67 protein-coding genes and 1 tRNA gene (1 of these 68 cut by a window edge) are annotated in these 52,681 nt (G+C 61.7%); 49 read left to right on the forward strand and 19 right to left on the reverse strand.

Annotated elements, in window-relative coordinates; all coding sequences use genetic code 11:
• Nucleotides 1-1,142 (reverse strand): tetratricopeptide repeat protein (locus tag AIOL_RS25400; RefSeq protein WP_235438868.1); only part of this gene is annotated, 1,142 nt, incomplete at its 3' end.
• A gap of 362 nt (nt 1,143-1,504) precedes the next feature.
• Here AIOL_RS25400 and AIOL_RS04490 point away from each other — a divergent pair.
• The 4 genes from AIOL_RS04490 to AIOL_RS04505 all read left to right on the forward strand — a co-directional run bounded on the left by AIOL_RS04490 (nt 1,505) and on the right by AIOL_RS04505 (nt 6,883).
• Nucleotides 1,505-4,954, forward strand: coding sequence for a class I SAM-dependent DNA methyltransferase (locus AIOL_RS04490; protein WP_049641768.1), 3,450 nt, complete (start codon nt 1,505-1,507; stop codon nt 4,952-4,954).
• 189 nt (nt 4,955-5,143) lie between these two features.
• Nucleotides 5,144-5,347 carry a helix-turn-helix domain-containing protein gene (locus tag AIOL_RS04495; protein ID WP_049641979.1) on the forward strand — a complete coding sequence of 68 codons (204 nt, stop codon included), beginning with the start codon at nt 5,144-5,146 and terminating at the stop codon, nt 5,345-5,347.
• A complete protein-coding gene (locus AIOL_RS04500) occupies nt 5,347-5,847 on the forward strand; it encodes a helix-turn-helix domain-containing protein (RefSeq protein ID WP_049641769.1) in 501 nt (166 codons plus the stop codon). The genes AIOL_RS04495 and AIOL_RS04500 overlap by 1 nt, the downstream gene beginning before the upstream one ends.
• Nucleotides 5,831-6,883 (forward strand): tyrosine-type recombinase/integrase, encoded by a 1,053-nt coding sequence (locus AIOL_RS04505; protein WP_049641770.1) that lies wholly within the window; start codon nt 5,831-5,833, stop codon nt 6,881-6,883. The genes AIOL_RS04500 and AIOL_RS04505 overlap by 17 nt, the downstream gene beginning before the upstream one ends.
• Here the strand turns inward: AIOL_RS04505 and AIOL_RS04510 are convergent.
• The 3 genes from AIOL_RS04510 to AIOL_RS04520 all read right to left on the reverse strand — a co-directional run bounded on the left by AIOL_RS04510 (nt 6,880) and on the right by AIOL_RS04520 (nt 9,665).
• On the reverse strand, nt 6,880-8,682 hold the full coding sequence (locus AIOL_RS04510) for a 7-cyano-7-deazaguanine synthase (protein WP_049641771.1): 1,803 nt from the start codon (nt 8,680-8,682) through the stop codon (nt 6,880-6,882). The genes AIOL_RS04505 and AIOL_RS04510 overlap by 4 nt on opposite strands.
• A complete protein-coding gene (locus AIOL_RS04515; protein ID WP_235438871.1) occupies nt 8,675-9,388 on the reverse strand; it encodes a hypothetical protein in 714 nt (237 codons plus the stop codon). The genes AIOL_RS04510 and AIOL_RS04515 overlap by 8 nt, the downstream gene beginning before the upstream one ends.
• A gap of 201 nt (nt 9,389-9,589) precedes the next feature.
• Nucleotides 9,590-9,665: transfer RNA gene (locus tag AIOL_RS04520), tRNA-Lys, on the reverse strand.
• Between the two features lie 108 nt (nt 9,666-9,773).
• Here AIOL_RS04520 and dapF point away from each other — a divergent pair.
• From dapF to AIOL_RS04540, 4 genes are all read left to right on the forward strand, one after another.
• A complete protein-coding gene (gene dapF, locus AIOL_RS04525) occupies nt 9,774-10,616 on the forward strand; it encodes a diaminopimelate epimerase (protein WP_049641773.1) in 843 nt (280 codons plus the stop codon).
• Nucleotides 10,613-11,854 (forward strand): tRNA (N(6)-L-threonylcarbamoyladenosine(37)-C(2))-methylthiotransferase MtaB, encoded by a 1,242-nt coding sequence (gene mtaB / locus AIOL_RS04530; protein ID WP_049641774.1) that lies wholly within the window; start codon nt 10,613-10,615, stop codon nt 11,852-11,854. Before dapF ends, mtaB begins: the two co-directional genes overlap by 4 nt.
• A gap of 521 nt (nt 11,855-12,375) precedes the next feature.
• Nucleotides 12,376-13,338 carry a DMT family transporter gene (locus AIOL_RS04535; protein WP_049641775.1) on the forward strand — a complete coding sequence of 321 codons (963 nt, stop codon included), beginning with the start codon at nt 12,376-12,378 and terminating at the stop codon, nt 13,336-13,338.
• A 39-nt stretch (nt 13,339-13,377) separates the two neighbouring features.
• Nucleotides 13,378-14,310: a DMT family transporter gene (locus AIOL_RS04540; protein WP_049641776.1), complete on the forward strand. Its 933-nt coding sequence runs from the start codon at nt 13,378-13,380 to the stop codon at nt 14,308-14,310.
• On the opposite strand, the gene AIOL_RS04545 is transcribed toward AIOL_RS04540, so the two are convergent.
• Nucleotides 14,255-14,884 (reverse strand): thiamine diphosphokinase, encoded by a 630-nt coding sequence (locus AIOL_RS04545; protein WP_326973077.1) that lies wholly within the window; start codon nt 14,882-14,884, stop codon nt 14,255-14,257. The genes AIOL_RS04540 and AIOL_RS04545 overlap by 56 nt on opposite strands.
• A gap of 177 nt (nt 14,885-15,061) precedes the next feature.
• Here AIOL_RS04545 and AIOL_RS04550 point away from each other — a divergent pair, with 177 nt between their 5' ends.
• The gene (locus AIOL_RS04550; protein ID WP_049641778.1) at nt 15,062-17,473 is read left to right on the forward strand and encodes a hypothetical protein; all 2,412 of its coding nucleotides are present in this window, start codon (nt 15,062-15,064) and stop codon (nt 17,471-17,473) included.
• An 88-nt stretch (nt 17,474-17,561) separates the two neighbouring features.
• Here the strand turns inward: AIOL_RS04550 and AIOL_RS04555 are convergent, their stop codons facing one another.
• Both AIOL_RS04555 and AIOL_RS04560 read right to left on the reverse strand, forming a co-directional pair.
• A complete protein-coding gene (locus AIOL_RS04555) occupies nt 17,562-17,792 on the reverse strand; it encodes a DUF2842 domain-containing protein (RefSeq protein ID WP_049641779.1) in 231 nt (76 codons plus the stop codon).
• A gap of 97 nt (nt 17,793-17,889) precedes the next feature.
• A complete protein-coding gene (locus AIOL_RS04560; protein ID WP_049641780.1) occupies nt 17,890-19,182 on the reverse strand; it encodes an adenylosuccinate synthase in 1,293 nt (430 codons plus the stop codon).
• A gap of 161 nt (nt 19,183-19,343) precedes the next feature.
• On the opposite strand from AIOL_RS04560, the gene secG reads away from it, so the two are divergent.
• On the forward strand, nt 19,344-19,709 hold the full coding sequence (gene secG, locus AIOL_RS04565) for a preprotein translocase subunit SecG (RefSeq protein WP_049641781.1): 366 nt from the start codon (nt 19,344-19,346) through the stop codon (nt 19,707-19,709).
• A 165-nt stretch (nt 19,710-19,874) separates the two neighbouring features.
• Nucleotides 19,875-21,518, forward strand: a complete 1,644-nt coding sequence (locus AIOL_RS04570) for a CTP synthase (protein WP_049641782.1) — start codon at nt 19,875-19,877, stop codon at nt 21,516-21,518.
• A 37-nt stretch (nt 21,519-21,555) separates the two neighbouring features.
• Here the strand turns inward: AIOL_RS04570 and AIOL_RS04575 are convergent, their stop codons facing one another.
• Nucleotides 21,556-22,164, reverse strand: coding sequence for an acyl-homoserine-lactone synthase (locus AIOL_RS04575; protein WP_053101184.1), 609 nt, complete (start codon nt 22,162-22,164; stop codon nt 21,556-21,558).
• Nucleotides 22,165-22,274: 110 nt separating this feature from the next.
• Nucleotides 22,275-22,814 (reverse strand): helix-turn-helix transcriptional regulator, encoded by a 540-nt coding sequence (locus AIOL_RS04580; RefSeq protein WP_326973079.1) that lies wholly within the window; start codon nt 22,812-22,814, stop codon nt 22,275-22,277.
• Nucleotides 22,815-23,001: 187 nt separating this feature from the next.
• Between AIOL_RS04580 and AIOL_RS23910 the strand changes: the two genes are divergently transcribed.
• The 10 genes from AIOL_RS23910 to AIOL_RS04625 all read left to right on the forward strand — a co-directional run bounded on the left by AIOL_RS23910 (nt 23,002) and on the right by AIOL_RS04625 (nt 29,440).
• Nucleotides 23,002-23,478: an autoinducer binding domain-containing protein gene (locus AIOL_RS23910; protein ID WP_053101186.1), complete on the forward strand. Its 477-nt coding sequence runs from the start codon at nt 23,002-23,004 to the stop codon at nt 23,476-23,478.
• Nucleotides 23,479-23,542: 64 nt separating this feature from the next.
• Nucleotides 23,543-23,986 carry a tellurite resistance TerB family protein gene (locus tag AIOL_RS04590; protein WP_049641784.1) on the forward strand — a complete coding sequence of 148 codons (444 nt, stop codon included), beginning with the start codon at nt 23,543-23,545 and terminating at the stop codon, nt 23,984-23,986.
• Nucleotides 23,983-24,723, forward strand: a complete 741-nt coding sequence (locus AIOL_RS04595; protein WP_049641785.1) for a phosphate/phosphite/phosphonate ABC transporter substrate-binding protein — start codon at nt 23,983-23,985, stop codon at nt 24,721-24,723. Before AIOL_RS04590 ends, AIOL_RS04595 begins: the two co-directional genes overlap by 4 nt.
• A 64-nt stretch (nt 24,724-24,787) precedes the next feature.
• The gene (locus AIOL_RS04600) at nt 24,788-25,567 is read left to right on the forward strand and encodes an ABC transporter ATP-binding protein (protein ID WP_049641786.1); all 780 of its coding nucleotides are present in this window, start codon (nt 24,788-24,790) and stop codon (nt 25,565-25,567) included.
• A 33-nt stretch (nt 25,568-25,600) separates the two neighbouring features.
• The gene (locus AIOL_RS04605; RefSeq protein ID WP_049641787.1) at nt 25,601-26,323 is read left to right on the forward strand and encodes a transporter substrate-binding domain-containing protein; all 723 of its coding nucleotides are present in this window, start codon (nt 25,601-25,603) and stop codon (nt 26,321-26,323) included.
• A gap of 71 nt (nt 26,324-26,394) precedes the next feature.
• Nucleotides 26,395-26,547, forward strand: coding sequence for a hypothetical protein (locus AIOL_RS25405; protein WP_160314406.1), 153 nt, complete (start codon nt 26,395-26,397; stop codon nt 26,545-26,547).
• A 144-nt stretch (nt 26,548-26,691) separates the two neighbouring features.
• Entirely contained in the window at nt 26,692-26,916 is a 225-nt protein-coding gene (locus tag AIOL_RS04610) for a M81 family metallopeptidase (protein WP_049641788.1), read from the forward strand.
• A 56-nt stretch (nt 26,917-26,972) separates the two neighbouring features.
• Nucleotides 26,973-27,575, forward strand: a complete 603-nt coding sequence (locus tag AIOL_RS23915; RefSeq protein ID WP_053101188.1) for an NAD(P)H-dependent oxidoreductase — start codon at nt 26,973-26,975, stop codon at nt 27,573-27,575.
• Nucleotides 27,576-27,681: 106 nt separating this feature from the next.
• On the forward strand, nt 27,682-28,545 hold the full coding sequence (locus AIOL_RS04620; protein WP_049641789.1) for an ABC transporter permease: 864 nt from the start codon (nt 27,682-27,684) through the stop codon (nt 28,543-28,545).
• Between the two features lie 91 nt (nt 28,546-28,636).
• Nucleotides 28,637-29,440, forward strand: coding sequence for an ABC transporter permease (locus tag AIOL_RS04625; RefSeq protein ID WP_049641790.1), 804 nt, complete (start codon nt 28,637-28,639; stop codon nt 29,438-29,440).
• A 242-nt stretch (nt 29,441-29,682) separates the two neighbouring features.
• Here AIOL_RS04625 and AIOL_RS04630 read toward each other — a convergent pair whose 3' ends face one another.
• A complete protein-coding gene (locus AIOL_RS04630) occupies nt 29,683-30,411 on the reverse strand; it encodes an XRE family transcriptional regulator (protein WP_049641791.1) in 729 nt (242 codons plus the stop codon).
• A 105-nt stretch (nt 30,412-30,516) separates the two neighbouring features.
• Between AIOL_RS04630 and AIOL_RS04635 the strand changes: the two genes are divergently transcribed.
• From AIOL_RS04635 to AIOL_RS04725, 19 genes are all read left to right on the forward strand, one after another.
• Entirely contained in the window at nt 30,517-30,786 is a 270-nt protein-coding gene (locus AIOL_RS04635) for a hypothetical protein (RefSeq protein WP_049641792.1), read from the forward strand.
• Entirely contained in the window at nt 30,783-31,073 is a 291-nt protein-coding gene (locus tag AIOL_RS04640) for a hypothetical protein (protein WP_049641793.1), read from the forward strand. Before AIOL_RS04635 ends, AIOL_RS04640 begins: the two co-directional genes overlap by 4 nt.
• Nucleotides 31,070-31,294 carry a hypothetical protein gene (locus AIOL_RS04645; protein ID WP_049641794.1) on the forward strand — a complete coding sequence of 75 codons (225 nt, stop codon included), beginning with the start codon at nt 31,070-31,072 and terminating at the stop codon, nt 31,292-31,294. The genes AIOL_RS04640 and AIOL_RS04645 overlap by 4 nt, the downstream gene beginning before the upstream one ends.
• The gene (locus AIOL_RS04650; RefSeq protein ID WP_049641795.1) at nt 31,291-31,554 is read left to right on the forward strand and encodes a hypothetical protein; all 264 of its coding nucleotides are present in this window, start codon (nt 31,291-31,293) and stop codon (nt 31,552-31,554) included. The genes AIOL_RS04645 and AIOL_RS04650 overlap by 4 nt, the downstream gene beginning before the upstream one ends.
• Nucleotides 31,551-31,802 carry a hypothetical protein gene (locus AIOL_RS04655; RefSeq protein WP_049641796.1) on the forward strand — a complete coding sequence of 84 codons (252 nt, stop codon included), beginning with the start codon at nt 31,551-31,553 and terminating at the stop codon, nt 31,800-31,802. The genes AIOL_RS04650 and AIOL_RS04655 overlap by 4 nt, the downstream gene beginning before the upstream one ends.
• A gap of 47 nt (nt 31,803-31,849) precedes the next feature.
• Nucleotides 31,850-34,087, forward strand: a complete 2,238-nt coding sequence (locus AIOL_RS04665) for a helix-turn-helix domain-containing protein (protein ID WP_152912352.1) — start codon at nt 31,850-31,852, stop codon at nt 34,085-34,087.
• A gap of 80 nt (nt 34,088-34,167) precedes the next feature.
• Nucleotides 34,168-34,896: an ATP-binding protein gene (locus AIOL_RS04670; RefSeq protein ID WP_049641799.1), complete on the forward strand. Its 729-nt coding sequence runs from the start codon at nt 34,168-34,170 to the stop codon at nt 34,894-34,896.
• Entirely contained in the window at nt 34,896-35,252 is a 357-nt protein-coding gene (locus AIOL_RS04675; RefSeq protein WP_152912353.1) for a hypothetical protein, read from the forward strand. Before AIOL_RS04670 ends, AIOL_RS04675 begins: the two co-directional genes overlap by 1 nt.
• Entirely contained in the window at nt 35,249-35,497 is a 249-nt protein-coding gene (locus AIOL_RS04680) for a hypothetical protein (protein ID WP_049641801.1), read from the forward strand. The genes AIOL_RS04675 and AIOL_RS04680 overlap by 4 nt, the downstream gene beginning before the upstream one ends.
• A 14-nt stretch (nt 35,498-35,511) precedes the next feature.
• Nucleotides 35,512-36,126: a DUF3164 family protein gene (locus tag AIOL_RS04685; RefSeq protein WP_040172100.1), complete on the forward strand. Its 615-nt coding sequence runs from the start codon at nt 35,512-35,514 to the stop codon at nt 36,124-36,126.
• 50 nt (nt 36,127-36,176) lie between these two features.
• Nucleotides 36,177-36,449, forward strand: a complete 273-nt coding sequence (locus AIOL_RS04690; protein WP_049641802.1) for an HU family DNA-binding protein — start codon at nt 36,177-36,179, stop codon at nt 36,447-36,449.
• Between the two features lie 58 nt (nt 36,450-36,507).
• Nucleotides 36,508-36,834: a hypothetical protein gene (locus AIOL_RS04695; RefSeq protein ID WP_049641803.1), complete on the forward strand. Its 327-nt coding sequence runs from the start codon at nt 36,508-36,510 to the stop codon at nt 36,832-36,834.
• The gene (locus AIOL_RS04700) at nt 36,831-37,115 is read left to right on the forward strand and encodes a hypothetical protein (RefSeq protein WP_049641804.1); all 285 of its coding nucleotides are present in this window, start codon (nt 36,831-36,833) and stop codon (nt 37,113-37,115) included. Before AIOL_RS04695 ends, AIOL_RS04700 begins: the two co-directional genes overlap by 4 nt.
• A gap of 9 nt (nt 37,116-37,124) precedes the next feature.
• Nucleotides 37,125-37,619, forward strand: coding sequence for a regulatory protein GemA (locus tag AIOL_RS04705; protein ID WP_049641805.1), 495 nt, complete (start codon nt 37,125-37,127; stop codon nt 37,617-37,619).
• Nucleotides 37,606-37,818, forward strand: a complete 213-nt coding sequence (locus tag AIOL_RS26305) for an ogr/Delta-like zinc finger family protein (RefSeq protein WP_158525036.1) — start codon at nt 37,606-37,608, stop codon at nt 37,816-37,818. The genes AIOL_RS04705 and AIOL_RS26305 overlap by 14 nt, the downstream gene beginning before the upstream one ends.
• Nucleotides 37,787-38,158, forward strand: a complete 372-nt coding sequence (locus AIOL_RS04710) for a hypothetical protein (protein WP_152912354.1) — start codon at nt 37,787-37,789, stop codon at nt 38,156-38,158. Before AIOL_RS26305 ends, AIOL_RS04710 begins: the two co-directional genes overlap by 32 nt.
• An 8-nt stretch (nt 38,159-38,166) precedes the next feature.
• The gene (locus tag AIOL_RS04715; RefSeq protein WP_049641807.1) at nt 38,167-38,361 is read left to right on the forward strand and encodes a hypothetical protein; all 195 of its coding nucleotides are present in this window, start codon (nt 38,167-38,169) and stop codon (nt 38,359-38,361) included.
• Between the two features lie 88 nt (nt 38,362-38,449).
• Nucleotides 38,450-38,818, forward strand: a complete 369-nt coding sequence (locus AIOL_RS04720) for a dATP/dGTP pyrophosphohydrolase domain-containing protein (RefSeq protein WP_049641808.1) — start codon at nt 38,450-38,452, stop codon at nt 38,816-38,818.
• Nucleotides 38,815-39,732, forward strand: a complete 918-nt coding sequence (locus AIOL_RS04725) for a hypothetical protein (protein ID WP_049641809.1) — start codon at nt 38,815-38,817, stop codon at nt 39,730-39,732. The genes AIOL_RS04720 and AIOL_RS04725 overlap by 4 nt, the downstream gene beginning before the upstream one ends.
• 281 nt (nt 39,733-40,013) lie before the next feature.
• Here the strand turns inward: AIOL_RS04725 and AIOL_RS04730 are convergent, their stop codons facing one another.
• From AIOL_RS04730 to AIOL_RS04770, 9 genes are read right to left on the reverse strand one after another with little or no spacing between them, the layout of a single operon-like run.
• A complete protein-coding gene (locus AIOL_RS04730) occupies nt 40,014-40,217 on the reverse strand; it encodes a hypothetical protein (protein ID WP_049641810.1) in 204 nt (67 codons plus the stop codon).
• On the reverse strand, nt 40,217-40,651 hold the full coding sequence (locus AIOL_RS04735; protein WP_049641811.1) for a DUF1353 domain-containing protein: 435 nt from the start codon (nt 40,649-40,651) through the stop codon (nt 40,217-40,219). Before AIOL_RS04735 ends, AIOL_RS04730 begins: the two co-directional genes overlap by 1 nt.
• On the reverse strand, nt 40,651-40,866 hold the full coding sequence (locus tag AIOL_RS04740) for a hypothetical protein (protein WP_200898725.1): 216 nt from the start codon (nt 40,864-40,866) through the stop codon (nt 40,651-40,653). The genes AIOL_RS04735 and AIOL_RS04740 overlap by 1 nt, the downstream gene beginning before the upstream one ends.
• Nucleotides 40,838-41,041 carry a hypothetical protein gene (locus AIOL_RS25680; protein ID WP_235438875.1) on the reverse strand — a complete coding sequence of 68 codons (204 nt, stop codon included), beginning with the start codon at nt 41,039-41,041 and terminating at the stop codon, nt 40,838-40,840. Before AIOL_RS25680 ends, AIOL_RS04740 begins: the two co-directional genes overlap by 29 nt.
• 14 nt (nt 41,042-41,055) lie before the next feature.
• Nucleotides 41,056-41,886: a lysozyme gene (locus tag AIOL_RS24230; protein WP_082152410.1), complete on the reverse strand. Its 831-nt coding sequence runs from the start codon at nt 41,884-41,886 to the stop codon at nt 41,056-41,058.
• A gap of 26 nt (nt 41,887-41,912) precedes the next feature.
• Complete coding sequence (locus AIOL_RS04755; RefSeq protein WP_049641814.1) at nt 41,913-42,530, reverse strand: hypothetical protein; 618 nt, start codon at nt 42,528-42,530, stop codon at nt 41,913-41,915.
• Between the two features lie 42 nt (nt 42,531-42,572).
• The gene (locus AIOL_RS04760) at nt 42,573-42,989 is read right to left on the reverse strand and encodes a hypothetical protein (protein ID WP_049641815.1); all 417 of its coding nucleotides are present in this window, start codon (nt 42,987-42,989) and stop codon (nt 42,573-42,575) included.
• Nucleotides 42,986-44,722, reverse strand: coding sequence for a terminase large subunit domain-containing protein (locus AIOL_RS04765; protein WP_082152411.1), 1,737 nt, complete (start codon nt 44,720-44,722; stop codon nt 42,986-42,988). The genes AIOL_RS04760 and AIOL_RS04765 overlap by 4 nt, the downstream gene beginning before the upstream one ends.
• 15 nt (nt 44,723-44,737) lie before the next feature.
• Complete coding sequence (locus tag AIOL_RS04770) at nt 44,738-46,018, reverse strand: phage portal protein (RefSeq protein WP_049641817.1); 1,281 nt, start codon at nt 46,016-46,018, stop codon at nt 44,738-44,740.
• Between the two features lie 168 nt (nt 46,019-46,186).
• Between AIOL_RS04770 and AIOL_RS04775 the strand changes: the two genes are divergently transcribed.
• The 9 genes in view from AIOL_RS04775 to AIOL_RS04815 are tightly spaced (at most 9 nt apart) and all read left to right on the forward strand, a layout consistent with a single transcriptional unit that may run on beyond the window.
• Nucleotides 46,187-47,131, forward strand: a complete 945-nt coding sequence (locus tag AIOL_RS04775; protein WP_152912355.1) for an XkdF-like putative serine protease domain-containing protein — start codon at nt 46,187-46,189, stop codon at nt 47,129-47,131.
• Nucleotides 47,128-48,063, forward strand: a complete 936-nt coding sequence (locus AIOL_RS04780) for a P2 family phage major capsid protein (RefSeq protein WP_049641819.1) — start codon at nt 47,128-47,130, stop codon at nt 48,061-48,063. The genes AIOL_RS04775 and AIOL_RS04780 overlap by 4 nt, the downstream gene beginning before the upstream one ends.
• A gap of 3 nt (nt 48,064-48,066) precedes the next feature.
• Nucleotides 48,067-48,489 carry a hypothetical protein gene (locus tag AIOL_RS04785; RefSeq protein ID WP_049641820.1) on the forward strand — a complete coding sequence of 141 codons (423 nt, stop codon included), beginning with the start codon at nt 48,067-48,069 and terminating at the stop codon, nt 48,487-48,489.
• A 9-nt stretch (nt 48,490-48,498) separates the two neighbouring features.
• Entirely contained in the window at nt 48,499-49,002 is a 504-nt protein-coding gene (locus AIOL_RS04790) for a hypothetical protein (protein WP_049641821.1), read from the forward strand.
• Entirely contained in the window at nt 48,999-49,469 is a 471-nt protein-coding gene (locus AIOL_RS04795; protein ID WP_049641822.1) for a phage baseplate assembly protein V, read from the forward strand. Before AIOL_RS04790 ends, AIOL_RS04795 begins: the two co-directional genes overlap by 4 nt.
• Complete coding sequence (locus AIOL_RS04800; RefSeq protein ID WP_235438876.1) at nt 49,466-49,819, forward strand: GPW/gp25 family protein; 354 nt, start codon at nt 49,466-49,468, stop codon at nt 49,817-49,819. The genes AIOL_RS04795 and AIOL_RS04800 overlap by 4 nt, the downstream gene beginning before the upstream one ends.
• A complete protein-coding gene (locus tag AIOL_RS04805; RefSeq protein WP_049641824.1) occupies nt 49,816-50,712 on the forward strand; it encodes a baseplate assembly protein in 897 nt (298 codons plus the stop codon). Before AIOL_RS04800 ends, AIOL_RS04805 begins: the two co-directional genes overlap by 4 nt.
• Nucleotides 50,705-51,436: a phage tail protein I gene (locus AIOL_RS04810; RefSeq protein ID WP_049641825.1), complete on the forward strand. Its 732-nt coding sequence runs from the start codon at nt 50,705-50,707 to the stop codon at nt 51,434-51,436. Before AIOL_RS04805 ends, AIOL_RS04810 begins: the two co-directional genes overlap by 8 nt.
• Nucleotides 51,433-52,681: the 5' portion of a phage tail-collar fiber domain-containing protein gene (locus tag AIOL_RS04815; protein ID WP_082152412.1), read on the forward strand. 806 nt of this gene lie beyond the right edge of the window; only the first 1,249 of its 2,055 coding nucleotides appear in the window; its start codon is at nt 51,433-51,435; the stop codon falls past the right edge of the window. Before AIOL_RS04810 ends, AIOL_RS04815 begins: the two co-directional genes overlap by 4 nt.

Here is a 52,681-nt window from a genome sequence, read left to right on the forward strand (position 1 = left end):
AGGTCGCCTTGGTCGCGGCGCACATCGCCGATCCTGTTGAGCGAGACCGAGACATCGCGCTGCCATCCGGCATTTTCCGGGTCCTGGTCGGCCAGCGCCTCTGCGATCTCCAGGCTGCGTGTATAGGCCTCCAGCGCGCCGGGGAGGTCGCCTTGGTCGCGGCGCACATCGCCGACCTTGTTGAGCGAGACCGAGACATCGCGCTGCCATCCGGCATTTTCCGGGTCCTGGTCGGCCAGCGCCTCTCTGATCTCCAGGCCGCGTGTGTAGGCCTCCAGCGCGCCAGGAAGGTCGCCTTGGTCGCGGCGCACATCGCCGATCTTGTTGAGCGAGACCGAGACATCGCGCTGCCATCCGGCATTGCCCTTGTCCTGGTCGGCCAGCGCCTCTGCGATCTCCAGGCCGCGTGTATAGGCCTCCAGCGCGCCGGGAAGGTCGCCCTGGTCGCGGCGCACATCGCCGATTTCATTTAAGGAGACAGAGCGATCCCGATCCGTCACGGCGGCGGCCCCTGAGGCTTCAGCCGCGGCCAGGCCGCCGTTCAAATCCCCAGCGATCACATAAAGGCGGCTCAACTCCACCCAGTCCCAATGTCGGCTTGGGTCGAGCTTCGTGATCTCTTCGAACCGCAACATCACGCTGGCCGTGCTCACCTTGGCGCGGCCCCAAGCGTCCAGCGCAAGCCGCGCGATTTGCCGGGCATCTGCCAAGGTTCTGGCTGCGGCGGCCTGATCCCGTGCCGCCCGCAAGGCGTCCAGGATTTCCAGCGCTTGCGCTTCCTCGCCCGCGTTGAACCGTTCCAATGCGGCCAACCCCTCTGGCGTCTTAGCAATGTCCTCGACTGCCGCGCGATAGACGGCGATCTCTGCGGCATAAACGCGATCACGCTCAGCGAGTTCGGTGACCAGCCGGTCCTGCGCCTCTGCCAACGCGTCGCGCAGGGTCTCGACACGCGCCGAGACCGCCGCGCCCTCGGTCCGCAGATCCGCGACTTCGAATTGCAGGTCCTCGATCTCGCGCAGCTTTTGCCGCAGCGTCCGGTCACCCTGGCGTTTGACGGCTTGCAGCGTCGCGTTGGATTGCGCCAGGGCCGCCCGCACCTGCCGCTCGGCCTCCGAGATGGTGATCACGGCCTCGGTCACCGTCTGGGCTGGTGCGTTCAGAGCTGGCCACGCGATAATGAAAGCGAGCGCGGCTATCGTGAATGCGAAATTGAACTTCAAATGCATACTTCCCCCAATGATCAAAGGTAAGCAAAACGAAATTTTCCGCCCCAGTAGGTCTACCAATTAAGGTGGCGTATGACGTTTGATTTCTCAACCCGATGTTTTGTGGCATACGTAGTTATTATGCATTGGTTGGAGACATCGGTTCAAAAATCATAGAACTTTGCGCGCGCGTTTGTTCAGTTTTCTAAGCCGGAAACGGACCACTTGCGCACCTGACTCGAGGCGTTAATCTGATCCAACCCGAGCCAAACGCCCAAAAAGTATAGGTCGCGAATTTGCCGTCTATCGATCCTCAAGTTTTCATCGACCGCTGGCAGTCCTCCGGCGGCAACGAGATGGCGAATTTCCAAAGCTTCGCGGCAGAGCTTGTGCAGCTTTTGGATGTGGAGCCGGTAAAGGTGGCCGATGCCGATGGGCAGAACAACGACTACCGTTTTGAGCGCCCCGTTTCCCTCTCCCACACCGGGCGCGCGCGCCGTGGCCGGATCGACCTCTATCGGCGCGGCTGTTTTGTGCTTGAGGCAAAGCAGGGCAGCAACCGCCAACCAGACATCGCCGCCGAACAACTCGCGCTTCTGACCGAAAGCGACGCCCCCCGGCAAAAGGGCCACGGCAAGCGAGGCACTTCCAGCTTTGACGACACGATGCTCAGGGCGCGCAACCAGGCTGACAACTACGCGCGCGCGGTCTCCAAAGAGGACGGCTGGCCCCCATTCTTGATGGTCGTGGACGTGGGCCACGTGATCGAGCTCTACGCCGACTTCTCCAAGCAGGGCCAGGGCTACAACCAATTTCCAGACGGGAACCGCTATCGCATCGCGCTCGATGAACTCCTCGACGAAGACATCCGCGATCTGCTGCGCACGATCTGGACCGATCCCTATAGCCTCGACCCGTCCCTAAAAGCCGCCGAAGTCACACGCGACATTGCCGCTCACCTCGCCGAACTGGGCAAGAGCTTCGAGGGTCAGGGCCATGACAGCCAGACGGTGGCCAGCTTCCTGATGCGCTGCCTCTTTTCGATGTTCGCCGAAGATGTGGACCTGATCCCGCGCGGCAGCTTCACGGAACTCTTGCGCAAGCTTCGCGGACACCCGGAACACGCCCAACCAGCACTCCGGGGCCTATGGGAGACAATGAACACCGGCGGCTTCTCCCAGGTCCTGATGCTGGACCTCAAACGCTTTAATGGTGGGCTGTTCATAGAGGCCGACGCGCTGCCGTTGAACAATCTGCAACTCGGCCTGCTGATCGAAGCCGCTGAAGCCGACTGGAAACAGGTCGAACCCGCGATCTTCGGCACGCTGCTCGAACGCGCGCTGGACAAGCGCCAGCGCCACAAGCTCGGCGCGCATTACACGCCGCGCGCCTATGTGCAGCGGCTCGTCACGCCCACCATCATCGAGCCCCTGCGCGAGGACTGGCGCGATGTGCAGACCGCCGTCCAGCGCCTGACCGAGGACGGCAAAACCGACGACGCTCTCAAGCTCGTCCGCGACTTCCACGCCAAGCTTTGTGAGACCACCGTGCTCGACCCCGCCTGCGGCTCGGGCAACTTCCTCTATGTTGCGCTGGAGATGATGAAGCGGTTGGAAGGCCAGGTCACATCGCTGATGAACGATCTGGGCGACACAGCACCTCTGATCACCGTGGACCCGCACCAGTTTCTGGGGATCGAGCTGAACCCATGGGCCGCTAATGTGGCCGAGCTGGTGCTGTGGATCGGATACCTGCAATGGCACTTCCGCACCTATGGCACCGCCGCCCCGTCCGAGCCAGTGCTGCGCGACTTCAAGAACATTACCCAAGGCGATGCCGTGCTGGAATGGGAGGACCAGACGGAGCGCATGGACGCGGACGGCACGCCCGTCACCCGCTGGGACGGCGTGACCACTATGCGCCACCCCGTGACGGGGGAGGAGGTGCCGAACCCCGACGCGCGGGTGCAGGTCTATGACTATGGCAAGCCCAAGGCGACGGCGTGGCCGCAAGCTGATTTCATCGTGGGCAACCCGCCATTCATCGGGGCATCGCGCCTGCGCGACAATCTGGGCGACGGCTATGTCGAGGCGCTGTGGAAAGCTTACCCCAAGATGCCGCAAAGCGCCGATCTGGTCATGTTCTGGTGGGAAAAGGCGGCGCTGGCCGCGCGGGCCTATAGCGCCAAGACGGGCAAGGGCACCCGCCGCTTTGGCCTGATCACCACGAACTCCCTGCGCCAGACCTTCAACCGCCGCGTGCTGGAGCCGCATTTGAACGATCCGAAGAAGCCGCTCTCGCTGCTCTTTGCGATACCGGATCACCCCTGGGTCGATACGCTCTACGGGGCTGCCGTGCGGATCGCCATGACCGTGGGCGCAGCGGGCAACAGGGCCGGACGGCTGCTGACCGTGGCGACGGAGAGCAAGGAAAAGAGCGAGGCCGGTGGGCGTCTGGTGACGTTTGATCACCAGATAGGGAAGGTCTTTGCGAACTTGCAGATTGGGGCGGATGTTGCGGGGGCGAAGCCTTTGCTGGCCAATGAAAGGCTTGCTTATCGTGGCGTTCAAATCATCGGCTCTGGCTTTATAGTGTCGCGTGAAAAAGCCAACGAACTCGGCCTCGGCGTCATCGACGGCGCAGATCGACATATCCGAGAATATCGCAACGGGCGCGACCTGACGACCAGCCCGCGCGGTGTCATGGTGATCGACCTTTTCGGACTTTCCGAAGCCCAAGCGAAACAGCGTTTCCCGGCGATTTACCAACACGTCTTGGACAACGTGAAGCCGGAGCGCGATCAAAACAATCGCGACGGCTATCGCAAGAGATGGTGGATACACGGGGAACCAAGACGAGACATGCGTCCGGTTTTAGAAGGCCTGCCGCGCTACATCGCGACCGTGGAAACTATGAAGCACCGAGTGTTTCAATTCCTCGATGAAACAGTCCTACCTGACAACATGTTGGTTGCAATCGGATTGGAAGATGCTGCTTGGTTGGCAGTCTTGAGTTCGAGAGGCAGTGTACTGTGGTCTTTGGCTGCTGGCGGACGTTTGGGTGTTGGTAACGACCCTCGTTACAACAAATCACGGTGTTGCGACCCCTTCCCCTTCCCAGACCTCACCGACGATCAGCGCACCCGCCTCCGCACCTTGGGCGAAGAGCTCGACGCGCATCGCAAGCGCCAGCAGGCCGCGCATCCCAAGCTGACCCTGACGCAGATGTACAACGTGTTGGAAAAGCTCCACGGCGGGGAAACCATCGAGGGCAAGGACCGCGAGATTTACGACCAGGGCTTGATCGGCATCCTCAAGGACCTGCACGACCAGATCGACGCCGCCGTGGCCGAGGCCTATGGCTGGCCGGTGGACCTCGGCGACGAAGACATCCTCTTCCGCCTCGTCGCGCTGAACAAGGAACGCGCCGAGGAAGAGGCGCGCGGCCATATCCGCTGGCTCCGTCCCGACTACCAGAACCCCGAAGGCCGCGTGGCCGCGAAGGGCAAAACCAAGGACATGGACCTCGGTGTCACGGCCAAGGTCGAGAAAGCCCCCTGGCCCAAAACCCTCCCCGACCAGATCGCCGCCGTCCGCGAAGCCCTCACCGAGATGGGCGAGGCCTCGCCAGAGCAGATCGCCCGCCGCTTTGTCCGAGCCAGGACAAACAGCGTGCAGCCATTGCTCGACAGCCTGACTGCATTGGGCCAGGCAGAGAAGATGGATACAGATCGATACGCGGCCTAACGGGTGTCCTGCTTTTCCAAGACGCGTCCAGGGTTTTCGGTGCATAGCGCGTAAAACCAATGCCTTAACGTTGTTCGATGTCCATGACTCTTGGCGGTGTGTCCACAGATTTTCTGTGCGTTGAGCGTCATCTTTCTGTGCAGAAGCGGGTCGAGATCCATCGGGTCGCAGGAAGCTCAGGAGAAAGACATGGGCAAGTTGACCCAAGAGCAGTTGGCCGCGCGGTGGCATATCTCGCCCCGTACGCTGGAACAGTGGCGGTGGCTCGGCAAAGGACCGCGGTTCCTCAAAATCGGGGCGCGGGTGCTTTATGACGAGGCTGCCGTGGCAGCGTATGAGGCGGGGCAGGTCTGCCAAAATACCTCCGGCCCAATTGAGCGGGAGGCGGGCTAATGCCAAAGCGCTTCCCCGCCCATGGCGTCAAGACCCATCGGATCTACACCGTTTGGGAGATTGCGGAGTGTCTCAGATGTCACCGACACACGGTCACGCGTTGGATCAAAGCACGCGACTTGGATGCGGACAGAACTTGCAAACCCTGGCTCATCCGCGGCGCTGATCTCAAGGCCTTTCTCGGCCACAGACAGGCCAAGCCCACACGGCGTATGGCCCCGCATCACTGCTTTTGTCTTGGCTGCAAGAGCGCTCAGATCCCCGATGGCAATTTTGCCGAATACACCCATCAAACCCCGACCACGGGGCGGCTCACGGCGCTTTGCCCGGCCTGTGGTGTCGTCATGAGCAAGGTCATAAGGCGCACAGATCTGGAAGCGATTCAGGCCAAAATCGAGGTCGCGTTTCAACAGGCCGCCCCAAGATTAGTGTCCCTTTCGGAGCCTAGTTCAGAAGTTGCCTTGGGACAGGAGGACCAGACCCATGCCAAAGCAAGCTAGCAAAAACATCAGGATCAAGCGCAAATACCTGCTGTGGCGGCGAGATGCGAAAGGCCATTCAGAAGCAAGCGTCGATAAGGCTGCGGCGTCGATCTCGACCTATGAGCGCTTCCTTGCAGGCAAAGATTTTCGCGCCTTTCATGCTGAGCGGGCGCGCGCGTTCAAGCGCTTTCTGTCTCAGCAAAAACACGAACGGAGCGGCAAGGCGCTGTCCTCTGGGACGGTGAACGGCATCCTGCGGGATGTGCAGGCCTTCTTTCAGTGGCTCGCCGATCAGCCGGGCTATAAGAGCCGGATCGACCGTTCCGACATTGCCTATCTGACGCCGGACCGGAAGTCAGAGGCACAGCGGCGCGGCAACCTTTGGAAGCCGCACCCGTCGCCTGAACAAGCCCGGCACGTGCTCAACAAGATGCCGAATGACACCGTAATTCAACGGCGGGATCGCGCCTTGGTGGCGTTTCTTTTCCTCACTGGAGCGCGGGAAGGCTCAGCGATCTCAGTGCAACTGCGGCATATGGATCTGGCCAATGCCTGTGTTCATTTTGACGGGCGCGGGGTGTACACCAAATTCGGCAAGCGCTTTTCTACCGCCTTTTTTCCCATCGGCGGGGGTGCGGAGCGCATCCTGAGCGATTGGATCGCAGAACTGCGCAAGACCCATCTCTTCGGTGACAGCGACCCGGTGTTCCCCAAAACGAAAGTGGGGATTGGGTCAGACCGCCGGTTCTCGGTACAAGGGATCGACCGAGCACCCTGGGCCAGTGCCTCGGCCCTCGCGAAGATCTTCAAAGCGACCTTTGAGGCGGCAGGGCTGCCGCCCTATTCCCCGCATCGGGTGCGGGACATGATCGCCGAATTGGCGCGAGACCACTGCCGAACACCCGAGGACTACAAAGCCTGGTCACAAAACATGGGCCACGAGGACGTCCTGACGACGTTTCGGTCCTATGGAGCGGTCGCGCCCGGGCGTCAGGTCGAACTTATGAGCAGGTTTCGGGACGCAGCAGACGATTGCATGTTGATAGAAGACTAGGTCTTGCGACGAACGTCAACCCGATCCGGCGCAAGGCGATACCCGCTCCAGGGAACGTTTTCGATGATCTCAAACTCGTCGCTCAAGGTCGGATCAGCAGACGCAAACCTCTTACGGAGATCCCCGCGCATCCGACTGATCTGGCGCCGCAAGCTCTCATCGGTAACGTCCAAAAGCCCCGCCAATTTACCAGCCTCGGTACAAGGATAGTCAAAAGGGTCTAGACCGGCGCCTGCGGCCTCAAGGTGTTGCTCGGCCAAAATGGTCAAAAGCCGCACCGTGGCGGGACCCACCAATTCGATCTTGTCATTGATTGTGATTTTCGACGTGCTCTGCAGGGTCAAGATCAAGCGGGCTTGCAGAACCGGGCTTGGAGCAACGGGAACTTTCGGGCCAGCTCTCAGGCGCGGTTCTCTTTGGGTGTCCCCAAATAGGGCGGGTAGGCTCTGTGGCGCAGGATCTTTCGGAGCCTTTGTTCGCATAACGCCAGCAACGGCCTTGCCATGCCGCTGTAAAAGTGCGTTGACCTGTTCCAACCCCACCTGCGGCGGCACACCGAGGGAGCCAATCGAATCCGTCACCTCGGGAAAACAAGACTGCAGGTCGGGCGGCGCCATCACCTCATAGTCGAGCGCGTTGCGCACATATGACAGTGCAATCTCTCGGTCGCGAACCTCACGACGCGCACCTTGCATTAAGTCGACGGCATATGCCTCCTCTGGGTCCTCATGTTCCAGCCCCGCCGCCAGCACTGCAAACCGCCGGTCAATGCACTGCGAGCACCGCCCGCAATGGGGGTGTTGCTCTGTCCGGTTGCGCGTATCGGCACAGCTATTGGTGACGCGGATTTTCTCGGCCAGCCCCAACCGTGCGATGGTCTCCACCACATCGGTCTTAGTGCGCCAGAAATACGGGTTGTCGATCTTGGCGGTTCGCTCGAAAACGCCCGTGAAAAACCGTGTCATCAGATTCAGTGTTTTTGGATGCGTCGTCCGTGTCGCGCGGGTACTAACCACGTTGGCGACCAGCGGCAGGTTGAGGCTGACCACGCCATTCTCATAGAAACTGACCCGGTCCCGGCCAAATGACTGCGCTACGATCATCCCCAGAACCGCAAAGAGGAAGGACCGTGTCCGATAGGTCGTCTCTTTGTTGCCGCCTTTGCCAAGCTGGATCTTGACTGGGAAATGCTTGCATGACTTTGGCCCACAGCGACCTTCCAGGGCCGCTTTCAACGCTTTCTGGCGTGGCGCGATCTTGGTCGCCGAGAAATGGCTGACCAAGGCCACCTGTTGCTTATGCTCGAACATCTCCTCCAGCGCCCCTGCAAAGGAATCGAGTCCGCCCGAGAACATCATCACCCGATCCGCTTGCCAGCCGTCATCGGGCGAGAATTTGAAGAATTCTTGATGGCCACCCGCGCCAGGATGGGCGGTGAAGGTGAACTTGAACTGGTCCCCCGAGACGAAGTTCAGTACCTCCGATAAGGCGGTCCTGACATCCTTGCGCGTCCAAAGGTTTTGACACCGCACAGGGACTTCGATCTGAAAGTCACGATACCAAGCCCGGCCCAGTCGAGTATCGACAGGCCCACCCCGACTTACTGCCGCATCGCAACCGTAGACCAGTGCCGCGATCTCCAAGAGATCCAGCGAGAGATCCGGCAGGTCCGCCACCAAATTGCGGCTCAGCCCTTCAATTCGGATCGACACCGCTTTCTCGATACCGTCCAGTGTAAAGGGCAGGCCGTAATTTCGGGTGTCTCCACCCGGAGCGGGCCGGGCGCGGATCTCAGGCATTCTCGCGGCGGCCAAGCTCTGACCGCAACTTCTTGAACGCATAAGCTGTAAAGCCGTTGATCGCCTCTTGGTCCAACGCCTTGTTTTTCCAAACGGTCTTGCCGTACCAGCCGCCTGCGAAGGCCTCTACGATCTTGGACGCCTCAAATGTGTGCTGCGCCAAGTCCTGTTGAAACTCTACTCGGCCCGCGTCATCGGCGAACCGCTCGCCCGCCCCGGTATGGTTCGCCAACTCGCGGCTAAGGTAATAGTCCAGGCTGCGATAGGTCAGCCGCGCGAAGAAATCCCGCGCCAGGGCCGCAAAACCGGATCCGCTTGAGAAGTCGGCCAAAGCTTTGCGAACTTCCTGTGCTGTGGGCTCAAAAAGGCTCGGCAGCTTGTCCCGCATCTGCAAGGCCAAGCTTTCGATCAGCGCTGACTTGGCCATACCACCGATGTCAGAGCTTTGCCTCCGGGTTAACGCCTCTTGGTCAATCGCCCGCGAGATCCCTGATAGAAGGCTGGATACTTCCCCGGCCTCATCCTTGGCGATCCCAAGGCTACCGAGATAGGCGTGAAACTCGGGCGAGCGCGCCATGAGCGGCAGTTCGACCAGGATGCCACTTATGAATTGGAAAATGGGGTCCGCTGTGGCCCGCGAGAGATCAAGCTTGGAGGCCTCAGCCGCCACGCGGGCGATCTCGGGCGCGTCTGCACCATCAGCCAATTGAGCTACAACAGCGCGCCACTTTTTCGATGACGATAACGTCCCGAGCCGAATATGGCCCATGCCTCACAATCCTCCCGAGAACCCGAGGCTTGCCCAGCACCAAAAAAATCGCAAGAAAAATCTCAAGCCAATGCTTACCTCACGCTTACCCGACACACAGTGAGTTCTGGCCTGTTCTTGCTAAGTTATTGATTTCAGTGGTGAGCCGTACAGGATTCGAACCTGTGACCCACTGATTAAAAGTCAGTTGCTCTACCAACTGAGCTAACGGCCCACTCGAGCGGCTCTCCTAGGGTATGCCGCATCTTCGGTCAAGGGCAAATGCGGCGAGAATTATCGAAGCTTCTGGATTCACCGGCGGGTCGGTTGTATAGGCGCCAGCATGCGCGATCTGACACCAAATGGCGATCTGCCCTTCATGAAAATGCACGGGCTGGGCAACGACTTTGTCGTGCTGGACGCGCGTGCGCGGGCGATCGAGATCACCCCGGCCCTGGCGCGCGCCATTGGGGACCGCCACCGGGGCATTGGCTTTGACCAGCTCGCCGTGATCCGCCCCAGCGCGGACGCCCTGGCCGAGCTTGTGTTCTACAACCAGGATGGCTCCACCGCCGGGGCCTGCGGCAACGCCACGCGCTGCATCGCGCGGCATCTGATGGAGGAAACCGGCCAGGCTACCTTCCGCCTCAAGACCGAGCGCGGGCTATTGGATTGCGCCGATGCCGGGCAGGGGCTTACATCCGTGAATATGGGGCGGCCGCTGCTGGATTGGCGGGACGTCCCGCTGTCGCGCGATACAGACACGCTGCACCTGCCCATCGAGGGCGATCCCGTCGCCACCGGCATGGGCAACCCGCATTGCTCGTTCTTCGTCGACGACGCCGAGGCGGTAGACCTTGAAACCCGCGGCGCCGAGATCGAGCACCACCCGCTCTACCCCCAGCGCACCAACGTGCAATTCGCCAGCCTGATCGCCCCCAACCACCTGCGCATGCGCGTGTGGGAGCGTGGCGTGGGCGTGACGCTGGCCAGCGGGTCCTCGAGCTGCGCCGTGGCGGTGGCCGCGCATCGCAGAGGCATCGCGGACCGCAAGGTCCGCCTCACCCTTGACGGGGGCGATATCGAGATCGACTGGCGCGACGACGGCGTCTGGATGACCGGCGCAACCATGCATGTGGCGGACGGAACGCTGACCGCCGACTTTTTGGCGCTTGCAAGCGCATGACCGCGCCCGTTTTCTCCAACCATGGCTGCCGCCTGAACGCCTATGAGACCGAGGCCATGAAGGACCTCGCCAATCAGGCGGGGCTTGGCGACGCGGTGATCGTGAACACCTGCGCGGTGACCGCCGAGGCCGTGCGCAAGGCCAAGCAGGACATCCGCAAGCTGCGCCGCGCCAACCCAGATGCGAAGGTGATCGTCACCGGCTGCGCCGCGCAGATCGACCCCGCCAGCTTCGCCCAGATGGACGAGGTCGACCATGTGATCGGCAACGCCGAGAAGATGCAGCCCGCGACCTGGGCCGGGCTGTCGATCCAAGGCACCGAGCCGGTGCAGGTCGACGACATCATGAGCGTGACCGAGACCGCGGGCCATCTGATCGACGGCTTCGGCACCCGCAGCCGCGCCTATGTGCAGGTCCAGAACGGCTGCGACCACCGCTGCACCTTCTGCATTATCCCCTACGGGCGCGGCAACTCGCGCTCGGTCCCCGCGGGCGTGGTGGTCGAGCAGATCAAGCGGCTCGTGGGCAAGGGCTTTAACGAGGTGGTGCTGACGGGCGTGGACCTCACCAGCTGGGGCGGAGACCTGCCCGGCGCGCCGCGGCTCGGCGACCTGGTGATGCGCATCCTGCGGCTGACGGATGTGCCGCGGCTGCGGATCAGCTCGATCGACTCGATTGAGGCGGATGAGAACCTGATGCTGGCCATCGCTACCGAGAGGCGCCTGATGCCGCATCTGCACCTGTCGCTGCAGGCCGGGGACGACATGATCCTCAAGCGCATGAAGCGGCGGCATCTGCGCGACGACGCGATAGCCTTCTGCGAGGAGGCGCGGCGGTTGCGCCCCGAGATGACCTTTGGTGCGGATATCATCGCGGGTTTCCCGACCGAGACCGATGCGATGTTTGAGAATTCCATGAGGCTGGTCGAGGAGTGCGACCTGACCTGGCTGCACGTGTTCCCATACTCGCCGCGGCCCGGGACGCCCGCCGCGCGCATGCCCCAGGTGCACGGCGCGAAGATCAAGGATCGCGCCGCGCAGCTGCGCCGCGCGGGAGAGCAAGCCGTCGCGCGGCACCTCGCCGCCCAGGTCGGCAAGACCCACCGCGTGCTCATAGAGAACCCGGCCATGGGCCGCACCGAGCAGTTCGCAGAGATGGTGTTCGACACGCCGCAGGTGGAAGGCGAGATTGTCGAAACGAGGGTCGCGGGCATCTCTGGGTCGCAACTCACGGCTTAACAGCAATCGGTCACGTCAGGCGGGGTACGGCTGGAAAGTGGCCTGGAGCGGGCGTTGAAGGTAATCCCGCCCTGGACTTGATCCGGGGCCTCTTCCTTGAACCAAGTGCAACCCGGGCAGCGGCCGACCTGGAGGTCGCCGGCGCTACGGCTCTGAGTTGCGAGCGATGTTCGAAAACGCCAGCGTTCCGATGTGTTGCAGCGTCGCAAAAGCGGCCTCCTGGGGGAGGTCGGCCGCTGCCCGAGGCAAGCTCGGGCGGTTGCTCGGCTTGGGGTCCGTTGCGTCTGGTGTCGGCAAGCGATGTCGGGGTCGCGCGGGTTTCCAACGTCCGCCTAAGTTCAAAACCTGACAAACCCTAGCACCACCCAAGTATCCCCCTTAAACCTGCCCCATGAGCCGCGTCATCTTCCGCCGCTGCCCCTTTGCCACGCGGCGGCGCCATTGGCACCACGCGTCGCTCGGCGCCCGATATGTCGCTCTGGGAACAGTCCCGCGCCCGGGCACCTCCTAGCGTGCAACACATGAGTGCCCAGACGAGCCCCCGTGACCGCCCCCTCTTGGGGGTGTTCCTAATGATCGGTTTCTCACTGATCGCCCCGGGCATGGATGCCTTCGCAAAGCTCGCCGGCGCGGCGATCCCGGTGGGCGAGACGCTGGCCTTCCGCTTTGGCATCCAGGCGCTGCTGCTGTTGCCCTTGGCGCTGGCGCTGGGGCTTATAACGCGGCAGAGCCCGAACGCGGTGCTCTGGCACTTCATCCGCGCGGCGCTGATCCTGCTGGCCACCGGTTTTTTCTTCACCGCGCTCAAGGTGATGCCCATCGCCGACGCCATCGCGATCTTCTTTGTCGAGCCGTTTATCCTGACCCTGTTCGGCGCGGTGTTCCTGGGCGAGACGATCGGCTGGCGCCGCGTCCTTGCCTGCGCCATCGGCTTTGCCGGGGCGATGCTGGTGATCCGCCCCAGCTTTGCGGCCTTCGGGCCGGTGGCGCTGTTTCCGCTTGGAACGGCCGTTACCTTTGCGCTTTACATGATTGTGAACCGGCGCACGGCGCGCGATCAGCACCCGGTCGAGATCCAAGCCTGGACGGCCCTGGCGGCCTGCGCGCTGATCCTGCCGCTTCTGATCGCCTTTCAGGGCTCGGGGTTCCAGCCGCTGGACCCGGTGATGCCGGAGGGCCGGTACTGGTTCTACCTGGCGGGGGTGGGCGTGATCGCCAGCATCAGCCATCTTTGCGTCTCGGGGGCGCTGCGCTTCGCGCCCGCCTCGACCGTCGCGCCGTTGCAGTATCTCGAGATCATCGCCGCCACCGGGCTTGGCTACATGATCTTCGCCGACCTGCCCGACACGCAGACATTCGTCGGGATCGCCATCATCATATCGTCCGGGCTGTTCGTGATCTGGCGAGAGAACAAAGCGCCGGATATGGACCCCACCCCGGCAACGCGCGCCGCACCAACCAGCCCGCGCCCCGGCAAGATTTAACGACTCGCGTCGCCGCTGGGCTTCTGCGACAGTCCCCGGATGACAACCGACCGCCCCCTTCTTGGCATCACCCTAATGCTGGGCTTCTGCGCCGTGGCACCGATGGGCGATTCCATCGCCAAATACCTTGGCCCGTATATCCCGTTGGGGCAGATACTGACGGTGCGCTTCGCGGTGCAGGCGCTGGTGCTATTGCCGCTGGTCTTCCTGATCGGACAGACGCTTTGGATGTCGCCGCGGAACCTCTGGCTGACCTTCCTGCGCACGGTGCTGCATATCCTGGGCGTGGGCGCGATGTTTCTGTCGCTGCGCTACCTGCCGCTGGCGGACGCGGTGGCCATCGCCTTTGTGATGCCGTTCATCATGCTGCTTTTGGGCTGGCTGGTGCTGGGCGAGGAGGTCGGCCATCGCCGCCTGATCGCCTGCGCGGTGGGGTTCGCCGGGACGCTGCTTGTGGTGCAGCCCAGCTTTGCCGAGGTCGGCCTGCCCGCGTTGTTGCCGCTATTCGTGGCGCTGATCTTCGCGCTCTTTATGTTGGTGACCCGCCAGCTGGCGAAGGTGACGCACCCGGTCTCGATGCAATGCCTCAGCGGGTTAATGGCCTGCGTCCTGCTGTTGCCGTTCATTGGGCTGTCGCTGCAGACCGGCTGGGCGCCGTTCGCTTTGGTGATGCCAAGCGCGGGGCTGGCCTGGCTGTTGCTGCTGCTGGGCTTGCTGGGGTCCGTCGGGCATATCTTGATGACGCTGGCGCTGCGCTTTGCGCCCACGGCGACGGTCGCCCCGATGCAGTATCTAGAGATCCCCTTCGCCATGCTCTTCGGCTGGCTGATCTTCCGCGATTTTCCCAATGGGCTCGCGGCGCTGGGCATCGCGATCACCATCGGAGCGGGGCTTTACGTGATCTATCGCGAGCGTGTCACGGCCCGGTCAGCGCCACAATCGCCTGCGGCAGCACCGCCCGCGGCAGAATAACCAGCATCCCAGGCCCGCTGGGGCGCAGCGCGACCCGCGGTGCGCTGGCCTGATTCGACGTCCCAACGCGGCCCCAGGGGCTAAAGGTCAGGCCCTCGGTGGGCCAAAGCAGCCCCTCGGCCTCACAGGTCAGCTCGGCCATAGGAAACAGCGACACCCGTGTCCCCACCGGCAATTCCAGCGTTAACGGTGCTGAAAGGAGAAAGCAGATATCCTCTGACCCCATGACGATAGCGGGACGGTCAGGATGGCGAATCAAGGCGTTATAGACAGCCAGCTCGTGGTCGAGCCGCCCCCCGGTGAACCCCACGACAAGGACCAAGGGCGCGCGGATCGTGCGCAGGGCTTTGTCAAAATCGGAGCTGTCCTGCTCGGCGATGTGGATCAGGCGCTCTGGCGGCAGGTCATCGCGCAGCGCGGCGGGCAGGCTGTCGAAATCGCCGATCACGGCGTCGGGCACCCGGCCCTCGGCCAGAATCACGGCAGCCCCCCCATCGGCGGCGACAACGGTGTCGGCCAGGGCAAGCGACTCGGGCAGCAACCCGCTGGGAAGGTCCCCGGCGCCAACCAGCACGACTATTTCTGTTGATTGAACAATCCGGAGGGCCATATGATTATTAATGTCGTATTTGGAAACAAGTCACAATCTGACCAAGAAAAAATACCGCCTAAAACCAACTTCTGTTCCGAATCTGGAACCGAACGATGGTAAACAGGCCCTGCTGGATCGGGGGAGAAAGCGACTGATACAATGGTAAACGCCAGCAAGATCCTGACCGTGTCCTATGGCACGTTCTCTTGTACGCTCGAAGGATTCGACGACCCGTTCTCGACCATGCGCTCCATTGCCGAGTATTTCCGTGATCTCGCCGCCGATGATCGCTATTTTGGCGCCGAGCCACCGGTCCCGGATCCCGAAATGCTGCACAAGATTGCAGAGCGCGACATCCAGCGCCGGGTCGAGGCCCGCGTGGGTGACAACACTGTTGTACTTCGCCAGCTTGAGGGTGAGGGCGCCGCGAGCGCCCCGGATGCGCCTGCTCCTGCGTCCGAGGCACCGGTTGCCGACCCCGAGCCTGCCGTCGCGGCTCCCCCCCCCGCTGCGCAAATCGACACGCCAGAGGTGACGGACGCCCCGGCCGAGCCGGAAAGCGTCGCCGCCAAGCTTGCGCGCATCCGCGCCGCCGTCGCGCACTCGCGCGTCGAGACCGAGCCCTTGATGAACGAGATGTTCGCCGAGGATGAGGGTACGGCAAGTGCGCCCGCCGCCGTCGAGCCGATTGCCGAGGCCGTCGAACCGATTGCCGAGACGGTCCAAGAGACCCCGGTTGCCGAGCCTGAGACCGAGGGCGAAGACGAAGACGCCCTGTCCCAAGCCGAACCGCTGTCCTTCGACGCCGAAACCGCCGCTGAGGCCGAAACGGAGGAGGAGCAAGACGACGCTCCTGCTGTTTCGGATGCTGCGGAAGAGACTGATGAGATCAGCGCGTTTGTTGCGGACGAAGCAGAGGACGCCGCAGACCCAACCATTGAGGAAGAAGCAGAGGCGGAGCTTTCCGAGACTGCCGAAGCCTTGCAGGTGGAAGCCGATGAAGCTGCGGCGGATATCGAAGACGCTCCGATTGAATCCGGTGAGTTTGACTCCGGCGAAATCGCTGCCTTGGTTACAGAAGACGAGCCCCAGGCCGTCGCGGAAGCCGATGAAGACGAAAGCTCCCTGGGCTCGCTTGAGCATCCTGAAGACGATGCGGATGACGAGACCGGCTCTGCTGCCGAAAAGGTTGCAGACGCGATCTCTGCCGCTGCGCTTACGGATGCGCCCGCCATTGATGAGACTGACGAGGCGAATGCCGCAGACGACGATATCGAGATCGGGTCGATCCTTGGCGCCGCAGGCCTGAGCGACAGCGCAGACGACGACGCAGACGAGGCGGACCAGGAAGACAGCGCCGATGACGACCAGGCCATGTCCGCGCCGCGCGTCCGCGTGATGAAGATGTCGCGCGAGGAGTTCGAGCGGAGCTTTGAAGAGGACGTCGACGACGACGAAGCACCACAGGCCGATACGATCCGCGAATCGCTCGGCGAAACGGGGCTGTCCTCAGATGACGAAGACGACCTGATCCGCGAGCTTATGGAAGTCAATCTTGACGGCCAGCCCGCGGAGGCGAGCCCCACCTCTGACGAGACGCAGGACGAGACGCTTCTGACGCTCGGCGACGCCGAGGAGGTCACGCCAGAGCTTGACGACGAACCGGGCGGTGACGGCGAGGTCGACAGCGTTGCACGCGACCTTGCGAACCTGGTTGCCGAAACCGAGCAGATGGACGCACCCGACGCCGCGCCTGCCGCGCAGGTCCCGGCGGAAACCGACGACGCGTCCGTCGACCGCCTGCTGGCGAAGACCGACGACCGCATGGACGACAATGATGGCTCGCAGCGGCGCTCTGCCATCGCGCATCTAAAGGCCGCCGTGGCCGCTGTGCGCGCCGATGGCGACAAAGCGCGCGAAACCGAAGAGGCCGAGAACGCGCGCACCATCGACCAGTTCCGCGATGACTTGGCCCGCGTGGTGCGACCCAGCCGCCCGGAGCGGCAGGTCGAGGACGAAGCCATCGAAGACGCCGAGATGGTCGAGGTCGCAGAGGACAAGCCCTCTCGCGCGGCACGTCCCACGCGCCGGATGCCGCCGCTGATGCTGGTCTCTGAGCAGCGCATCGACAAAGACGATGACGCTGAAAACCCCGCCGCGCCCGTGCGACCCCGCCGGGTCCAGGCCGACGATCTTGAGCAAGAGAACGAGATCTTCGCCAGCGACGGGTCCAAGGACAACGCCAGCGACGCCGGAAACATCTTTAGCAACGCGGATGACTTCAAAACCTACGTTGCCGAGACCGGCGCCGAGGGCACGCAAGAGGTGCTAGAGGCATCGCTGGCCTTCGGGCTCTTTGTCGAGGGCGCACAGTTCAACGCGCGCCCCCAGATCATGCGCCGGATGCTAAGCCTCTACCCCGACGGCTCCGTCACCCGCGAGGACGGGCTGCGCGCCTTCGGTGTGCTGCTGCGCGAGGGTCGGATTCAGCGCCTGCGCCGCCGAGAGTTCGTGCTGCCAGAGACCAGCCGGTTCCATCCCGGTGCGCAGCCAGAGGCGAACTCCGCCTAACCATTCGTGTGCTCGCAGTTTGCGAGACCTTAGCGGGGCAGCCTCGGTTGCCCCGCTTTTTTTTGAGCGGGGCCGGAGGGCGCTTGCCTCAGCGGTCTTCTTCGTCAGCGCCCGGTTCCGCCTGGCCCACGCCCTTGAACACGGACCGAAACGGCAGCGCCCACAGAACGCCAAGTACCAAGTAGATCACCAGTTCCAAGACCACGCTTGGGCGCTCAAAGAGCGAGGTGATGTACCACGCAAGCGCGATGTAGATGGGCAGCCCAACCAGCAACAGCAGCAGGGACAGGCGTCGGCGCGCTTTGTAACTTAGTGCCATGTTTCACCTCCATGGCGCTGTCTCATCGCGCCCTTGCGGGCACTCTTCGACTGGCGCGTCTCGCGAAGACGCCCAATAGGGCGGATGAGCGCCCCACTTAATCCGCAAATGGGTCCGTGACCAGAATCGTATCGTCGCGCTCCGGCGAGGTCGACAGCATCGAGACCGGGCAGCCGATGAGCTCCTCGATCCGGCGCACGTATTTGATCGCCTGACCCGGCAGGTCCGCCCAGCTGCGCGCGCCCTCGGTGGATTCTGACCAGCCCGGCATTTCCTCGTAGACCGGCACGCAGCGCGCCTGCTGATCCGCCGCCGTGGGCAGGTAGTCGAACCGTTGCCCGTCCAGCTCATAGCCCACGCAGATCTTCAGCGTCTCGAACCCGTCCAGCACGTCCAGCTTGGTCAGCGCGATCCCGGTCATGCCGGAGGTAGCGCAGGTCTGCCGCACCAGGCAGGCGTCGAACCAGCCGCAGCGGCGCTTGCGCCCCGTTGTGGTGCCGAATTCGTGCCCCCGCTCGCCCAGGCGCTGCCCGTCGGCGTCGTCCAGTTCCGTCGGGAAGGGCCCCTCGCCCACGCGTGTGGTATAGGCCTTCACGATCCCCAGCACGAAATCCACCGCGCCGGGCCCGAGCCCCACGCCGGTGGTCGCCTGCCCCGCGATCACATTCGAGGAGGTCACGAAGGGATAGGTGCCGAAATCGATATCCAGCAAGGCGCCCTGAGCGCCCTCAAAGAGGATGCGCTTGCCAGAATGCTGCTTGTCGGCCAGCACTTTCCAAACGGGTGCTGCGAATTCCAGAATCTTCGGCGCGACCTCGCGCAGCTTGGCCAGCAGGGCCTCGCGGTCCACCGGACCAAGCCCCAGCCCGCTGCGCAGCGCGTTGTGATGCACCAGCGCGCGGTCCACGCGCAGCTCAAGCGTGGCGTCATCCGCCAGATCCGCCACGCGGATCACCCGGCGCCCCACCTTGTCCTCATAGGCCGGCCCGATACCGCGGCCGGTCGTGCCAATCTTGGCAACCGAGTTCTGCCCCTCGCGCGCGCGGTCCAGCTCGCCATGGAAGGGCAGGATCAGCGGCGTGTTCTCGGCGATCATCAGCGTCTCAGGCGAGATATCCACGCCCTGCGCGCGGATGCCCGCGATCTCTTCGACCAGGTGCCAGGGGTCCAGCACCACGCCGTTGCCGATGACCGAAAGCTTACCGCCGCGCACAACGCCAGAGGGCAAAGCGTGCAGCTTATAGACCTCCTCGCCCACGACCAGCGTGTGACCGGCATTGTGACCGCCCTGGAAGCGACAGATCACGTCCGCCCGCTCGCTCAGCCAGTCAACGATCTTGCCTTTCCCCTCGTCACCCCATTGGGCGCCGACGACGACGACGTTGGCCATGATGTGTCCCTGCTCTTATTTGAAACCCGCCGGGTTATAGCGGGCGCGCCGCGACCGCGAAACCACAAAGTTGCCGCAGGCCCACATCAGCGCGCCAGGGGTTGCCCCAAGCGCCCCAAGCCATTAGATACCGCCCGTTCACAACCGGAATCTGGGCCTCCATGGAAAACGTCATCCTCATCATCCTCCTGATCTTGGCGCTGGCGCTGATCGGCATCGTTCTGTTGCAGCGGTCCGAGGGCGGAGGACTGGGAATGGGTGGCGGCGGTGGCGGCGGCGGCGTGGTCTCGGGCCGCTCGGCGGCGACCGCGCTGGGCCGGATCACCTGGTATCTGGGCGGCGCCTTCATGGCGATGTGCATCGTGATGACGGTTCTGAACGCGCGCAACACCGCGGATAGCTCGGTTGTGGATCGCCTTGGCACGGACGTGCCCGCCGCGGAGGAGACCATCCCAGGCCTGCCCGCAGGCGGCAGCTTGCTGCCCCCGACCGCCGATGATGGCGCCAGCACCCCGCGCGCGGATTAACGAAGCTTACCAAAACTTGCGGCTGGGCCACACCCAGCCACTTCATCTTGCGTCTAACTTGCGCATCCGGCTGATCTGGGATATACGTTGAATCCCGTGGATGCTGCGGATTCGCTTGACCGAATCGCAACAATAACAACGAACTTCACGGGGGATCGCGACCCAATGGCGCGCTTTGTTTTCATTACTGGTGGTGTGGTATCGAGCCTTGGAAAAGGCCTCGCCTCTGCTGCCTTGGGTGCCTTGCTGCAGGCCCGCGGCTTTAAGGTCCGGCTGCGCAAGCTTGATCCCTATCTGAATGTCGATCCCGGCACGATGAGCCCGTTCGAGCATGGCGAGGTGTTCGTCACCGATGACGGCGCCGAGACCGACCTGGATCTGGGCCATTACGAGCGCTTCACCGGCGTGGCCGCGCGCAACACCGATTCCGTTAGCTCGGGCCGGATCTATTCCAACGTGCTCGAGAAAGAGCGCCGCGGCGACTACCTGGGCAAAACGATCCAGGTGATCCCGCATGTAACCAACGAGATCAAAGAGTGGATCGACGTCGGCGAGGACGAGGTCGATTTCATGCTGTGCGAAATCGGCGGCACGGTCGGCGACATCGAGGGCCTGCCGTTTTTCGAGGCGATCCGCCAGTTCAGCCAAGACAAGGGCCGCGGGCAGTGCATCTTCATGCATCTGACGCTGCTGCCCTATCTGGCGGCCAGCGGCGAACTGAAGACCAAGCCAACACAGCACTCGGTGAAGGAGCTGCGCTCGATCGGGCTGCAGCCCGACATCCTGGTCTGCCGCTCCGAGGTGGAGATCCCCGACAAAGAGCGCAGCAAGATCGCGCTGTTCTGCAACGTCCGCAAAGAGGACGTGATCCCGGCCTATGACCTCAAGTCGATCTACGAGGCGCCCATGGCCTATCACAAGGTCGGGCTGGACCAGGCGGTGCTGGACGCGTTCCAGATCAGCCCCGCGCCGCAGCCGGACCTGACCCGCTGGGTGGATGTCGAGGACCGCATCCACAACGCCGAGGGCGAGGTGCGCGTGGCCATCGTCGGCAAGTACACCCAGCTGGAGGACGCCTATAAGTCCATCGCCGAGGCCCTGACCCACGGTGGCATGGCCAACCGGGTAAGGGTCAAGGCCGATTGGATCGACGCCGAGATCTTCGAGAAAGAGGACGCCGCGGGGCATCTAGAGCCCTACCAGGCGATCCTGGTGCCCGGCGGCTTCGGCGAGCGCGGCACAGAGGGCAAGATCAAGGCCGCCGAGTTCGCCCGCACCCACAAGGTGCCCTATCTGGGCATCTGTCTGGGCATGCAAATGGCGGTGATCGAGGCCGCGCGGAACCTCGGCGGGCTGAAGGACGCCGGCAGCGAGGAGTTCGACCACGAGGCGGGCGGCAAGCGCTTTACGCCGGTGGTCTATCACCTCAAGGAATGGGTGCAGGGCAACCACAAGGTCGAGCGCAAGGTCGGCGACGCCAAGGGCGGCACCATGCGGCTGGGCGCGTATAACGCCGCGCTCAGCGAGGGCTCGCGCGTGGCCGAGATCTACGGCAACCTCGCCATCGACGAGCGTCACCGCCACCGCTACGAGGTGGACATCAAGTATCGCGAAGCCTTGGAAGAGCAGGGGCTAAAGTTCTCTGGCATGTCCCCCGACGGCAAGCTGCCGGAGATCGTGGAATGGGCCGACCACCCCTGGTTCATAGGTGTGCAATTCCACCCCGAGCTTAAGTCTAAGCCCTTCGACCCTCACCCACTGTTTGCGGATTTTGTACGCGCGGCAAAGGAAATGTCGCGCCTCGTCTAGCCGCATTGGGTGGTTTCCTTGTCCAGATCTCTTCGCCCTACTCTGCGGCGATCAACTGTTGCGTGCTAACTGCAGGCATGCTCATGACGCAATAAAGGCGCCCGTCGTCGCGATCGCGGTAAGGGTCAGCAAGGCGCTGGACGCCATACCCCAGCTGTCGCAACGCACGCAGCATCGCAACAGAGGATAGCGCCATCAGCTCGCCAGCGCCGTTGCGGTTGGTGATATTGATACAACCCTCGATGATCTCGTGCAGGCATTCCATCCGCTCGGCGCGGTCGGTCAAATCATCCGAGATTACCAGCCGGCTGCATTCCCAAACATGGGGTGACACCTTGGCCCCGGGCATGTTCTGGCACGGGATATCGGACATCTGACCTTGGAAGGCATCGGCAACCATATAAGTCTGATTCCCCCATTTGGTGTTGGTGGCGATACACCGTGCGCCACCGATCACCTTACCCTCCTTCAGCACGAGAGAGTATTGAGTCTCTGGGTTGTCATACTCATCCATCTCAACGTTGCGGTTGTGAACGATGGGCCAGTTAAGTTGATCAACAAAAAACTGTTTCCTCAGCTTTAAGTAGTCGAAGAACGCCGGCCCATACTCATGGAGTTGCGGTAAGCCAAATGTGACGTAGTGCATTGTGCAGTCCCCTTTTTCTGGGGCCGATTAAATGCCACAACGGGACGCCTTGTTAATCAAAAACTGGCATTAGAACTCGCTTAATACGCGAAATAGCAATTGCCCGGAGGTCAGATCAGCCCAAAAGTGGTTGCTCTTGTTGCCGCGTGAGTGCCCGTTTTGGCGCCCAGTTTCGACTTTGCGCTTTTCAAACGCTGCTTCACAGCACCCTCTGTAACGCCAAGCAAGTTAGCGACTTCTTTCATTAAGAGGCCATCCTTGACCATCTTAAGAGCCTCAAGCTCGGCTTTCGTCAGGTTTTCGGGAGGGCGTCTCTCGATGTGAAGGTGCATCAGCCGAGACGACAAATCAGCGAGCTCACAGTCGGTAAACTCGCGGTCGCTGCGCGCGAAGGAACCATAGCTGCGCTGTCCGGACCTTTGATCCTCACACAGACTGATGGCCGCGCCGTAGTTCAGCCCATGATTGCGCGCCAAGGCCAACACCCCGTGCGAATCAGTATCCTCGATTTCGCTCCACCGTGCGGCGCCGTCATTGGCGTAGACCCACTGAATAACGGGGTCTTTGATCATCAAGCCCCTCCGAGTATACGTCGCCACCCATTCCTTAGGCAGTGCATTATGCTCTTCTGATGGATAGGCAAATCCCACCCGCAAAGCGACATAGTAGCCAGTACATGCGAGTTCCGAAAAAACCTTACAAAAGGTGGAGTTGCCCGTATTCATCAAATTCTATACCATCCTCTCGTTCAGCGCGAGATGAGCTGTATGCGATCACTGTACCTGTACGCCAGTTCACGAGTTCAATGCAACCATAATGAGAATTGAATTCTCGATAATGAACAATCGCGACGAAATCGCGGGCCTGATAACGGCCCTCGACAAAATGGCGCCCGCCGGAATGGCGCTGGGCCTGCACATTGCGTTTACGGCGCCGCGTTTCATGATCCAAACCTATCCGCGGAAGTGGTTGGAGATCTACAACGCGAAAGGTCTGCTGTATCACGACCCGGTTGTGCAATGGGGGTTTCAGAACAACGGCACAATTCGCTGGCGCGAGCTGGCAGAGGACGACCCCAAGGATGTGATGGGGCAAGCGTCCCGGTTCGGCATGACGCATGGCGTCATGGTTGCCTTATCCTCAAGCAATATAAGGTCATTTGGCGGGTTCGCCCGGTCCGACAGGGACTTCCTGGACGTCGAGATTGACGAACTTGAGTCCATCGTGAACCAGCTGCATCACGCCACCGAGCATATGAGCGACGAGGATATTCAGGCCTTACGGGACATGTCCGACCGGCTGACCCGGGGCTAAAAAGAGCTTCGCTTTGCGCCGATGGATCTTTTAGCTCCCCGCAAGAGTGCTTATGTGACCGGTCATGTTCGGTGATCTTCTCAAGCGGCTCACGCAGCCCGACAATCAACCTTTGCCCTCAACCGATGCCCGGCTTGCGATGGCCGCGCTCTTGGTGCGCGTGGCCCGCACCGATGGGCATTACGCCCAGGAAGAGGCCGGGCTGATAGATCGCATCCTCGCCAAGCGCTATGGCCTCGGCCCGTTCGATGCGCCCAAGCTGCGCGCCGAGGGCGAGGCGCTGGAGGGCGAGGCCCCCGACACCGTGCGCTTTACCCGCGCGATCAAGGACCATGTCGCCTATGAAGAGCGGCTGGGCGTGATCGAGGCGCTGTGGGAGGTCGTGCTGGCCGACGGCATCCGCGACGACGAAGAGAACGCCATGCTGCGCCTGGTGGCCAGCCTGCTGGGCGTCAACGACCTCGACAGCAACATGGCGCGCAAGCGGGTCGAGGCCCGCGCAGGGTGATCGCCGGGCTGCCGATGTATGACCGCCCCGAGACGGCGGCTGCAAATGATCGGCTCTGGGACCTTGCACGGAGCGCCCTCCAAGATTGCGGCATCGCCGCCCCGGACGCCTTGGCGCGCGACATCGCCCTCTGGGATCTGTGGCTGCGCGACGACCTGGTGCTGGCGCAAACCTGCGGCCTGCCCTACCGCTGGAAGCTGCATGACCAGGTGAACCTGGTGGGCACGCCCATGCACGCGCTGGACTGCCCCGCGGGGCATTACTACAGCACCATCGTCGCTCGCGAGGACGACCCGCGCGCGGATTTCTCTGGCGCCACCCCGGCGGTGAACGAGGCCCGCTCGCAAAGCGGCTGGTCGGCATTGCTGGACTGGGCCGAAGCCACCGGCACGACCCTGGCGGCCCCGACACTGACCGGTGCGCATGTGTACTCCGCCAAGGCGGTGGCAGAGGCCCGCGCCGACCTGGCCGCCATCGACGCCGTAACCTGGCGCATGATCCGCAGGTGGGAGCCCTGGGCGCGCACCCTGCGCGAGGTCACCCATACGTCGCCAACGCCGGCTTTGCCCTATATCTGCGCGCGCGGCGTCGACGCTGAGGTCGTGTACGGCGCAATCGAGCAAGCGATCATCGCGATGGCCGAGGACGACCGCGCGCTTCTAGGCCTCACCGGCATCACCCGGCTGGCGCGCAGTGCCTATCTCGACATGCCGGTCCCGGACCCCCCAAACGAATAAACATTGCATTCGCACCGGTGTTCCGTGCTACTGAAAAACTGCAACAGCCAAGACGCGGACACACGTGACAGCAAACGACGCCCCGGTCATCGAGATCCGGAACCTGCACAAGAGCTTCGGCAATCTGGAGGTGCTCAAGGGCATCGACATGACAGCGCCCAAGGGGCATGTGCTTTCGCTCATCGGGTCCTCGGGCTCCGGCAAGTCCACCCTGCTGCGCTGCGCGAACCTGCTAGAGGATAGCCAGGACGGCGAGATCCTGTTTGAGGGCGAGCCGATCAGCTGGCGCGGCGCGGGCCTGTCGCGCCATCCCGCCGACAAGGCGCAGGTCACACGCATCCGCACCAACCTGTCGATGGTGTTCCAGCAGTTCAACCTGTGGGCCCATATGACGATCCTGCAGAACGTGATGGAGGCCCCGGTGACCGTGCTGGGCCGCGACCGCGCAGAGGTCGAGGCCCGGGCCCGCGACTACCTGGCCAAGGTGGGCATCGGCGACAAATGCGACGCCTACCCGGCGGAGCTGTCCGGCGGCCAGCAGCAGCGCGCCGCCATCGCTCGCGCGCTTTGCATGGAGCCCCGCGCCTTGCTGTTCGACGAGCCCACCAGCGCGCTGGACCCCGAGCTTGAGCAGGAGGTGGTGAGGGTCATCAAGGCGCTCGCCGAAGAGGGCCGCACCATGCTAATCGTAACCCATGACATGGCCTTGGCGCGGGACGTCAGCGACCACGTGATGTTCCTGCACCAGGGCCGTATCGAAGAAGAGGGCAGGCCGGACACGCTGTTCGGCGCCCCAAAAACCGACCGCCTGCGGCAGTTCCTTAGCCACGTGCAGGCGGCATAAACACAACAAGTACCAATCAGGGAGACCCAACAGATGAAAAACCTAATCCTCACCACCGCCGCCCTGGCGCTGTCCGCCGGGATGATCCTGGCCGACGGGCATTCCGTGGTCCGCATGGGCACCGAGGGCGCCTACCCTCCGTGGAACTTCCTCAACGACGACGGCGAGGTCGCCGGCTTCGAGCGCGAGCTGGGCGACGAGCTTTGCGCGCGCGCCGAGCTGACCTGCGAATGGGTCGTGAACGACTGGGATTCGATCATCCCCAACCTCGTCAGCGGCAACTACGACACCATCATCGCGGGCATGTCGATCACCGACGCGCGCGACGAGGTGATCGACTTCACCTCGAACTACACATTGCCTGACCCCTCGTCTTATCTGGCAAGCTCGATGGATGTGGACGTCAAGGGCGGCGTGATCGCGGCGCAGTCCAACACCATCCAGGCGGCGTTTATCTCCGAGATGGGCATGACCCTGGTCGAGTACCCCACGCCGGAAGAGACGATCCAGGCAGTCAAAAGCGGCGAGGCCGACGCGGTGCTGGCCGACAAGTCGTTCCTCACGCCCTTCGCCGAGGATGACGCCGACCTCATGTTCCTAGAGCAAGAGGAGATGATCGGCGGCGGCGTCGGCATGGGCATCCGCGAAAGCGACGGCGAGCTGCGCGAGAAGTTCAATGCGGCCATCGCGTCGATGAAGGCCGACGGTTCGCTGAACGCGCTGATCACCAAGTGGGAGATCGGCGAGACGTTCTAAGGCGTTCTGCCACACCCAAACCTAAGAGCCGCCTTCGGGCGGCTCTTTTCGTATCTTGAGTATCCATTCGCTTGCCTGAAGATTTGGCGCACATCGGGCGCTCTTGCGCTCCCGCCTGCGGCAACCGCATCCGCAAAGGCAACGGCAACTTCAACGACAACGGCAGCGGCAACGGCAGCGGCAACGGCAGCGGCAACGGCAACGGCAACGGACCCTTAAAATGACACGGGATTGCTGAGATTAAAGAAACCTTCACCGAATCGCCAAAAGATAAAGGGCGGTAGGGAGGGGGTAAACTGCGCGCGCTGCATTAACCTTCTGTTAGGAAACCGCCAGGTTCGCACCGCCTCAGAAGCTGGACCAAACCGATGCGCATCGCCGTCGCGGGGTTTCAGAACGGGACCAAAACTTTCGCCCCCTGCAGGGCCGGTTTGGCCGGGTTTGAGAGGGCCGATAGCTGGCCCCCGCCCCAGCGCGGCGAGGATGTGATCGCGGGCACAAAGGGTACGCACCTGCCCATTGCCTGGGCAATGGCCGCGGCGAAGGACGACGAGCTTATCCTCAGCCCCTTGGGCCCGAAAATAGCCCCTTGACCTAAACCAAGGTTGAGTTTGCAAACTGGCCCGCATTGTCCCCTTGGAGCTCACCCATGCATGTCTTGACCGTCCTCGATCATCCCGATCCAAACTCCTTCAGCGCTGCCGCGGCGGAACGTTTCATGGCGGGTGCGCGCGCCGCTGGTCACACGACCGAGTTGGCTGATCTAAACGCCGAGGGGTTCGATCCGCGCTGGACCCTGGCGGATATCCGCGGCGAGGCCACCGGAGAGACCCCGCCAGATGTCGCCCGCGAGCGCGACAGGATCGACCGCGCGGACGCGATCTGCCTGGTCTTTCCGTTGTTCTGGTGGGGCATGCCCGCGATGACCAAGGGCTGGGTGGACCGCGTTTGGTCCTGGGGATGGGCCTATGATCAGTTGGACGACCCCGAGGGCTCGCTGCAACGCCCCCGCTCCGGCGTGCTGTTGGTCCCAGCGGGCGGGCGGTCGGATGAGATCAAGGATGCGGGATACCAAACCGCGCTCGAGACCTCCTGTACACAGGGCACGTTCGGCTATTTCGGCTTCGCGCCGCGCCGGCTAGAGCTGCTGTGCGGATCAACCGGATCAGAGGCGCGCCGCCTGGCACTGCTGGAGCGGTGCTTTGAGATCGGCCGGACGCTTGAGCGGCCGCAAATCCGTCAATCGGATTGACTTGGTAAAGCGGTCAATCGGATTGACCTGGTAAAGCGGTCAATCGGATTGACAGCCCGTCACCGTTGCGATTGGTGTTATCCCCAAGGGGACGCGTACACCATCCATGTTCAGCTTTTGCACTGATCCAGACACGCTCGGCCAGGCGAATTGGCTGGCCTGCTACCTGACCACGGGCAAGCATATGGGGCTTTATTGGTCCTTTGTGACGGTGCTGGTGCTCTTGGCGATTACGGCGCCGCTGGCCTTGGCGTTCGGGTTTGGCGGGGCGGTCGCCGCGCGCAGTCAGATCGCGCCGCTGCGCTGGTTCGGCAAGGGCTACACCGCGATTGTGCGCGGCGTGCCAGACATCGCCTTCTTTATGTTCTTCGTGATCGCCTTGGACCAGGCGTTCGAATGGGTGCGGCACCGCGTGCTGTGCCCCAGCTGGACCGAGCCGGTCCGGCAGGGCAACGACTTTGTGGTCTGCGCCGCGGCCAAGCTGCCCTTGGGCACCGCACCGCAATGGGTGCACGAGCTTTACGGGTTCGGCCTGGCGATTGTGACCTTTGCGATCGTCTACGGCGCCTTCGCCGCCAATGTCCTATTCGGTGCAATGCGCGCCGTGCCGCGCGGCCAGATTGAGACGGCAGAGGCCTACGGCATGTCCCGCCGCCAGGCCTTCTGGCGGATCCTGGTGCCGCAGATGTGGATCTATGCGCTGCCGGGGCTGAGCAACCTATGGATGCTCTTGATCAAGGCCACGCCCTTGCTGTTCCTGCTGGGGGTGGAGGACATCGTCTATTGGGCGCGCGAACTTGGCAGCTCCAGGCAGCCAAGGTTCACCGACTACCCGCATGGTGACTGGCGGCTGTGGTACTTCCTTGGGCTGTTGGTGTTCTACCTGGCCTTCACCAAGCTGTCGGAATTCGTGCTGGAGCGCCTGATGCGACGGCTGAGCCGCGGTCAAGCCACCATGGGCGCGACATGAGCAAGCATCCCGCACCCCAATTCCAAGCGACGCCCGCGTTTGCATCGCAAACGCCTTCCCGCGCGCGCCGCCTGTTTCAAAGGCGCCGGGCATGAGCTGCTGGCAGACCATCCAGGACTACGGGCTGCGCGCCATCGGGATCGGGGAACGCCTGCTGCCGCGCGAGGGGTATGACCTCTGCCAGCATTTCACCCTGATTGGGTCCGGGATGATCTGGAACATCTATTTCGGCGCGCTGGCATTGATCGCGGGCTTCTTCATCGCCAACGCGGTGGCGCTGGGCAAGGCCTCGGACCGGCTATGGCTGCGCAAGCCCTCGGAGTGGTTCGTGCTGGTGTTCCGGGGCTCGCCCTTGTTCATCCAGTTCTTCCTGGCCTATTTCATCTTCCTGCGGCTCAAGCAGGCGGGTGTGATGCCTTGGCTGACGGCGGCGCAGGCGGGCGCGCTTTTGGTCTTGATCCTCAACACCGCCGCCTATTCGGGCGAGATCTTCTTTGGCGCGCTGCGCTCGGTCCCGCGCGGCGAGGTCGAGGCCGCCGACGCCTATGGCTTTAGCGGCTGGCGGCGGTTCCGGCGCATCATCTGGCCAACCACGCTGCGGCTGGCCTGGCCCGCCTATACCAACGAGGCGATATTCCTGTTCCACGCCACCACGCTGGTTTTCTTCAGCGGGTTCCCCACCTGGAAGCAGCAGGGCGACGCGCTCTATTACGCGCGGTTCTTCGCGGACAAGACGTTCAACCCGTTCGTGCCCTACCCGATCCTGGCCTTCTACTTCATTCTGCTGACGCTTGCGGTGATCGGGCTCTTCGGGCTGGTGAACAGGCGCCTGAACCGGCACCTGCCGGCGGAGCGGCGGGCAAAGATGCGCATTCGTCCCAACCTGATCAGGTAGCGGTTTCGAATTTCGCATGCGCGAAATCCGACCAATTGGGGGGCCAGTGGGGGGGATCGGAATGAATTGGAATGGTGAGCACGGTCTAAATTGGAATGGGTGAAAGGGCTCATTTCTGAAAGGCCTTTGTTTATGGGCGATCCGACAAACTCGGGCAAAATTGGCCGATTGGAAAAAGCGGCACGGTTTATTTTGGAATAGCGCCGCTTGATGCCGCAACTCACCAAACGCGGCATCAATGATCACCACTCATGCATCGATGCGACCACCCGCCCGATGATCGCGGTATCTTCGCCGATTGTCGCCAAACTGATCTCGCGCGGCGGGTAACGGTTGTTTTCACTGAGGAGTGACACGGCATCTGGTGAAATGCGTTGAACGTACTTGACCAAAAGATCATTGCCGAGCCGGATCACGTAAGTGATGCCATCGGCGATCTCTACTTGGGCTTGATCTACCAGGATCAAGTCACCATCCGATAGCTTGGGCTCCATGCTATCGCCCCGCACAGATATGACCGCCAGGTTATCAGGCGCAAGTTTTCTCCTGGTCAGCCAGGATCGATTGAACGCATAAAATCCGGTCTGGGTTTCTTCATCCACCAAAGCGCCATCGCCCGCCGCCGCATCTACTAAGAAGCGAGGTATAGGGACAAAATCGGCATCAACACTGGGTCCAACGGCTTGAGAGGGAATAATTCCCTTGGATGCCTTTTCTGTAAGTTCCGCGTGATCGTGAAATGTTGCTGGAAAAAATCCTTCAACGATTTCGCCATCGCTATCGAGGAGCCAGTTGATATCAGCCCCAACGGTTTTACCCAGATGAGATAGAAACTCATGATCCGCCCGTTGATCGCCTATCTCTATTTTCTGAATTTTACCCTCAGGAACATCAAGTAGCTCACTTAGAGCTCGCCGAGAGAGCTTGAGCGTCTCCCTTATGTGGCGAATTTTGGAAGTAAAGTCAGCCATTTATACCATCTCTCTAAAAATCTACCGAATATGGGTTGAATAATTACCCATAAAAGATAGATTGGCATTGCAACGACACAGCGCAAGGCAGCATCGAGAGGGAATATGTCAGTAAAAAATAAAATGTTCCAGCCCGGAGCGGTTCTACATGAGGTAATCGTGGGAGCGTTCCGATCAGCAGGCACCAGTTTTGAGGCTTGGTGTAAGCAAAACAACATCCACACAAGCACGGCGCGCATGGCCACCTACGGCCAGTCTGGAGGCGATAAAGGGCAAGCGTTGCTCAATCAGATCATCGACGCCGCTGGGCGTGATGTGGTGGCGTTGAGCTATAAGGCGCGGATTGAGCGTCATGCGGCTGAGGTGGCGGCATGATGGACCTCACCAGAAAAGAGCTTGCCGCCCGCCGCAAGATGATTGCGGATCAGCAGGGCTGGATCGACAGCCTCACATCACCCAGTGGCGGCTTGTCCGATCAGGAAAAGCTACACGTTATCATCGCGGTAGCAAAATCACTTGAAAACCCATCGGTTGCCGAGGGCGCGATCTATGCGGCGAGCGTCTTAAATGGCAAAGGCATGGCTCTGCGGGCAAAGGCCAAGGATTACTATGCTGATGGAAACTTTGGCATTTTACCGCGAGTGGTGGGGGTCGTTGGATGACCCACCTAGCCCAACAAAAGCAATTTGAGTGCGCTCAGCGCGCGACGGCTGAGGAGGCCCTTAAGGGCCTGTCAGACAAAGAGAAAGCCAACTTTGCGCTGGCTCTGATGATGAAGGTCACAGACCCAGACGCGGCGGCGGTGCTGCGCTTTGCGGGCAACCAGCTCGCCGAGCTTTCCAACATCCTGATGCGTGAAGCGTTTGAGCGGGAGTGCGGATGATGGATGCCAAGCTCAATGATAATGCGGCTTTCGAGGCGCACATGATGGCGGCGCGGTATCTGGAAAGCGGCTTGGGCCGCACCGCAAGTGCCGCAGAGGTGGCCTGTGTTCTGGCCAAAGCCTATGGCGATGCGCTCGCCATAGCTGGCGCAGCCGCCAATAGCGATGCGCTAGTGGCGGGCATCAATACCCTCGCCCAGGACGCCTATCGCGAAACCCTTGAGGCCGTGGCGGTACAATCCCGCGAGGTGACCTCATGAGTGCGCCCGCCTTCGAGATCGAGCGTTTCGGTAGCCAGGCCGTGGTGATCAAGGATGGCATCGAGGTGTGGGGGCCTGGGCCAATCGCCCAGGCCGAGAACAAGCTCGACACGCTGGAGCGTCAGGCGCGCCGTAAGCGCCGCCAGTGCATGACGTGCAGCGACCAATTCATGAGCGAGGGAGCGCACCACAGAATGTGCGCCAAGTGCCGCTCAGGGGCGAGCGCCATCTTTGATGGTGCGGTGTAAAGACTATGGGGCAGGCATTGCGAAAATCAGACCTAGAGGGTGCAAGTGTGGACGGGTCCGCAATCGTGACCCTGGATCGCATTGCGGACCCGATTGCGGACCCATTGCGGACCCTCGAAAAGTGGCTGTCTGGTGGCGACCTCGCTGCCCTTGCCGGTATCGCGGATCGCGTAGCCAGAAAAGCGATTGCGTCGCGCCGCTGGCGCGGTGCCGATCTCTTGGTCCAAGAGGTCCAGATCGGGCGCGGCGGTGCTGGTGGCAAGGCGCTCCAGGTGCATGTTGATAGCTTGCCCGCCGATCTGCGCGAGAGCTGGTATATCAGCCACGGCATCACACTCCATGAAAAGCCTGACACCGAGACCGGCAAGACGGTCCTGGTGCCAGAGCAAACCTATCAGAATGATGCGCGCTTTGAGGCCGATCTGGCCTTGGCGCGGTGGCGGCAAGAGGTGATCCGGCCCATCCTGATCCTTGAGAAAGGCTCGCCCGCGCGCGCTGAGTTGATCGAGCAGCTGGCCCAGACGCCCCGTCTATTCCCAAACGGCAAGCGCAAGGCCGTGACCAAGCAAACCCTCTATAACTGGGTCAAGGCATTCGAGGCCGAGGGCTTGAATGGCCTGATCCGCAAGCGCCGCGCCGATAGTGGTGCCAAGCGCCAAAAGGTCACCCGCGCCTGGGATGCGTTCTTTGAGGCGCACATTGATGCGGCCAAGCATGCCGAGATCAGCGATGAGCTGACCACCTATATCCGATCCCTTTGGGCGGCGGGTGAGCGCGGCTGGCGCTCGATCACTGAGAAATCCACCACCCGCCTGATCGAGATGAGCCGTGGGCTTGACGTTCTGGCCTTTGATGCGCTGGAGCTGGGCCGGTGTGGCGACACAAACGCCAAGGGCACCCAGTTCGGCATCTGCAATGTGAACCGCCGCCAGGTGGAGCATCACCGCGAATATGCGCTCCTGGCGATCAAGGACAAAGACAACGCCACATTCCAGGACAGTTACATGCCCTCGATCCGGCGCGATTATACCACGCTCTTGCCGCGCCAGATTGTCGTGGGTGACGTTCACCCCGTGGACATCATGATGCGCCGCCCCGATGGCACGGTGGTCTATCCCAAGGCGATTGCCTGGTATGACGTGGCCACCAATGAAATCCACATGACGTTTGTGCTGTTGCAGCCTGGTGAGGGCATCCGGCGCGAGCATGTGGCCCAGAGCTTTGAGGCGATGGTCGAGGAATGGGGCCTCCCCGAATTGCTCTATCTCGACAACGGGTCAGAGTATTCCTGGGACGCCATGATCGGCGGCTTTACCCAGCTCTCGCAACTGACCCAGGGCGGGCTCAAAGTCTTTGATCTCGACGGTGATCCAAATGTCGCCAAGCGGGTTGCCAATGGCCGCGAGGCGGTTGTTCGCTCGATGCCATACAACGCGAAAGGCAAGCCAGGCATCGAGGGTGCCTTTGGCAATATCGAGCAAGTGTTTTTCGCCACAATCCCTGGCTGGACCGCTGGCGACCGCATGAACAAAAAGACCCATGCCAAGGGCAAGGACCCAGTGGCCTTTGATGGGGATGCCCAGGCATTCCTTGAGACCGCTGGCAAGGCTCTGGAGTGGTATCACAAGCGGCCCCAGCATGGCCGGTTGAACGGCATGAGCCCCAACGAGGCCCTGCGCAATTTCATTGATCAGGGATGGGGCAAGACAACGCTCTCGCGCCCTGAGGTTCTGGCCCTGGCCTTTGCTGAGGAGATCGAGCGCATGCCGGATCGCGGGCGTGTCAGCTATACCCCACGGCGTGGCGAGACCATGTATTTCTATGCGGATGAGCTCCTCGGCCTCGATCACAAGATCACGCTCAGGGTGCCCGCTTTCAATCCTGAATTTGTGTTCTGTTTCGCCGATGGTGAGCTGATCTGTCAGGCCTTCCCTGAGCAAACCTTTGGCGTCCTCGATGGCGCTGGCGCTCAGGAGGTCAACCGGCGCGGCAAGGCATTCCGCCGCCAGATCGCCGAGAAACGCCGCCACGTCGCGCTCTTGTCCCTCACCGAGGAGACCGAGCGTCACATCGCCCACATGCCCGATGCGCCAGAGGCCCCAGTCGCGGCGATTGTGGACGCTGGGATCATCGACCGCATGGCGCGGATGGACGCCGAGGCGCGGGAAAACGCGTTGGCAGATGCCGCGAACAAATCGCCCAGGAAGCCCCTGGAGCAATGGAAAACAGGGCCAGTCAAGGCCTTGGAAAACTTCAAATTTGCAGAGGAAGAGAGTGATGGCTGAGGTTTTGATTTTTGTCGCCGGATACAGTGTGGGCGGCGTGATGGGCTTTATCGCATGCGGCCTTTTCATTGGAGGCGGTCATGACTGATTTTGTCGAAACCGTCATGGCAGGCCGTGCGCGCTTGATGTGTGAAACGGTGATAGCCGCGCCACGCTATAGCCGCCTGGGTCAGATCACGGGTGATCCTGGCACTGGCAAGACATCGGTGACCAACTGGCTGACCGAGGAGCTGGGTGCCATTCGGATCGAGGCCTGGGCTGGCATGAAGGAAAAGACGTGCCTGCAAGAGCTGGCGCATGCCTTCGCAAAGGCTGGCTACCCAATCGATGAGAGCGGCACATCCAACACGCTGATCCAGCGCCTTATCCGCCACGGCACCGAGGGCAAGCTGATCATCATCGATGAGGCCAATCACCTGCGCTGGCCCACCCTGGAGATGCTGCGCTCGATCTCTGACATCGGCGGCGCTGGCCTGGTGATCGCTGGCACTGACTTGCTGGCCAAGAAATTCACCCACCCGCAAATCCGCGTGTTCCTTGAACAATTCCGCCAGCGCGTGGGCACCAAAAAGGTGGTCATGCAGCCGGTCCAGGATGCGGGCGAGATCGCCGCATATGTCCTTGCGCCGCGCTTTGGAAGCGTCACGCAAAAGAGTGCCACCGCGTTCCTCAAAAAGACGGGCGGCAACTGGCGCTTTGCCGTGGCTCTGGCCGATGCATGTGAGCGCCTGATGTCTAATGAGGGCATCGAGAAATTGGATGAGCGCGTGGTCGAGACCGCCGCCGCATGGATGGCGGGAGGAAGCTGATGATGGCCTTTCCCGAAAACGTCCAAGAGCTGGTCTCGGTTGCCGCAACCTATGCTCTCGATGGCGCGCCCTTCACCGCCGCTGATCAGCTCCACAAAGCCGCTGATGCGCTCAAGATGAACGCAATCGCGGCGGGCTATCCGATCCCAACGGCCATGCAAACCAAGCTCAAGCCGCTCGATGCTGATCTCACCCACCTCCTGGAGACCTTGGAGATGGATGAAGAGGTCAACGCGGATTTCGATTGTGGTGATGGTGAGATGAGCCTTGAGGCCAGCCGCCTTGTGGCCACTGCGCGCCGCCTGGCGCGTGAGGCGGGATATGCCCTGCCAGAAACCGTGGGAGGCGCATCATGAGCCTCTCCTCGATCACCTATGACCTGTCGGCCAGCGGTGGCCCAAAGCGCATAACCGCTGAGGAGCTCACGCGCCTGGCGGTGCGCGCCAAGAGCAAGGTGAAGGCAACCGCGCGAGGCTGGAGCATGCTGAGCCAGCATGAGGTCCTTGCCCTCGCATGGTTTGCCGATCTCCTCCTGGAGGATGGCGAGCTTGTCACGCCCCCTCCAGCCAAACCAGAACCCGCCGTTATCTCCAACGTCTAGCCAAAGGAAAGACAATGCAAAACGATGAAATCCCAAAGGGTTATATGAAGAACGCCGAGGGCGCTCTGATGCCCATCAACAAGGTGAAACCCGCCCATATCCAAGAGGATAAGACGGTGCGCCGCCTGATCGATCAGGCCAAGGCCGTGAGCGCCCAGCTTGCCAAGTTCAAGGCCGATGCGATGGGCGATGCCCAGGCATTCCGCGCCATGATCGCCGAGCAATACGGTGCCACCAAGGGTGGTGCCAAGGGCAACATGACCCTGCGCTCGTATGACGGTGAGATGATGGTCCAGGTCCAAGTCTCTGAGACCATCGATTTTGGTGTCGAGCTGCAAGCCGCCAAAGAGCTGATCGATGAGTGCATCGGCAAGTGGTCCAAGGGCTCCAATAACAACATCAAGGTGCTGGTGAATGACGCTTTCCGCGTCAACAAAGAGCGCAACATCGACACGGGCCGAGTGCTCGGCCTTCGCCGCCTGGAGATCGATGATCCGATCTGGGCCAAGGCGATGGATGCGATCTCTGATGCCGTCCGGGTGACCGGATCGCGCAGCTACATCCGCTTCTATGAAACCGATCTTGAGGGTGGTCGCAAAGCGATCCCTCTGGACCTGGCATCGGTCTGACCGAGCCAAATACCAACGGCCAAAACGGCCACAACACAAGGTAAGAAACCATGACAAAAGCAGACCTTTTGAAAGCCATCTCAGCCGATGCCGGTGAGAGCGCCGCAACCGTTGATGCGGTCCTGACATCGCTGGCCAACGTCACATCCAAGGCGCTCGGCGAGGGTGAGGATGTGACCATCCCAGGCTTGCTCAAGCTCGACACCAAAGAACGCGCCGCCCGCAAGGGTCGCAACCCCAAGACTGGCGAGGAGATCGACATCGCCGCCAAGACCGTTGTTTCGGTGAAGGTCCTCAAGGGCCTGGCTGATCACGTCGCCTAACCAGTCGCCACCGCGCCGCCCTCCCTCGGCGCGGTGGCACCAGCCAAAGGAGAAAGAGATGGCTATCACATGGAAATTCTGGGGCGCATCTGATGATCTGGCCTATTTCGCGCGGAATGGCGATGTTGATGAGGGGTCGCCTGGCACCTTCAAGCTCAGCAACCCAGAGGGTGAAGGGCTCTTGATCACGGTTGCCTATGCGCAAGGTGAGCTTAACCAAGGCACTTGGATGGTGGGTGTTGCCCAGGTCGATGAGGGCCACGATCTGCCGGGTTGGCCGGTCGAGCTAGGTAAGTCTGGCGATTGCGATTACTCGGTCGAGCTGACCATCACCACGCCCGATGGGGTGACCCTTGAAGGCTTTGACAATGGGATGGGGGCATGACCCCCTCCCAGGTCACCACCGCTGAGATCGCCAAGGTCTCAGGTCTCACCCGCAAGCACGTGCGCCGTATGATCACGCGCGCCGCCAATGGCCGCTCCTGGTGCGGTGCCGATATGCGCCTGACCTTTCCTGAGGATGGCGATGTGCTGGTCGAGTTCCACTCACTCCCGGACCACATCCGCGAGGCGTTTGTCATGCTGGATCAGCAAGAGCTCCCGCTCCCCCCCCTGGAACGAATTAAATTGGAATGCCGCGCCGCCGCCCGCGATCCATTGAATTGAGGACTTGATATGAGCAACCCAAAGACATCCCCACAGCGCCGCAATAGCGATCTGGCCATGATCCACATCGGAGCCAAGCGGCTCTTTGGTGATGTCTCAAAAGCGGGCGATGGCCGCGAGGCCTATGAGGATTGGCTGGAGCGCCACACCGGCAAACGCTCGGCGGGCAAGCTGACCACCGGCCAGCGCATCGATCTGATCAAGATGATGCGCAAGGATGGTCTGATCCCGGATCGATCCATTGGCGGCAAAGGCCCCACGGCCAATGGCGAGGAGCGGCCCACCTCATCCCAGTGGGCCAAGATCGCGGCGCTTGGCCGTGCAATGGGCTGGGCGCAAGGCCTGGAGGATGAGCGCTTGCGGTCCTTTGTGAAGCGCACCGCCAAGGTCAGCTCCACCAAGTTCCTGAGCCGCACCCAGGCGAGCAAGGTGATCATGGGCCTGGAGGTCTGGGTGGCCGAGCGCCAAGCCACAGATGATGGGGGTGGCAATGCAGTGTCCTAAATGCGGTGGCCGCGCCTATGTCTATGCGACCAAGCCAGCCGGAACCCTCAAGCAACGCTATCGCCAATGCCGCATATGCGGCCATCGCTTCTCCACCTGGGAGGAGATCGAGGATCGCGAATTGCGCGGATATGAGAGCTCGAAAAAGGCACCCGCGCCCGATCTCTTTGAAACCGCTGACACCTCGAAAGCCAGTTAAAATGGGGGCGAGAGGCAAGGGCCGTGTAGCGGCACCCGCTGCACAATCCTTGGCGGGGATCGGGCACAATGGCGCGCCCGATGATGAGGCGCTCACCCTCGATGATCTGGCAATGCGCCTCTTTGAGGTGATTGGCCCGCGCGCTGATCTGGAGATCGAGCCCTTTGAATGTGGAGCGCCCTGGACCGCCCACGCGACCGAGGAGGAGCTCAAGCGCCTCGGCACCCTCCAGGCCCGCATCATCCGCCGCGAGCAAGCGCTCAAAGAGCTCAAGGCCGAGCGCAAGCGGATCATGAATAGAAACATCCGGCGCATGCGCCGAGCTGATGGCAAAGAGTAGGAAACCCCATGAAACACCTCCCCAACGCGGTCAAAATAGCTGAGGCGCTCAAGCCTCTTGGCACCGGCCAACTGCCCCAAGAAATCCTCAGCCTCAGCGAGGATGGCAACCTGATCGGCATCGTGGTTGAGGTCGAGGGCATCGATTTCATCCTGACCATGCAAGAGGTGCCGCACCAGAGAAAGCGGCCCACCGTTCAATAGCCCGCCTCATCTCGGCCCGATCTGGCCGATCTGGAATTGGGCTGGCCTTCCAGAGACTTCCACAGACTTCCAAACGAAAGGACCAATCATGACCAACCTTGAGCAACACCTGACACGGCAAATGGCATTCAGCCGCGCCACCTATGGCCCTGGAGAGCGCCGCAAAGGGGTGTGCGATCACATCCGCAAAGAGATCGAGAAGGAAATCCTCAAGGATGGGGTGGATGCCGCTGAGGCCGCGACCGAGTTTGTCGATCTAGTCCTCCTGTCCCTGGATGGCTTGTGGCGCGCGCTTGAGGCCTCAGGCGTTGAATGGGAGCGCATCCCATATGTCGCCACGCAAATGATCACCGCCAAGCAAGGCCGCAATGAGCAACGGGTCTGGCCCGACTGGCGCACGATGAGTGCCGACAAAGCCATCGAGCATGACCGCACGGTGCCAGAGGTGATCTCATGACCCTGGCTGAGGATGCAATCAAAAGCGCCGCCACGCGCCGCCTGGCGCGCTCGGTGGTGATCAAGGATGCCGAGGCCTATGAGCGCCTTTATGGAGAGCTCCAGACGGGCATGACCAATGCCTGGTCCGAGGCCATGCGCGAGGGCATAGCCGCCGCCCTGGACCGCCTGAGAGACCTTGGGCCAGGCAAGTTTACCCGCGAGGATGGTGAGACCATTATGCGCGTCCTGGAGGCCTCGGTGGGGCCTGAGGCGATTGCCGCCGCCATGCGCGAGCCGGTGATCAATCTGACCGATGCGCTATTTCGCACGGGCGCTGAGGAGGTGGGCCAAGCTGCGGGTGTTGCCATCGCCTTTGCCCGCCCTGACCTCGATGCGCTTGATGTGCTGAAAACCGGCAATCTGTATTGGGTGGGCAATAGCTGGAATATCCGCACCCAGAACACCATCGCCAAAATCCTTGAGGACTATTTCACCGAGGGCATGACCCGCGAGGGGCTGACCCAGCGTTTCGCTGAGGACTTTGCGGGCATGACCGATAGGAGCCGCCACTATTGGGAGATGCTGGCCGATCACACCGCGACCAAGACGCGCGAGATCGGGCGAGTGTCTGGCTATGAGCGGGCGGGCATAGAGCGCGTCCAGGTGCGCGCACAGATCGATGAGAACACCAGCGAAATATGCCGCCAGATGCATGGCCGGATCATCGAGGTGACCAAGATGCGCGCCCAGGCAACCGAGTATCTGGACGCTATCAGCAAGCGCGATGAGCCCCGCGCCAAAGCCGCTTGGGCCATGAATAGCGATGATGATGTGGACCTCAGCGAGATCGCCGATGAGGACCTCGATGCATCCATCGCAAGCCCGCCCTATCACTTCCGGTGCCGCACCATCACGGTTGCCTATTTTGGGTGATCGATAAAGATGGAACCAACATATCGATACCGAAATATCATTTGTCCGCGTTGTGGTGGCGAGGGTGTCGTGCGGAGCCCTCGCACACGTGAACATCACGGATACCGCGTCAAATGCGACCTATGTGATGGCGCGCGGGTGATGGGTGAGAAAACCAAGACAACGCTTGAAAAGGTCCAAACAACCGGACCCATTGAAACCACGAGGCAAGATCGGCCAGATTGAAAGGCGTTGAATTTACTATCTAAAAAGGGCGGGCTGAAATTTCAGGCCCGCCCTTTTTATTTGTCCGCTTTGTCGTCCAGCTTGCGCTCGATCCGCTCCAGCGAGCGGGTGATCCTGCTCATGCTTTCCTCATGGTGCTCTTTCTGGAGCTCCTGTTTTGTCTCTAGGATCGCCACGCGCCCCTTGAGGTGGAACCATTGGGCCACCAAGCCAATCACCATGCCGCCCCATGTGAGGATGTCTTTGAGGTTTACTTCCATCACGACACCCCCGAAATCAGCTTGCGCGCATGCCAGCGCAACGCGCCGAGGCGCACGGCCCCAAACATAGCACCACGCCATAGGCCAGGCATGCCTAGGACACCAAGCGCCTCATGGAATACCTGATCACACCGCCGCCGCGTATAGAGGCCGCTATCCAACATCCAGTCATGCAGCGCCGCCGCCTGGATGTAGTCTGGGTGCGCCATCGGCACCAGCATTCGAAACAGCAACGGCACAGATGCCCCATCGAATTGGAACCCATCGGGCACATTGATCACTTCATCGGGATGCTCAAGGCTCCCCACGGCATAGCGGAAGCCATCCATCACTTCCCAGCGTGGCCGCTGGAAGCCAGGGGGCAGAAATCGCCTGAGCCCGCGCACGTTGCTGGGCACGGCCATGATCACCAGGCGATCCGTAAAGCTCGACATCACACGCCCGCCCCGCTGATCTTGGATAGCTCAGCGCGCCGCTCGGCGCTGGCAATCGTGTGGAGGTCGCAAAGCTCGGTCGAATAGAGGCCCGCCGCGCATGCCCGCGCCACGGTCTCATCAATCCGGTCCTGGTCCTCGATGGTTTCACCTTGCGCCCCTGGGAGCGCATCGCCGATCACGCGATCAACGCCCTCGACACTGGCCGGTTGCAAAGTCGAACACCCCGCCACCGTCAATGCAGCGCTCAAATACAGAGCTAGCCTGGTCAGCCGCATCTCCTGCCTCCTGATTTTGTTCCATGACATCGACCTGGGCGCTCTCGCGGCCCAGCCCGTAAATGCTGGCGGCAATGGCAAAGATCACCATCACCGCCAGCCCGATCAGCATGATCCGCGAGCGCATCACGCGACCCCGCGCATGCAAAGCTCGGTCTCCTCGGTGCGCCGATTGACCAGCCCGCGCACAACGCGCCCGCCAGCCTTGTTCCACCAGCCGAGCGCCGTGCATGCCCCTGCAATGCTACCCTCATTCAAGCGCCGCACCGCGGTGCTTTTCGAGGTGCCCGACACCCCCACATTGTAGGCGAGGCTTGTGAATGCCACGTCACGCGGGATGGGGAGCCGGTTTGCGAGGGTTTGGGAGGTGAAGGCGGGCCGCAATCGGTCGCGATAAGAGATGATCTCGCGGGCGAGCATCTCATCACACTCGGCCTTGGTGTAACTGTCACCCAGGCGCACCCCTTTGGTCTCGCCATAGCAGACCGTGGGAACGCCCACGATGTCGAGATAGGCCTCCAAACGGAGGCCCTCCCAACGCCCGACAAAGGGCACTGCGATCTCCAGAAACGTGGCATCGCTGGACGCGGTGACGGCTGGCGTTGCTGTCGGTGTCGCGATCTCGGCGGTCACGCTGGGCGCGCTGGTGCCGGTCACCACATTGGTGAGGCTGGTGCCATGTTGCATGGCCAGCACCGCCACCAGACCGAGGGCCATGACACCCACGATCCATGGCGAGCGCATCTTGGTGCGGTCGATGCCTTGATCCCAGAGCCGCCCGAGGATGCCATAGATCAAGAGCGCGACACCCAGCACCCACCAGATGCGGGGATTGGTGTCGATCCCAAAGCCCCAAAAGATCACCTCAGGCAAGAGGAGGCAAAAGAGGCTGGCGTAAAAGGCCCACATGCTATGCGCAGTTTTGGCCACTGATTTCCAATTCGCGATGAGTTTCATCGGTCATTCCTTTCGAGGTTTGGCGCTTAGCCGGTTTGCAGATCGCTCAGGACAAAGGCCTGGAGCTGGAGGATGTGCTGAGACCACTCGCGCATGTTGGACGGCGCATTGGCGGTGAAGGCGTAGCGGCGCAAACGCCAGGCCAAGAAGTCGATCACCAGACCGCCCTCATCGCGATCCGCGAGGGTCTCGATGCTCTCAGGATCGACCTGACCATCCTTGGCGCTGATGCCCAACTTGCTCAGGAGGATCGCGGTGATTTTGGCCCCTTGCGTCACGGCGCAATCAAACACGGCCACGGCCAGCATGGGCGGCATTGCCTCGCAAGCGAAAGCATCCCAGAGCTCACCGGCATTGGGTGCCGTGCGCCCACTGGCATGGCCGCTCATCGAGAATTGCACGGCCTGATCAAAGACGGTGGGGATCGGTTGCGCTTGGCTCTGATCACCACTTGTCTGCGGATCGCCCGCGCCTTGCGTGTCACCAACACCAGCTTGCGCTTGGGTGGTGGTGTCGCCTTGGGCCGTGGTTTGGGTTTGCGCCTCGGCGGTGGCCGGTTGCGTAGTGGTTTCGGCGGCTTTTGTCTTTGCCTCAGCGGCCTTTTTGGCGGCGGCTTTCTTCTGGGCTGCGGTCTGTGTTGCCATGTGAGTTACTCCTCTGGCTGGGTTGAAATTGAACGGGATTGCCTACCTTTGGCGCACCGCCAGCCCACGGGCGCGCAATGCATCCGCAAGCTCATCGGCCACATCTTGGCCAAGCTCTGGAGCGAGAAAGTCGAGACCCTCGCGCTCCAGCTCATCCACCGCGCGCGCCAGCCAAGGGTTGCCCTTGCGGGCGGGTTGCTTGACCGATTTTGCGGGGTGCCGCCCGCCGTTCCAGGCGAGTGCTTTCTTGCGTTTTGGTTTGATGGTGAGTGCTGGCCTGCCATCGTGAACGGCGCGCGCATAGGGCGTGTTGGCTGCGAGGATCGCGTCCTCGGTGCCGGATGGCTCCACCACATGCGCCTTGCGCAAATCACCTTTGTCAAAGGGCACATTGCCTTGACGTGTCGCGATCTCGCGCAGCTTTTCCGCCACCTTGAGGCTGATGCGCTGGAGGTTCATGAGAGCACCTCGATGCCCAGCCCACCGCTGCCACCGCCTGGCTTTGCGCGCCCATCGGCGGCAAGGGCAACGGCCCAGAAAAGGTCACCATGCCCCTCATCATTGCGCTCGGCGTCATACTTGATCGAGGTGCCGCTGGTGATCTTTTGGATCGAGTGCATTTGCGCCAGAACATCGGGATCATTGGGCAACAGGAGACGGCGTTCCTCGGCCAGCTTGAGCACGTTTAAGGCGAGCTTTGACTTGCGCTGAGCTGAGAACCAAACGCCCTCAAAACGCTCAGGGCTGGCGGTGTGGAGCTCCTCGGCGAGTTGCATGCCGAGGCCCGTCTTGTCGATCTTCCAGCTCTCAATATCGAAACGCCCATCAACCTCATGGATGGTGGCTTTCTGCGCATCGAATTTCATGCCCTTGTGCATTTCGTGGTGCATGAGGGCAAAGCGATCTTTCCACTTTTTCTCATCGACCTCTTGGCCCACCAAGGCGATGGCCGTGCGGTCATTGATCCGGCCCACATCGACACCCCCGCGCAAGCGGCCATAGCGATGCGGCAAGATGCGCTCCTCGGTGAGCGAGTGGAGGAGCTCCCAGGACAAGAGCGCCGAGCCATTCTCGGCCCACTGGCACTCATAGAACATCGCCCAGCTCTCGCTATCAAAGAGCATGCGCAGCTCATCGAGACCGCCAGGCAAAGGCATGCCCTGGCTGATCGCGTCCTCGATGGTGATGGTTTTGCGCGACCAGTGGCCGTGCTTGTTCTTGTGGTTGGTGGCGATCTCCCAGAACAAAGACCCAGGCAAGAACGGCGTGGAAAACACCGTGACGCGGCCACCCATTGCGGTGATGGATGGGATCACCGCCGCCCAAAGCATGCGCTGATTGCGCACCCAGGCAAACTCATCGAGCCAGACATCGCCAGGCCAGCCCTGGGCGGTGCGGAAGTTGGTGGACATGGCCACGATCTCGGTGCCCATGATCTTGAGTTTGTTGGCCTTGTCCTCATCGATCAGGACCTCCAAGCGCGCGGCGTGGTGGCGCACATAGGCGAGGATGATCTGGGCCTGGCGCTCGGATGCCGAGACGACAATCTGAGGGCGTCCAGCCATCGCGCCGAGGAGCACGGCCAGCCCCACAACGTAGGAGAAACCGATCTGGCGGGCCTTGAGGATGATGCGGAACCGGCCCTCATCCTCAAGAAACTCGGTTTGATACCCATAGAGCCCATATTCTGGATCGAGGACGCGGGCCAATGCCTCGGCTGAGACCGCATTGGACACCGTGGGCCGAGGCTTGGGCTTGGGTTGCGATTTCTTCACCCGATCCAATGACTTGGTGAGCATGGCAAGACGTTGCGCTTGGGCGTTGCTTGGGTTTTTGATGCGGCTCAGCCGATGAATTTGAGCCTCGATCCCGTCCGATGTCTCGCGCCGCTTGCGCAAGTCACTGCCCCAATCGCCTTTGGAGGCCCAAGCGCGCACTGTGCGCTCAGAGCACCCGATCACCGCCGCGATCTCGCTGGTGCTGTCACCGGCCATGTAGCGGGCCAGGGCATCCTCTTTTTGAGCCTCGGTGAATTTGGGTGGGCGTCCTGGGCGCTTAGATGTGGCTGAGAGCCGCTGAGAGGACTCAGAATGCGTCAAGTCATTCTTTTTTGGGTGAGTGGTGCCGACAGGTGGACAATGCCCCTCAGTGGCGTTCTCTGTTGATGTTTTGGAAACGGGTTGCTTTGCCATTGCCGCTCACACCCCTCAGGATCGTGCCAGGAGGGCCACAAGGGCATCTATTGACCCAGAGGGTGCCGAGCGCTCAATGGGCGCTCCTGAGGCCGCTGAGCCGCTCTGAGCGGAATTGGCCAAAGCGGGCATGAGCACACGCGCCTCCTCGGCGGTGATGATCCCTGCACTCACCAGCCCTGGCAGGTCCTTGGCGTCGTCGCCTGGTGGGGTCAGATCGAGCGGGCGGAATGCGATCTCGCCCGCGCCAAGCGTTGCCTCGGCATTGCCTGGCTTGAGGCCCAGCTCTTTGAGGAGCGGGCGGAGTTGGTCCAGCATGCGCCGCCGCTTGGGTTTGAGGGTCAGATGCTCAAAGGTGAAAAGCTGCCCCGTCACCTCGCCACCACCGCCGAGCTGGCCAGCGGTCATGATGCCCAGGACGCGCGGCGGGGTGCCGTGCGCCACGGGGATGCGATCCCGCGCGGCATCGATCAGCTTGAGGAAATCCCCATCTTTGACCTCAGCGGTGAGACGCTTGATGTCGATCTCGCCCTCCTCGCCAGTGGTCATGACCAATGTGCGGTGGGCGTTGTCGAGCCCTTGGTGCTCATTGCGGAAAAAGTCCTGGATCGCCTTTTTCTGAGCGGCGGATGGGGTCAAGCCTTTGAACGTGATCGCATATTCCGGGATCGCGTTATTTTTGAAAAACGAGGCGTTGTAGCGGGTCGCGGCCAGTGCCAGCTCCAGCATGCCCTCAGCACCGATCCATGTAGGCAAGGCGTAGCGCCGCCCCATCGGGCAAGGCTCGCGCAGGTGGATAATCTCGCGAGCGGTGAATGTCACCTTGCGCGTGTCGCCATTGGGCTTGCCGATGCGCTGGAGGTAGCCATCACGAAAGCGGCTCATGGTGATCGCAGGCAAGCGCCGCAACGCGATGATGCGCTCGCCATCACTGGACCTGATCACCTGGAGAAAGGCGTTGCCATAGGTGCCAAGGTCAAGATCGAGCAACATGAATAGCTCGGTCGCGCCGGTATCGCAAAGCTCCTCGATGCGATCAGCCTCCCCCAAGAGACCGCCGCCAAATGCGCCCTCGGCTTTCACATGGATCGCGCGGCTATGCTCAGCACTGGCCCGGTAAAGGGCTGCGAGGTTGCGCACCGGGATCGGCCAAAGAAACTCCCCATCCAAACCGACCTCGGCCCGCGACGTGAGCAAGCCATCAATTTCGGATTTATGCACCGAGATGGTGACCGCCTCGGCGGTGGATTGGGTCTCTTTTTCGGAGCCTGCGGGTGGGGTGTCATCTTTGCTCATGAGCAAAGAGATACCGCGCAAAACAGGGCCGCAATAGCCCCGCGAGTGCAGTCTAACCCATTGAAAGTTTAGTTATAAACCGGAACACCCTTACCTATCTGGCACGGCATCAACTGATCGGGCAAGAGTGATTTCAGGAATTTTTTGAAACGCTCAGGAGGCGAGCCATTGGCTAAGCTCACAGACCTATCAGTCAGCTTTCTTTCCCTGGTCAAAACACCGGCCACGGGCAAGGGCATGACCCTGAAAGCCGCCGATGGTGAGCGCCCGGCTGCCTTCGATTTGGTGGTCAAAAATGACGACATGATGCGCGCCTATGGTGTGGTCTACGCGCCTGACCAGGAGGACGCGCATGGCGACACCGCCGATGCTGACACTATCCGCAAAGCGCAAGCTGAGTTCATGCGCGAGGGTCGCCTCAAGAACATCGACACCGAGCACTCATTCACCAGTGAGATGGCCTATGTGGCCGAGAGCTGGCTGGTGCGCAAAGGTGATCCTCTTTTCCCTAATGAGCCTGAGGGCTCTTGGGCTGTGGGCATCCAGATCGGTGATCCCGATCTCTGGAAGCAACTGAAATCCGGCGAGCTGACTGGCATCTCATTGGCAGGCATCGCTCGCATGGAGCCTGGGCCGGATGATCCCGCCCACCCTCGGTACACCGAGAAAGACGCCGCGCCTGGATGGGTCGAGCGTTTCATCAAAGCGCTGACCGGCGTGAACCCCCAAGAACCTGTCGAGGAGACTGACATGACCAAAGATGAGGTCCAGGCATTGGTTGGCGAAACACTGAAAAGTGTGCTGCCCGATGCGCTCAAGGACGCAATGAAATCCGCTGGCGAACCGGCCCCAAAAGCCGATGCGGCTGAGCTGGCAAAGGCCAAAGAGCTCTTGAAAGCCAACGGCATCGACGTGCCCGATCCAGCACCCAAAGAGGACGCTGATGATCTGGACGCCAAGATCGCCAAGGCCCTCGAAAAGGCCGTGGGCAAGCCCAAGGAGGCTGAAAAGGACATCGACCAAAAGATCGATGATGCAGTGACCAAGGCACTGGCCAAAGGCGCAACCGAAACTGACCCCACTGCGGGCGAAACCGTGGAGAGCTTCGCATGAGCCTGATCACCATCAACGGCCAACAGATCGACGATATTGTCGCGGTCTCCAAAGGCATGATCGATGCCGAGGACCTGCGCAATGGCGGTGAGCTGAAACCCCAGGCCGCATCCCGTCTGATCACGATGCTTTTTCAGGACACGTTTCTGACCAAGATCACAACCGAACGCATGACACGCCTGACCAAGGATGTGGACGTGCTGGACATCATGCGCCGCCAACTGGTGCGCGTTCCCCAGGGCACTGACCCAGATGTCGGTCAATTCGGCGATGCGGCTGAGTTCGGCTGCAAACTGTCGGCGCTGGATGTGCAGCTTTTCCCCACCCTGACCTTGGATTTCCTGCGTGAAAACAAGGACAACCCCAACCTGTTGAAAGAGATCGAGACGGGTTTCAACACTCGCCTGACCACTGATCTGGTCGATCTGGGTTTCAACGGCATTGCCGATGATGCGGCGGGCGCTGATCGCGCGGCCAAGTTCATCCGGCTCAACAAAGGTTGGCTCCAGATCATGCGCGATGCGGGCAACACGCCTAAGATCGACATTGATCCTGCGACCGATGGCTGGATTGCGTCTCTGCGCACGATCATGGATGCGTCTGACACGCGGTTCCGCAGCTCCTCGGTGTTCCTCATGAATGAGGCCGATGCCGATGAGTATGCGCGCGAGCTCAATGCGCCGATCACCGGCACGGCGATGAATGCCGATAGCCCGTTGCGCCGCTTTGAAGGCAAGCCCATCGAGGCCCACCCTGACATGCCACGCGGCTCGGTGGCGTTCACGCCGCTGAAAAACCTGGTCTATGGCGTGAGCACTGATGTGCGCCGTGATCGCGCCTATCACTCGCGCAAGCGGGTCCTCGAATACACCTTCGATATGGCGGTGGATTATGAGGTGGCGGTCAAGCAAGCCGCTGTCCTGGGCGAGTAACCCATGCCTGAGGCCGAAACCGTCACACCGGCTGAGATCAGAGCCTTTGCCAACCTCCCTAGCGAGGTGCCAGAGGCTCTCCTCACCATGCACATCGAGATCGCCGAGCGCGCGCTCGCAAGTGCTGCCGGTGTGGCGGTTGCGCCTGATGGCCTGGAGCAAGAATGGATCGAGGCGCTCACTGTGCGCGCCCTGGCCAGTGTCTTTCCCTGGCTCAACACCTTCGCGCTCGATGGCGCGGCCAAGGTGGGGCGTCTGGAGGGATCGGTCGAATACCGTTTCCTCGATGCCGATGAGGTCGAGGCGAAAGTCAAAGGATTGATGTGCCGTTTCGAGGAGCTGGTGGCCAAAGTCACCCCCGCCGATCCGGCTGATGAAACACCCGATCAGGCCAGCGCTGACACCGCCTGGCTTGGCGCTATCTGAGGACCGTTTATGCGCCTGCGCACCCGCCTTTCTGAGGAGCTCAAAGCCCGCCTGATCTCCACCTTGCCTGAGGTGGTGGAGACGGTCTGGGATCACGTTGCCGTTGTGGTGATGGTCGAGCAACTCAAATTCACCTCAGCCGGAGGGCTGGAGGGTGACTGGGAGCGCCGCACCCAATTTGAGGGCGTTGTGCGCGCCGAGCTGCGCGCCGATGCCATCGATAGTCTGGAAGTCGAGCCCCTTATCGCCAACCTGGTGGCTGATCCGATTTTCCTGGGCTTTGATGCTGATGAGATCGGCCAGCTCAGCGAAAAGGCCCGCATTGTGCTGGCCGAGTGGCGTGACACCATCCGCGATCAGGATGTGGCCAGCGCCTTGCGCTTCACCGTCACCGGCACCATCGCCGCCTATCATGGCCCAGCGGTGCGCCCCGAGCTCCTGGTGGGTCAAGCGCCTGACATCGGCCCAGGCAATGAGGGCGCATATGTTGCCCCGATTGGCGGTGACGCATGAGCGATTTCGATACCACCGAGAATGACCGCCGCCTCGCCAATATCGCCCAGATGGGTGTGGTCGAGGAGGTCAAGTATTCCAACCCACCCAAGGCGCGGGTGCGCGTGGGTGAGCTGCTCACCGGCTGGCTGCGCATGGGTGTGCGCCGTGCTGGCGATGCACATGAGAGCTGGGCCTATAGCGCGGGTGAGGAGGTCCTGGTGGTCTCGACATCCGGCAACATGGCCCAGGGCGTCATTGTGTGCAGCTTGGCCAACGGTGCCAACGTGGCTCAGGCGGCGGCTGGCAAGTTCAAAACAACCTACCCAGGCGGCGAGATCATCGAGATCGCTGGTGGCGTGGTGACCATCACCGCGCCTGGCAATGTGATCGTGAACGGCGATGTGATCGCCAACGGGGTCAGCCTGATCAATCACGTCCATAGCGGCATCACGCCTGGCCCAGCCGATACGGGGAAACCCAAATGAGTGTGATTGGCCTTAACGCAAACAACGGACGCGCCATCGATGGCCTGGATCACTTGCGCCAATCGGTGCGCGACATCTTGATCACGCCCTTGGGATCGCGCGTCATGCGCCGCGACTATGGGTCTGGGCTCTTTGAGCTCATCGATGCCAACCTGACACCGCTCACCCTGGCCCTGATCTATGCGGCCACCGTCGATGCCCTGCGTAAGTGGGAGCCGCGCTTGCGGGTCACTCGCGTCCAGGCCGAGGCTTTGCCTGAGGAGCTGGAGAGCGGGCGCATCTCAATCACCGTTGATGGTCAATATCTGCCCAGCGGTGAGGAAATCCGGCTCGATGGGGTGGTGCTATGAGTTTCACGGCCATCAACCTGGAGCGCTTGCCCGCGCCGCAAATCATCGAGCAACCTGAATTTGAGACCATCTTTGAAGCCCGCAAGGCGCGGTTGATCGAGCTTGCGCCTGATCTTGCGCCGGTTTTGGAGTATGAGAGCGATCCGCTGGTGCAGCTCCTCCAGGAGGATAGCTATCGCGAGCTCCTCTTGCGCGCCGCCGTCCAAGACGCGGGCAAGGGAAACCTCCTGGCCTATGCGCCTGGCGCGGTCCTCGATCACTTGGCCGCGTTCTATGGTGTCTCACGCTTGGTGATCCAAGAGGCGGATGCGACCGCCAGCCCACCGCTTGAGGAGGTGCTGGAGGATGATGAGCGCCTGCGCGCCCGCGTCCAGCTTGCCCCTGAGGGGTTTACCACGGCGGGATCAATTGGCTCCTATACGTTCTGGGCGCTCTCGGCCTCGGCGGATGTCAAGGACGTGGCGATCCTGGAAACCGACACACCCGTCGAGGTGCGCATTGTCGTGCTTGGGGCGGATGGGAGCGGTGTTGCCGATGCCGATCTCCTCGCTTTGGTTGATGAGACCACCCAGCCACGCCGCCCGCTTACCGATCATGTGATGGTAGAGGCGGCCAGGGTTGTGACCTTTGAGGTGGAGGCAACGCTTACCCTTTATGAGGGGCCGGATAGCGCCCTGGTGCTCCAGGCCGCGCGTGACGCGGTGGAGGTATTTGTCGCTGAGCACCATCGCCTCGGGCATGACATCACGGTTTCTGGCCTTCATGCGGCGCTCCACCAGGCCGGTGTCCAGAATGTGCGTCTGACGCAGCCAACTGAAAATCTGGTCATTCCAGAGGACACCGCCGCCTATTGCACCGCAATCACCGTGCATATGGGAGGTCGCGATGTCTGATCTGGCCAGCCTTCTCCCCCCTAGCGCCACCCCCGCGATGCGCGCCATCGAAACCGTCATGGCTGAGCGCACCATCGGGATTGAGACGCCAATCGGCACCCTTTGGAATGTCGATGATTGCCCCGCTCAGCTCCTCCCCTGGCTGGCATGGGCTTTCTCGGTCGAGGTCTGGGATGCGCGCTGGCCTGAGGAGTATCGCCGCCGCATCGTGCGCGAAGCCGTGAGTTTGCACCGCCAAAAGGGCACCAAGCAAGGGTGCGAGCGCGCGCTTGCAGCCCTTGGAATTGAGGCTCAGATCGATGAGTGGTTTGAATACGGTGGACGCCCAGGCACGTTTCGTGTGGTGGCCAAAGCTACACTCGACCTCATCGGCGATCCGACCTTGCCTTTCTTGAGCCTGGAGCTGCGCGATCAGGTCACCCGTGTTTTGCAATGGGCCAAGCCCGTGCGCGCGCATTTCGACCTCGCGTTTCTGCTGGAGTTTACCGAGGCCGTTGCAATCGCGGCGGGCGGCACGGCCCGCCATCGCGCAGAGCGCAACATAGCCCCGGCCATCCGTTCTGAGGGCGAAACAGAAACCGGCATGTGCGCGGGATGCGTGGCTCATGCCCGCGCCCGCAAGGACGTGGCCCCATCGGTCCAGGCGACCGGCGCGGCCTTGCGCAGTGGGCTTTGCGGCTTTCGCGCCACCCATCGGCAGAGACTTGAATTGGAGGCAGGATGACCACCGCAGCTTATGAACCTATTGTCACTCAGGCGGGATTGAACGCCGCCGCCCGCGCTCAGGCCGATGGCCGTGTGCTCCAGATCACCCATGTGGCCGTGGGCACCGGGGGCTATGCGCCCACTGGTATGGAGATCGCCCTGAGCGATGAACGTGCCCGCGCGCCGGTCCATCGCCGCAAGCACATCGAGGGCGCGATCTGGCAGATCGCCGCGACGATCACGGGCGATGCGGACTATTTCGCCAGTGAGGTGGGCTTTTTCGCGGATGATGAGGGCACCCCGGTGCTCATGTTCGTCTACTCCTCAACTGAGCGCGTGTTCGCCGCCGTCACCGATGGCCAGGAAACGCTCTTGGAGCTCAACGTCTCACTTGCCGCCGTTCCAGCCGGAACGGTCGAGTTCTCTTTCCTCGATGCGGATATGACCATCCAGGAAGTGCTTGACGACATGGCGGGCGAGCACTTGCCCGGCAACAACTTCAACTTCGCGCTGACCCGCAACAACAAAGAGCACCTGCATATCAGCATGGAGCAATTTGAGCTGATGGCCCAGGTGCGCCGGGGTTATGGGCAATCGGGTGTGCGCATGGGGCGGCACTATAGCCAAGGGGGCGATGCACCCTACCATCGCCCGAGCGTGGTGAATTTCGCGGCCTTTGGGGTTCACAACCACCCCAACTATCCGCTGATGTGCGGCATGCCTGAGATCACCGCCATCGTGAACGGGCACGAGGTCAACACCCGCCACATCGACTATAAGATCATCCATTCCATTGGTGATGCCTATCTGGCCGTCGAGGATGCGGTGCCGCCCGCCGTGCCTCCATCGGTGGCCGCTCAGGCAACGGCAGAGGATCAGATCACCGAGATGCGTGAATACCTGCGCGCCTTTGGGGCCAAAGACCCATCGATCCGCGATTATCGCCCTCATTTCGACACCTATGCCTCAGTGCTTGAGGTCTGGCTGGAGGAGCTGGACGGCGACACGCTGGCCGATACGTTCCCCAGTTTCCGTCACCAGCTTGCCAATGCTGGCCACAAGAAAATGAACGATGATTACATGGCATTGCTGGCGTCTGGCCTGAAATCCCGCTTTGAGAATGACGATTTCAAGCCCACGGTGGTGCGCGTCATGCGCCCCGATGGCCAACCGCAATTCGCGGTGCTGCGCTATCGCCTGAGCGCTGTGCGCCTGGGCACCTATGCCGAATATCCGGTGCATGAGATGGTGAGCCAGGTTGATG

The sequence above is a fragment of the Candidatus Rhodobacter oscarellae genome (genome assembly GCF_001078595.1).
GTDB lineage: Bacteria > Pseudomonadota > Alphaproteobacteria > Rhodobacterales > Rhodobacteraceae > Rhodobacter_B > Rhodobacter_B oscarellae.

Excerpts from the sequence above, each read along its gene's own strand:
- AIOL_RS04495 (WP_049641979.1), top strand. The coding sequence starts at position 5,144 with ATGGGCAAGTTGACCCAAGAGCAGTTGGCCGCGCGGTGGCATATCTCG.
- AIOL_RS04500 (WP_049641769.1), top strand. The coding sequence starts at position 5,347 with ATGCCAAAGCGCTTCCCCGCCCATGGCGTCAAGACCCATCGGATCTAC.
- AIOL_RS04505 (WP_049641770.1), top strand. The coding sequence starts at position 5,831 with ATGCCAAAGCAAGCTAGCAAAAACATCAGGATCAAGCGCAAATACCTG.
- AIOL_RS04510 (WP_049641771.1), bottom strand. The coding sequence starts at position 8,682 with ATGCCTGAGATCCGCGCCCGGCCCGCTCCGGGTGGAGACACCCGAAAT.
- dapF (WP_049641773.1), top strand. The coding sequence starts at position 9,774 with ATGCGCGATCTGACACCAAATGGCGATCTGCCCTTCATGAAAATGCAC.
- mtaB (WP_049641774.1), top strand. The coding sequence starts at position 10,613 with ATGACCGCGCCCGTTTTCTCCAACCATGGCTGCCGCCTGAACGCCTAT.
- AIOL_RS04535 (WP_049641775.1), top strand. The coding sequence starts at position 12,376 with ATGAGTGCCCAGACGAGCCCCCGTGACCGCCCCCTCTTGGGGGTGTTC.
- AIOL_RS04540 (WP_049641776.1), top strand. The coding sequence starts at position 13,378 with ATGACAACCGACCGCCCCCTTCTTGGCATCACCCTAATGCTGGGCTTC.
- AIOL_RS04550 (WP_049641778.1), top strand. The coding sequence starts at position 15,062 with ATGGTAAACGCCAGCAAGATCCTGACCGTGTCCTATGGCACGTTCTCT.
- AIOL_RS04555 (WP_049641779.1), bottom strand. The coding sequence starts at position 17,792 with ATGGCACTAAGTTACAAAGCGCGCCGACGCCTGTCCCTGCTGCTGTTG.
- AIOL_RS04560 (WP_049641780.1), bottom strand. The coding sequence starts at position 19,182 with ATGGCCAACGTCGTCGTCGTCGGCGCCCAATGGGGTGACGAGGGGAAA.
- secG (WP_049641781.1), top strand. The coding sequence starts at position 19,344 with ATGGAAAACGTCATCCTCATCATCCTCCTGATCTTGGCGCTGGCGCTG.
- AIOL_RS04570 (WP_049641782.1), top strand. The coding sequence starts at position 19,875 with ATGGCGCGCTTTGTTTTCATTACTGGTGGTGTGGTATCGAGCCTTGGA.
- AIOL_RS04575 (WP_053101184.1), bottom strand. The coding sequence starts at position 22,164 with ATGCACTACGTCACATTTGGCTTACCGCAACTCCATGAGTATGGGCCG.
- AIOL_RS23910 (WP_053101186.1), top strand. The coding sequence starts at position 23,002 with ATGAACAATCGCGACGAAATCGCGGGCCTGATAACGGCCCTCGACAAA.
- AIOL_RS04590 (WP_049641784.1), top strand. The coding sequence starts at position 23,543 with ATGTTCGGTGATCTTCTCAAGCGGCTCACGCAGCCCGACAATCAACCT.
- AIOL_RS04605 (WP_049641787.1), top strand. The coding sequence starts at position 25,601 with ATGAAAAACCTAATCCTCACCACCGCCGCCCTGGCGCTGTCCGCCGGG.
- AIOL_RS04610 (WP_049641788.1), top strand. The coding sequence starts at position 26,692 with ATGCGCATCGCCGTCGCGGGGTTTCAGAACGGGACCAAAACTTTCGCC.
- AIOL_RS23915 (WP_053101188.1), top strand. The coding sequence starts at position 26,973 with ATGCATGTCTTGACCGTCCTCGATCATCCCGATCCAAACTCCTTCAGC.
- AIOL_RS04620 (WP_049641789.1), top strand. The coding sequence starts at position 27,682 with ATGTTCAGCTTTTGCACTGATCCAGACACGCTCGGCCAGGCGAATTGG.
- AIOL_RS04625 (WP_049641790.1), top strand. The coding sequence starts at position 28,637 with ATGAGCTGCTGGCAGACCATCCAGGACTACGGGCTGCGCGCCATCGGG.
- AIOL_RS04630 (WP_049641791.1), bottom strand. The coding sequence starts at position 30,411 with ATGGCTGACTTTACTTCCAAAATTCGCCACATAAGGGAGACGCTCAAG.
- AIOL_RS04635 (WP_049641792.1), top strand. The coding sequence starts at position 30,517 with ATGTCAGTAAAAAATAAAATGTTCCAGCCCGGAGCGGTTCTACATGAG.
- AIOL_RS04640 (WP_049641793.1), top strand. The coding sequence starts at position 30,783 with ATGATGGACCTCACCAGAAAAGAGCTTGCCGCCCGCCGCAAGATGATT.
- AIOL_RS04645 (WP_049641794.1), top strand. The coding sequence starts at position 31,070 with ATGACCCACCTAGCCCAACAAAAGCAATTTGAGTGCGCTCAGCGCGCG.
- AIOL_RS04650 (WP_049641795.1), top strand. The coding sequence starts at position 31,291 with ATGATGGATGCCAAGCTCAATGATAATGCGGCTTTCGAGGCGCACATG.
- AIOL_RS04655 (WP_049641796.1), top strand. The coding sequence starts at position 31,551 with ATGAGTGCGCCCGCCTTCGAGATCGAGCGTTTCGGTAGCCAGGCCGTG.
- AIOL_RS04670 (WP_049641799.1), top strand. The coding sequence starts at position 34,168 with ATGACTGATTTTGTCGAAACCGTCATGGCAGGCCGTGCGCGCTTGATG.
- AIOL_RS04675 (WP_152912353.1), top strand. The coding sequence starts at position 34,896 with ATGATGGCCTTTCCCGAAAACGTCCAAGAGCTGGTCTCGGTTGCCGCA.
- AIOL_RS04680 (WP_049641801.1), top strand. The coding sequence starts at position 35,249 with ATGAGCCTCTCCTCGATCACCTATGACCTGTCGGCCAGCGGTGGCCCA.
- AIOL_RS04685 (WP_040172100.1), top strand. The coding sequence starts at position 35,512 with ATGCAAAACGATGAAATCCCAAAGGGTTATATGAAGAACGCCGAGGGC.
- AIOL_RS04690 (WP_049641802.1), top strand. The coding sequence starts at position 36,177 with ATGACAAAAGCAGACCTTTTGAAAGCCATCTCAGCCGATGCCGGTGAG.
- AIOL_RS04695 (WP_049641803.1), top strand. The coding sequence starts at position 36,508 with ATGGCTATCACATGGAAATTCTGGGGCGCATCTGATGATCTGGCCTAT.
- AIOL_RS04700 (WP_049641804.1), top strand. The coding sequence starts at position 36,831 with ATGACCCCCTCCCAGGTCACCACCGCTGAGATCGCCAAGGTCTCAGGT.
- AIOL_RS04705 (WP_049641805.1), top strand. The coding sequence starts at position 37,125 with ATGAGCAACCCAAAGACATCCCCACAGCGCCGCAATAGCGATCTGGCC.
- AIOL_RS26305 (WP_158525036.1), top strand. The coding sequence starts at position 37,606 with ATGCAGTGTCCTAAATGCGGTGGCCGCGCCTATGTCTATGCGACCAAG.
- AIOL_RS04715 (WP_049641807.1), top strand. The coding sequence starts at position 38,167 with ATGAAACACCTCCCCAACGCGGTCAAAATAGCTGAGGCGCTCAAGCCT.
- AIOL_RS04720 (WP_049641808.1), top strand. The coding sequence starts at position 38,450 with ATGACCAACCTTGAGCAACACCTGACACGGCAAATGGCATTCAGCCGC.
- AIOL_RS04725 (WP_049641809.1), top strand. The coding sequence starts at position 38,815 with ATGACCCTGGCTGAGGATGCAATCAAAAGCGCCGCCACGCGCCGCCTG.
- AIOL_RS04730 (WP_049641810.1), bottom strand. The coding sequence starts at position 40,217 with ATGGAAGTAAACCTCAAAGACATCCTCACATGGGGCGGCATGGTGATT.
- AIOL_RS04735 (WP_049641811.1), bottom strand. The coding sequence starts at position 40,651 with ATGTCGAGCTTTACGGATCGCCTGGTGATCATGGCCGTGCCCAGCAAC.
- AIOL_RS25680 (WP_235438875.1), bottom strand. The coding sequence starts at position 41,041 with ATGCTGATCGGGCTGGCGGTGATGGTGATCTTTGCCATTGCCGCCAGC.
- AIOL_RS24230 (WP_082152410.1), bottom strand. The coding sequence starts at position 41,886 with ATGAAACTCATCGCGAATTGGAAATCAGTGGCCAAAACTGCGCATAGC.
- AIOL_RS04755 (WP_049641814.1), bottom strand. The coding sequence starts at position 42,530 with ATGGCAACACAGACCGCAGCCCAGAAGAAAGCCGCCGCCAAAAAGGCC.
- AIOL_RS04760 (WP_049641815.1), bottom strand. The coding sequence starts at position 42,989 with ATGAACCTCCAGCGCATCAGCCTCAAGGTGGCGGAAAAGCTGCGCGAG.
- AIOL_RS04765 (WP_082152411.1), bottom strand. The coding sequence starts at position 44,722 with ATGGCAAAGCAACCCGTTTCCAAAACATCAACAGAGAACGCCACTGAG.
- AIOL_RS04770 (WP_049641817.1), bottom strand. The coding sequence starts at position 46,018 with ATGAGCAAAGATGACACCCCACCCGCAGGCTCCGAAAAAGAGACCCAA.
- AIOL_RS04780 (WP_049641819.1), top strand. The coding sequence starts at position 47,128 with ATGAGCCTGATCACCATCAACGGCCAACAGATCGACGATATTGTCGCG.
- AIOL_RS04785 (WP_049641820.1), top strand. The coding sequence starts at position 48,067 with ATGCCTGAGGCCGAAACCGTCACACCGGCTGAGATCAGAGCCTTTGCC.
- AIOL_RS04790 (WP_049641821.1), top strand. The coding sequence starts at position 48,499 with ATGCGCCTGCGCACCCGCCTTTCTGAGGAGCTCAAAGCCCGCCTGATC.
- AIOL_RS04795 (WP_049641822.1), top strand. The coding sequence starts at position 48,999 with ATGAGCGATTTCGATACCACCGAGAATGACCGCCGCCTCGCCAATATC.
- AIOL_RS04800 (WP_235438876.1), top strand. The coding sequence starts at position 49,466 with ATGAGTGTGATTGGCCTTAACGCAAACAACGGACGCGCCATCGATGGC.
- AIOL_RS04805 (WP_049641824.1), top strand. The coding sequence starts at position 49,816 with ATGAGTTTCACGGCCATCAACCTGGAGCGCTTGCCCGCGCCGCAAATC.
- AIOL_RS04810 (WP_049641825.1), top strand. The coding sequence starts at position 50,705 with ATGTCTGATCTGGCCAGCCTTCTCCCCCCTAGCGCCACCCCCGCGATG.